Annotated in this window: 50 protein-coding genes (2 of these 50 cut by a window edge); 30 read left to right on the forward strand and 20 right to left on the reverse strand. The window is 40.0% G+C overall.

All coding sequences use genetic code 11. The features are described 5' to 3' along the window. Together HMPREF9455_RS00700 and HMPREF9455_RS00705 are read left to right on the forward strand one after the other, a co-directional pair. Positions 1-924, forward strand: partial view of a 2-oxoacid:acceptor oxidoreductase subunit alpha gene (locus tag HMPREF9455_RS00700; RefSeq protein ID WP_006797635.1) — the 3' end only. Its footprint begins 924 nt before the window's first position; 924 of the gene's 1,848 nt are visible here — the last part of the coding sequence; its start codon lies off the left edge, out of view; the stop codon is at positions 922-924. Positions 925-928: 4 nt separating this feature from the next. Then, entirely contained in the window at positions 929-1,960 is a 1,032-nt protein-coding gene (locus HMPREF9455_RS00705) for a 2-oxoacid:ferredoxin oxidoreductase subunit beta (RefSeq protein WP_006797636.1), read from the forward strand. Positions 1,961-2,113: 153 nt separating this feature from the next. Here the strand turns inward: HMPREF9455_RS00705 and HMPREF9455_RS00710 are convergent, their stop codons facing one another. Further along, positions 2,114-3,814 (reverse strand): tetratricopeptide repeat protein, encoded by a 1,701-nt coding sequence (locus tag HMPREF9455_RS00710; RefSeq protein WP_006797637.1) that lies wholly within the window; start codon positions 3,812-3,814, stop codon positions 2,114-2,116. Positions 3,815-3,947: 133 nt separating this feature from the next. Beyond that, complete coding sequence (locus HMPREF9455_RS00715) at positions 3,948-4,811, reverse strand: mechanosensitive ion channel family protein (protein ID WP_006797638.1); 864 nt, start codon at positions 4,809-4,811, stop codon at positions 3,948-3,950. Positions 4,812-5,001: 190 nt separating this feature from the next. Here HMPREF9455_RS00715 and HMPREF9455_RS00720 point away from each other — a divergent pair, with 190 nt between their 5' ends. The 8 genes from HMPREF9455_RS00720 (at position 5,002) to HMPREF9455_RS00755 (ending at position 13,015) form a co-directional block, all read left to right on the forward strand. Next, positions 5,002-5,676 carry a response regulator transcription factor gene (locus tag HMPREF9455_RS00720; protein WP_006797639.1) on the forward strand — a complete coding sequence of 225 codons (675 nt, stop codon included), beginning with the start codon at positions 5,002-5,004 and terminating at the stop codon, positions 5,674-5,676. Further along, complete coding sequence (locus HMPREF9455_RS00725; protein WP_006797640.1) at positions 5,673-6,947, forward strand: sensor histidine kinase; 1,275 nt, start codon at positions 5,673-5,675, stop codon at positions 6,945-6,947. The genes HMPREF9455_RS00720 and HMPREF9455_RS00725 overlap by 4 nt, the downstream gene beginning before the upstream one ends. Before the next feature lie 118 nt (positions 6,948-7,065). Further along, entirely contained in the window at positions 7,066-7,581 is a 516-nt protein-coding gene (locus HMPREF9455_RS00730) for a hypothetical protein (protein ID WP_006797641.1), read from the forward strand. Positions 7,582-7,597: 16 nt separating this feature from the next. After that, on the forward strand, positions 7,598-8,041 hold the full coding sequence (locus HMPREF9455_RS00735) for a PepSY-like domain-containing protein (protein ID WP_006797642.1): 444 nt from the start codon (positions 7,598-7,600) through the stop codon (positions 8,039-8,041). 127 nt (positions 8,042-8,168) lie between these two features. Beyond that, on the forward strand, positions 8,169-8,957 hold the full coding sequence (locus HMPREF9455_RS00740; protein ID WP_006797643.1) for a TIGR02757 family protein: 789 nt from the start codon (positions 8,169-8,171) through the stop codon (positions 8,955-8,957). 86 nt (positions 8,958-9,043) lie between these two features. Further along, positions 9,044-9,715 carry a 16S rRNA (cytidine(1402)-2'-O)-methyltransferase gene (gene rsmI, locus HMPREF9455_RS00745; RefSeq protein ID WP_006797644.1) on the forward strand — a complete coding sequence of 224 codons (672 nt, stop codon included), beginning with the start codon at positions 9,044-9,046 and terminating at the stop codon, positions 9,713-9,715. Between the two features lie 121 nt (positions 9,716-9,836). Beyond that, positions 9,837-10,709, forward strand: coding sequence for a Cbp1 family collagen-binding glycoprotein adhesin (locus tag HMPREF9455_RS00750; RefSeq protein WP_006797645.1), 873 nt, complete (start codon positions 9,837-9,839; stop codon positions 10,707-10,709). A gap of 644 nt (positions 10,710-11,353) precedes the next feature. Continuing rightward, positions 11,354-13,015, forward strand: a complete 1,662-nt coding sequence (locus HMPREF9455_RS00755) for a B12-binding domain-containing radical SAM protein (protein WP_044215291.1) — start codon at positions 11,354-11,356, stop codon at positions 13,013-13,015. Positions 13,016-13,077: 62 nt separating this feature from the next. Here the strand turns inward: HMPREF9455_RS00755 and HMPREF9455_RS00760 are convergent, their stop codons facing one another. Beyond that, positions 13,078-13,515 (reverse strand): DUF937 domain-containing protein, encoded by a 438-nt coding sequence (locus HMPREF9455_RS00760; RefSeq protein ID WP_006797647.1) that lies wholly within the window; start codon positions 13,513-13,515, stop codon positions 13,078-13,080. Between the two features lie 202 nt (positions 13,516-13,717). On the opposite strand from HMPREF9455_RS00760, the gene HMPREF9455_RS00765 reads away from it, so the two are divergent. Continuing rightward, positions 13,718-14,128, forward strand: coding sequence for a YybH family protein (locus HMPREF9455_RS00765; protein WP_006797648.1), 411 nt, complete (start codon positions 13,718-13,720; stop codon positions 14,126-14,128). Positions 14,129-14,136: 8 nt separating this feature from the next. Here the strand turns inward: HMPREF9455_RS00765 and HMPREF9455_RS00770 are convergent, their stop codons facing one another. Continuing rightward, entirely contained in the window at positions 14,137-14,871 is a 735-nt protein-coding gene (locus HMPREF9455_RS00770; protein WP_006797649.1) for an inorganic diphosphatase, read from the reverse strand. A 331-nt stretch (positions 14,872-15,202) separates the two neighbouring features. On the opposite strand from HMPREF9455_RS00770, the gene HMPREF9455_RS00775 reads away from it, so the two are divergent. The 7 genes from HMPREF9455_RS00775 (at position 15,203) to leuB (ending at position 24,762) form a co-directional block, all read left to right on the forward strand. Then, on the forward strand, positions 15,203-16,693 hold the full coding sequence (locus HMPREF9455_RS00775) for a 2-isopropylmalate synthase (RefSeq protein ID WP_006797650.1): 1,491 nt from the start codon (positions 15,203-15,205) through the stop codon (positions 16,691-16,693). A 3-nt stretch (positions 16,694-16,696) separates the two neighbouring features. Beyond that, the gene (locus HMPREF9455_RS00780) at positions 16,697-17,800 is read left to right on the forward strand and encodes an acyltransferase family protein (protein WP_006797651.1); all 1,104 of its coding nucleotides are present in this window, start codon (positions 16,697-16,699) and stop codon (positions 17,798-17,800) included. 10 nt (positions 17,801-17,810) lie between these two features. Continuing rightward, a complete protein-coding gene (gene leuC, locus HMPREF9455_RS00785) occupies positions 17,811-19,205 on the forward strand; it encodes a 3-isopropylmalate dehydratase large subunit (RefSeq protein WP_006797652.1) in 1,395 nt (464 codons plus the stop codon). A 127-nt stretch (positions 19,206-19,332) separates the two neighbouring features. Then, entirely contained in the window at positions 19,333-19,923 is a 591-nt protein-coding gene (gene leuD / locus HMPREF9455_RS00790; RefSeq protein ID WP_006797653.1) for a 3-isopropylmalate dehydratase small subunit, read from the forward strand. Between the two features lie 80 nt (positions 19,924-20,003). Then, positions 20,004-21,515 carry an alpha-isopropylmalate synthase regulatory domain-containing protein gene (locus HMPREF9455_RS00795; protein WP_044215292.1) on the forward strand — a complete coding sequence of 504 codons (1,512 nt, stop codon included), beginning with the start codon at positions 20,004-20,006 and terminating at the stop codon, positions 21,513-21,515. Between the two features lie 54 nt (positions 21,516-21,569). Then, positions 21,570-23,576, forward strand: a complete 2,007-nt coding sequence (locus HMPREF9455_RS00800; protein ID WP_006797655.1) for an LTA synthase family protein — start codon at positions 21,570-21,572, stop codon at positions 23,574-23,576. A 115-nt stretch (positions 23,577-23,691) separates the two neighbouring features. Further along, complete coding sequence (leuB, locus tag HMPREF9455_RS00805) at positions 23,692-24,762, forward strand: 3-isopropylmalate dehydrogenase (protein ID WP_006797656.1); 1,071 nt, start codon at positions 23,692-23,694, stop codon at positions 24,760-24,762. Between the two features lie 57 nt (positions 24,763-24,819). Here leuB and HMPREF9455_RS00810 read toward each other — a convergent pair whose 3' ends face one another. Further along, entirely contained in the window at positions 24,820-26,031 is a 1,212-nt protein-coding gene (locus HMPREF9455_RS00810) for a DUF418 domain-containing protein (RefSeq protein WP_006797657.1), read from the reverse strand. 228 nt (positions 26,032-26,259) lie between these two features. On the opposite strand from HMPREF9455_RS00810, the gene HMPREF9455_RS00815 reads away from it, so the two are divergent. From HMPREF9455_RS00815 to aroB, 4 genes are all read left to right on the forward strand, one after another. Next, the gene (locus HMPREF9455_RS00815) at positions 26,260-28,056 is read left to right on the forward strand and encodes a chloride channel protein (RefSeq protein WP_006797658.1); all 1,797 of its coding nucleotides are present in this window, start codon (positions 26,260-26,262) and stop codon (positions 28,054-28,056) included. A gap of 151 nt (positions 28,057-28,207) precedes the next feature. Next, complete coding sequence (locus HMPREF9455_RS00820; protein ID WP_006797659.1) at positions 28,208-28,423, forward strand: hypothetical protein; 216 nt, start codon at positions 28,208-28,210, stop codon at positions 28,421-28,423. A gap of 235 nt (positions 28,424-28,658) precedes the next feature. Continuing rightward, positions 28,659-29,663, forward strand: a complete 1,005-nt coding sequence (fmt, locus tag HMPREF9455_RS00825; RefSeq protein ID WP_006797660.1) for a methionyl-tRNA formyltransferase — start codon at positions 28,659-28,661, stop codon at positions 29,661-29,663. 143 nt (positions 29,664-29,806) lie between these two features. Next, positions 29,807-30,862, forward strand: a complete 1,056-nt coding sequence (gene aroB, locus HMPREF9455_RS00830) for a 3-dehydroquinate synthase (RefSeq protein ID WP_044215293.1) — start codon at positions 29,807-29,809, stop codon at positions 30,860-30,862. A 3-nt stretch (positions 30,863-30,865) separates the two neighbouring features. Here the strand turns inward: aroB and HMPREF9455_RS00835 are convergent, their stop codons facing one another. Beyond that, the gene (locus tag HMPREF9455_RS00835) at positions 30,866-31,246 is read right to left on the reverse strand and encodes a VOC family protein (RefSeq protein WP_044215294.1); all 381 of its coding nucleotides are present in this window, start codon (positions 31,244-31,246) and stop codon (positions 30,866-30,868) included. A gap of 554 nt (positions 31,247-31,800) precedes the next feature. Here HMPREF9455_RS00835 and HMPREF9455_RS00840 point away from each other — a divergent pair. After that, positions 31,801-32,229: a DUF3788 family protein gene (locus HMPREF9455_RS00840; RefSeq protein WP_006797663.1), complete on the forward strand. Its 429-nt coding sequence runs from the start codon at positions 31,801-31,803 to the stop codon at positions 32,227-32,229. 19 nt (positions 32,230-32,248) lie between these two features. Here HMPREF9455_RS00840 and HMPREF9455_RS00845 read toward each other — a convergent pair whose 3' ends face one another. From HMPREF9455_RS00845 to HMPREF9455_RS00870, 6 genes are all read right to left on the reverse strand, one after another. Beyond that, positions 32,249-34,162, reverse strand: a complete 1,914-nt coding sequence (locus HMPREF9455_RS00845) for a RecQ family ATP-dependent DNA helicase (protein ID WP_006797664.1) — start codon at positions 34,160-34,162, stop codon at positions 32,249-32,251. Between the two features lie 80 nt (positions 34,163-34,242). Beyond that, on the reverse strand, positions 34,243-35,040 hold the full coding sequence (locus HMPREF9455_RS00850) for an MBL fold metallo-hydrolase (protein WP_006797665.1): 798 nt from the start codon (positions 35,038-35,040) through the stop codon (positions 34,243-34,245). An 11-nt stretch (positions 35,041-35,051) separates the two neighbouring features. Then, positions 35,052-36,788 (reverse strand): single-stranded-DNA-specific exonuclease RecJ, encoded by a 1,737-nt coding sequence (gene recJ, locus HMPREF9455_RS00855; protein WP_006797666.1) that lies wholly within the window; start codon positions 36,786-36,788, stop codon positions 35,052-35,054. A gap of 329 nt (positions 36,789-37,117) precedes the next feature. Further along, positions 37,118-37,840, reverse strand: a complete 723-nt coding sequence (locus tag HMPREF9455_RS00860; protein WP_006797667.1) for an MBL fold metallo-hydrolase — start codon at positions 37,838-37,840, stop codon at positions 37,118-37,120. Beyond that, complete coding sequence (locus tag HMPREF9455_RS00865) at positions 37,837-39,144, reverse strand: hypothetical protein (protein ID WP_006797668.1); 1,308 nt, start codon at positions 39,142-39,144, stop codon at positions 37,837-37,839. The genes HMPREF9455_RS00860 and HMPREF9455_RS00865 overlap by 4 nt, the downstream gene beginning before the upstream one ends. Positions 39,145-39,257: 113 nt before the next feature. Further along, positions 39,258-40,709 carry an amino acid permease gene (locus HMPREF9455_RS00870; RefSeq protein WP_044215384.1) on the reverse strand — a complete coding sequence of 484 codons (1,452 nt, stop codon included), beginning with the start codon at positions 40,707-40,709 and terminating at the stop codon, positions 39,258-39,260. Between the two features lie 500 nt (positions 40,710-41,209). Between HMPREF9455_RS00870 and HMPREF9455_RS00875 the strand changes: the two genes are divergently transcribed. Continuing rightward, complete coding sequence (locus HMPREF9455_RS00875) at positions 41,210-42,628, forward strand: Gfo/Idh/MocA family oxidoreductase (RefSeq protein WP_006797670.1); 1,419 nt, start codon at positions 41,210-41,212, stop codon at positions 42,626-42,628. Between the two features lie 76 nt (positions 42,629-42,704). After that, the gene (locus HMPREF9455_RS00880) at positions 42,705-44,057 is read left to right on the forward strand and encodes a 3-keto-disaccharide hydrolase (RefSeq protein ID WP_006797671.1); all 1,353 of its coding nucleotides are present in this window, start codon (positions 42,705-42,707) and stop codon (positions 44,055-44,057) included. Between the two features lie 65 nt (positions 44,058-44,122). Here HMPREF9455_RS00880 and proC read toward each other — a convergent pair whose 3' ends face one another. Next, entirely contained in the window at positions 44,123-44,908 is a 786-nt protein-coding gene (gene proC / locus HMPREF9455_RS00885; protein ID WP_006797672.1) for a pyrroline-5-carboxylate reductase, read from the reverse strand. 127 nt (positions 44,909-45,035) lie between these two features. After that, positions 45,036-45,401 carry a DUF488 domain-containing protein gene (locus tag HMPREF9455_RS00890; protein WP_006797673.1) on the reverse strand — a complete coding sequence of 122 codons (366 nt, stop codon included), beginning with the start codon at positions 45,399-45,401 and terminating at the stop codon, positions 45,036-45,038. A gap of 188 nt (positions 45,402-45,589) precedes the next feature. Between HMPREF9455_RS00890 and HMPREF9455_RS00895 the strand changes: the two genes are divergently transcribed. From HMPREF9455_RS00895 to HMPREF9455_RS00915, 5 genes are all read left to right on the forward strand, one after another. Then, positions 45,590-47,050 (forward strand): amino acid permease, encoded by a 1,461-nt coding sequence (locus HMPREF9455_RS00895; RefSeq protein WP_006797674.1) that lies wholly within the window; start codon positions 45,590-45,592, stop codon positions 47,048-47,050. A 655-nt stretch (positions 47,051-47,705) separates the two neighbouring features. Then, the gene (locus HMPREF9455_RS00900) at positions 47,706-49,052 is read left to right on the forward strand and encodes a hemolysin family protein (RefSeq protein ID WP_006797675.1); all 1,347 of its coding nucleotides are present in this window, start codon (positions 47,706-47,708) and stop codon (positions 49,050-49,052) included. A gap of 13 nt (positions 49,053-49,065) precedes the next feature. Beyond that, the gene (gene tgt / locus HMPREF9455_RS00905; RefSeq protein WP_044215385.1) at positions 49,066-50,196 is read left to right on the forward strand and encodes a tRNA guanosine(34) transglycosylase Tgt; all 1,131 of its coding nucleotides are present in this window, start codon (positions 49,066-49,068) and stop codon (positions 50,194-50,196) included. Between the two features lie 73 nt (positions 50,197-50,269). After that, entirely contained in the window at positions 50,270-51,367 is a 1,098-nt protein-coding gene (locus tag HMPREF9455_RS00910) for an LptF/LptG family permease (RefSeq protein ID WP_006797677.1), read from the forward strand. A gap of 18 nt (positions 51,368-51,385) precedes the next feature. Next, positions 51,386-51,907 (forward strand): KdsC family phosphatase, encoded by a 522-nt coding sequence (locus HMPREF9455_RS00915; RefSeq protein ID WP_006797678.1) that lies wholly within the window; start codon positions 51,386-51,388, stop codon positions 51,905-51,907. Positions 51,908-51,922: 15 nt separating this feature from the next. On the opposite strand, the gene HMPREF9455_RS00920 is transcribed toward HMPREF9455_RS00915, so the two are convergent. The 6 genes from HMPREF9455_RS00920 to HMPREF9455_RS00945 all read right to left on the reverse strand — a co-directional run. Further along, positions 51,923-52,681: a Rossmann-like and DUF2520 domain-containing protein gene (locus HMPREF9455_RS00920; RefSeq protein WP_006797679.1), complete on the reverse strand. Its 759-nt coding sequence runs from the start codon at positions 52,679-52,681 to the stop codon at positions 51,923-51,925. Continuing rightward, the gene (locus tag HMPREF9455_RS00925) at positions 52,681-53,019 is read right to left on the reverse strand and encodes a LiaF transmembrane domain-containing protein (RefSeq protein WP_006797680.1); all 339 of its coding nucleotides are present in this window, start codon (positions 53,017-53,019) and stop codon (positions 52,681-52,683) included. The genes HMPREF9455_RS00920 and HMPREF9455_RS00925 overlap by 1 nt, the downstream gene beginning before the upstream one ends. Positions 53,020-53,023: 4 nt before the next feature. After that, positions 53,024-53,572: a nitroreductase family protein gene (locus tag HMPREF9455_RS00930; protein WP_006797681.1), complete on the reverse strand. Its 549-nt coding sequence runs from the start codon at positions 53,570-53,572 to the stop codon at positions 53,024-53,026. A 14-nt stretch (positions 53,573-53,586) separates the two neighbouring features. After that, positions 53,587-54,966 carry a sugar transferase gene (locus tag HMPREF9455_RS00935; RefSeq protein ID WP_006797682.1) on the reverse strand — a complete coding sequence of 460 codons (1,380 nt, stop codon included), beginning with the start codon at positions 54,964-54,966 and terminating at the stop codon, positions 53,587-53,589. 45 nt (positions 54,967-55,011) lie between these two features. Next, positions 55,012-57,345 (reverse strand): type I DNA topoisomerase, encoded by a 2,334-nt coding sequence (gene topA, locus HMPREF9455_RS00940; RefSeq protein ID WP_006797683.1) that lies wholly within the window; start codon positions 57,343-57,345, stop codon positions 55,012-55,014. A 299-nt stretch (positions 57,346-57,644) separates the two neighbouring features. Next, a protein-coding gene (locus tag HMPREF9455_RS00945) for a hypothetical protein (RefSeq protein WP_044215295.1) crosses the window boundary here: on the reverse strand, positions 57,645-57,671 show its end. Its footprint extends 1,050 nt past the window's final position; the window shows 27 of its 1,077 coding nt (coding positions 1,051-1,077); the start codon falls outside the window, past its right edge; its stop codon occupies positions 57,645-57,647.

Consider the following 57,671-nt stretch of genomic DNA (forward strand, 5'->3'; position numbering starts at 1 on the left):
GCCGCTACCTCAACTTCCGGGCCTGGTCTGGCTCTGAAGGGAGAAGCTATAGGCCTTGCCGTAATGGCAGAATTACCCCTTGTTGTTGTGGATGTTCAGCGCGGAGGGCCGTCGACAGGTCTGCCGACCAAGACAGAGCAAACCGATCTTCGGCAGGCTTTGTACGGACGTAATGGCGAAAGCCCAATTGTCGTAATGGCGGCTGCGAGTCCCACAGACTGTTTTGATATGGCATACTGGGCATCTAAAGTTGCACTAGAACATATAACTCCGGTTATATTACTTACCGACGGTTATATTGCGAACGGTTCTTCGGCATGGCGTATACCTGATTTGGATAAATATCCGTCTATAGTGCCGCACGATGTAAGCCAATATAAAGGAAACGAATGGCGCAGCGCATTGCGTGATGATGAAACGATGGTACGTTATTGGGCCGAGGCAGGTCTCGAAGGCTATACGCACCGTATAGGAGGACTCGAAAAAGATTATACCACGGGAGCTATATCTACAGATGCGGCTAATCACCAGAAAATGGTGAATGTGCGTCAGGCTAAAGTTGATAAGATTGCTGATTTTATCCCGCAGTTGGAATTGGTAGGAGGAGAAGATGCCGACTTGCTCGTTGTGGGCTGGGGCGGTACATATGGACACCTGCGTGAAGCTGTGGAAAAAATGGATGATGCCGGACAGAAAGTAGCTTTGGCTCATTTCCGTTTTATTAGCCCGTTGCCAAAAAATACAGCGGCAGTACTGAAGAAATTTAAGAAGATTATAGTCGCAGAACAAAATAATGGCCAGTTTGCCGGCTATCTGCAGGAAAAAATAGAGGGATTACAAATATCCCGTTACAATAAGGTTGAAGGGCAGCCTTTTGCTGTATCCGACCTGATAGAAGCATTCACCAAGAAATTAGGAGAGTAAAACTATGGATGTAAATGTAAAGATGGCCTCATCTCATCAGGCCAAAGATTATAAAAGCGATCAGTATGTACGCTGGTGTCCGGGATGTGGAGACCACGCTCTTCTCAACTGTTTATATAAAGCAATGGCCGAACTGGATATACTGCCGCATATGACGGCTGTGGTATCTGGTATCGGTTGTTCTTCGCGTCTGCCTTATTATATGAATACATATGGTTTCCATACTATTCATGGTCGTGGGGCTGCTGTGGCTACAGGAGTGAAGACTGCAAAACCTGAATTATCGGTATGGTTGGCTACAGGTGACGGCGATTGTCTGGCGATCGGTGGTAACCACTTTATTCATGCGGTTCGCCGTAATGTGGATATAAATATCCTCTTACTGAACAATAAAATATACGGGTTAACGAAAGGGCAATTTTCCCCGACATCCGACAGGGGATTTGTTTCAAAGTCTTCTCCGTATGGTACAGTCGAAGATCCGTTCCATCCTGTTGAACTGGCTTTAGGCGCTCGCGGGACCTTCTTTGCCCGTTGTATCGACGTCGATCTGGCAAATACTACCGAGATCTTGACGCATGCGGCACGGCATAAAGGTACGTCTGTTGTGGAAATCCTCCAGAATTGTGTGATATTTAATGATGCTATCCACGACAATATTGTAGATAAAGCATGGAGAGCCGAGCGTACGATATTACTTAAGCATGGAGAAAAAATGCTGTTCGGAGCGAATAAAGACAAAGGTCTAGTTATGGACGGATGGCAGATTAAAGATGTGATTATCGGACAAAACGGATTTACAATAGATGATGTCCTTGTTCACGACGCTACTATGCAGGATGATACTTTGCATATGAAGTTAGGACTGATGTCTCCTGAAAACGGCCTGCCTTTGGCTCTAGGTGTTATCCGCGATGTGGAAGGGCCTACATATGATCAGGGTGTGGCAGATCAGATTAAAGATGTGCAGGCGAAGAACCCTGTGCGCAAGTTAAGGGATTACCTGATGACCAAGGATGTGTGGGAGGTGAAATAAGTCTGAGATTATTCGAAAATAAATTGAAAGCCCGGAGTATTTTCTCCGGGCTTTTTATATTGACGAAAAAAAACTGTGAGTAAATAAAGTATAAAAAAAATATCAGTAGGATTTTTCCTACTGATATTCCTAAATTTCAAAAATCTGTTATACTTATTTGATCAACATATTTTTCACATCAGAGTTGGTAAGGAATTTTGCAAACTCGATGTCGTTAAGAACTTCAGAAGTTGAAAATCCTTTGTCTAATGCAGAACGTAAGTTGCCAACAACACCCGATGTATTATTCGTTCTGGCAGCTACTATAGCTGACAGATAATATGTTGTAGCATCTTTCTTAGCTACGGCATCCAATGTTTGTTGAGCTTTGTTATAGTTTTTGGTCAATACCTGAGCCAGAGCGGCATTGTTTGTCTTAGCATCGCCAAATGACTGTACAGCTCTGTTGTAATCACCTTTCTGTAAATATAATAAACCAAGAGCTTCACCCAGAGTATTAGCGCCGGAAGCGCTACCCAACAGTTGCTCAGCTTTAGCTGTATTGCCGTCAGCAAGAGAAAGCAAAGCCTGATTCATATTAGCCTCAGGAGCTTTTGCTGATACTTGAGCCGCTTTGTTGAATGCCTGCACAGCTTTACTGTCCTGACCGGTTGTATAGTAATAAGCACCTAAGTTATTCCATCCACGGTAGTCGTTAGGGAATTTTTGAGTGACATAAGTATATATTTTCTCTTTAGAAGTTCCATCCAGATTAGCAGCATAAAGAAGCTCTTCCACAGTAAGGCTGGTAAGGTCCGAATTAGCAGCGTTCTTCAATTCTTCGTCAGTCTTACCGATAACTTCAATATTGGCAATCAGACGTGAACGACGAAGTTTAGGAAGGATTGTTTCAGCTAATCCTGAATATACAGCAGAGATATTTTTGATTTCTTTTTCTCTTGTTTCAGTATCAGGATACATAGAAAGAACTCTCAGTACGATATCTTTATCCTGAAGACTTGAAGCCTGAACCAATTTTTGGAAACCTTCCCAGTCCTGAGCGGTATATTTTGCATTGATTTCAGTATCGATGTCTTTTTTCTTAAATTCTTTTGATAGATAATCTGTTGTATTTTTCTCGCGTTTCTCAGCAAGTTTTTCGTTCAACTCATATCCTCCGTCAGGTGATGCATAGGCAGATATTTCTACATTTACATTCTTACGGTCATTAGAGTCAGCCTCTTTTACCAAGTCTTTCCATGCGGCAAGATTTGTCGAATTCAATTCGCTTGAACGCAATTCAGCTTGTTGTATAAGGAACATGATATCTGCATCATATGCCTCTTTGATAATACGCTGGAAAGCATCAGGAGCTACAGCCGGAGTAGTTGTTGCAGCACTGGCAAGAGCCTGAGTAGAAACTACGCCATCAGCAATTTTTACGTCAGGAAAGCCTGCTACAGTTTTGCCGTTTCTGGTGAAATCGAATCTTAAGAATAATTCTGATTTCTTCATTGCAGGTGTGTAGTCAAATTCTGATCGTAGTGTTATAGCACTACCGCTTTCGAAATTAACAACAGTACCGTTTCCTGCGACCTTTTCGCCTTGATAAGTGTAAGAAGTGCCCAAAGCTTCACCTCCGCTGTATTTCAATACAGGGGTAACAACTACAGAAGTACTTTTTTCGAACCATTTGGCAGGAAAACGACCGTTTATTGTCACCGGTACTTTTGTGCCCACTAATTCGAGAGGAGAAGGGTTAGTTGTGAATAAAGAATTTGCTAACGGGGTCATCGTTTTTTTGCTACAAGATGTTCCTAATATAGCAACCAGAGCAATTAATGAAAATAATAGCTTTAATTTCTGCCTTTTCATAGCTGTTTAAAAATTATTGATTTATTATATAATATATAGACATTTCTTACCTGATACAAAACTACCTTTTTTCTTCTTGAATAGAAAATGTCTATATGCTATTTATAGATATAAAGAGGAGTTTTAATATTTTTTAATCTTTGATCATTTTGATGCTTGTAACAGCCGGTCCGTAAATGCTATTTTCACGGAATGCGGCATACACTTTTTCGTTCAGGTCTACATTTACAGAAGCGTAATCTCCGCTATCCACCCATACCCGGATCGTAACGTCTATTGTTCCATTATTTAGCATTGTAACTCCAATAAACGGAGCGGGAGTATTCTTAACCAAAGGGTTATTTTTGATAACAGACTGGAGGATAGATTTTACCTCATCTACATCTGCTCCATAGCCCAGAGTAAACGTAATATCTATACGCCGTTCTTTCTGAGTCGAGTAGTTGGTTATAGTTCCTGTGGACAGGGGGCCATTCGGTATGTAAATAGTACGGTTATCCCCGGTCAGGAGTATTGTGTAGAGAATGCCTATGGCTTGTACCGCACCGTCCATCCCTTGGGCAACAATTCGGTCTCCCAGTTTGAAGGGCTTGTTTATCAGAAGCATGACTCCTCCTGCAAAGTTAGACAGGTTGTCTTTCATGGCCATACCCACAGCTAAACCTACGGCGGCAAGAATAGCAGCAAAGGATGTCATCGAAAGCCCCAGTATATTTACTATCAACAAGAACAGGATAAGTTGTAGTGTAATATTAGCAAGACTGTCAAGAAAACTTTTAACAGTGGCTTCAATCTGACGTCTTTCCAGAAAACGGTCAATGAATTTTCTCAGCCATTTAATTACCCATCGTCCGATGATAAATACAATTGCAGCGGCAATAAGTTTTAAACCTAAAGTTACGGCATGATCGAAGATTTTGTCTAGAAAATTGTCTATCGCAGATACCGATAATTCTGTTTTTTGGAGCGTATCTCCGGGAATAATGTCTAGTAGCATGTCTTTTTTATTTTTGGTTCAAAATTAATTAATATTAGATGAATAAACAGTTTTTTACGACTATTATTTTAACCCTTAAAATACCGGATTGTTTTAAATGTTTAATTTTTTAAAAAACTAAATCTCCCAGAGAATCGCTATATTTGAGAACTGTAATACATACTTTCATTGTCTATAATAACCAGAAAATATGAAAATACTTATTGTCGAAGATGAATATGAGATACTGAAATCTATAAATTCATTCTTATTATCAGAGAGTTATGTTGTGGAAAAGGCGACGGACTATGCATCAGGTATCGAAAAAGTACAACTTTATGAGTATGATTGTATCTTGCTGGATATATCGTTACCCGGAGGTAGCGGACTGAAGATATTGGAAGAGATGAAGAAAGCGGGGATAACAGGCAATACTATTATTATTTCTGCTAAGAATTCGCTGGAAGATAAAATAACCGGGCTGGATCTAGGCGCGGACGACTATCTGACCAAGCCTTTTCATCTGGCGGAACTGCATGCCCGGATAAAGGCTGTACTCAGGCGGAAACAGCTCGATGGGAGTAATGTATTGAAACTGGGTAATGTTTCTGTTGATTTCGATAAGCATCTTGTCTATATCGATGACCAAGAGTTGAGGCTTAACCGGAAGGAATTTGATATTCTGAGCTTTTTTGCAATGAATACAAACAAACTGATAACGAAAGAAGTTCTGGCCGAGCATGTATGGGGTGATAATATTGATTCCGCCGATAACTTTGATTTCGTATATGCCCAGATCAAAAACCTGCGTAAGAAATTGAAGGATAGCAATGCGGGTATTATGTTTGAGAATGTTTATGGTATAGGATATAAGATGACGGTATGAAACTGGTGAATCATATAACTTTCAGGCTGTCGGGTATTTTTATCCTGATCCTGCTTGTCTGGTCTGTAGTTTATTTCTTTATACAGATGAAAGAAATACATGACGGAATAGACGAGGGTCTGAACAACCTGAGGCAGGAGTTTATATATAAGGCGAATCATTCGGAGGGATTTGTATCGGATATGGAAAGGCACAATCCTTTAAATATTATTGTTGAAAAAATAAGCTATGATGAGGCTAAAGATTTCAAGGAAATCTATACCGATTCTAAGGTTTATTTCATCACCGAAGAAGAGGAGGAAGAAGTGCGTATGCTCACCACGGCATTTTTCTGCGAGCAGGACGGACAGTATTACAGACTAAAATTTTTTACATCGACAGTCGAAAGCGACGATCTTATAAAGAACATGCTAATCCTGCTACTTGCCTTATGGCTGTCTTTGGGATTGGCTATAGCTGTTGTTATAAAGGTAGTTATCCACAGGAGCAACAAGCCGTTCTATAAATTACTGGATAATTTGAAGGGATTCCGGCTGGATAATACGCGCATGATAGAACTGCCTTCTACCGATATATCCGAATATAGTGAATTGAATGAGTCGGTAAAAGGTTTATTGGAAGAAAATATAAGAGCTTTCACAGAGCAAAAGAACTTTATAGAAAATGCCTCACATGAGATACAAACCCCTTTAACTATCGTTATCAGTAAAATGGAACTTCTGATGAGTGACCGACGGCTCCGCCAGGAGCAATTAGAGGAAATGAATGTCATTCTCAATAGCCTGAACCGTATGCGCCGTCTCAATAGTAGTTTGCTGTTATTGTCTAAAATAAGGAATAAGCAGTTTAAGGAAAATGAAAAGGTCGATATGACGGATGTTTTCGAAGAAGTACTGGACGATTTCAGAGACCTTATTGAGTATAAAGAAATTGAGGTAAAAGAGGAGAGGAACAGTAATCCTATTATACATATAAATAAGGATCTGGCCTATATATTAGCCAATAATCTGATAAAAAATGCCGTATTTCATAATATAAAAGGAGGCAAAATATTTCTGACTTTTAATGCCGGCTCCATCATTATATCTAATACCGGAGCGGCTATAGGCAACAATGTGGATATCTTTGAGCGCTATGTTTCGGGAAACAATGACTCAAAGTCGTCCGGCTTGGGTTTGTCGATAGTCAAATCGATTACAACTATTTATAATATTCCGATACGTTACATATATAAGGATAATAAGCATATAATGACCCTGACAATTGCCTAGCCCAAATATTCCTATTTAAGATAATTTTACATTACCAAAACGATTTTTTCCCAATTCTTTTCAGATTTGGGTTAGCATATTTGTAATATAATTTCTAGACATAACTAAATATCAGATTATGAAAACTATTACAAAAACATTTGTTTTATCGCTTATATGCGTCTTATCTTTTCAGTTTACAGCAGCACAGCCAACCATGTCATCAAAATATACGGATACAGAAGTAGACGGTATGATAAGAGCGTATAAGACTTCGCATTCGAAGGATGTACGGCCTTCGGTAGCTCTTCAGCAGCAGTTCATAAAAGATTTTCCGAAGGCAAGGGATATAGAGTGGGAGGTTGCCGCAAATATTTACGAAGCCGAGTTTGAAATAGGACGTACAGATTATAAAGCATATTATGACCGGAATGCCGGCTTATTAATGTATATACAGGAAGTCAGGGGATCAGAATTGCCTGCAATCGTCAAAAATGGTGCAGAGGCCAAATATCCGAATTATAAATTCGATGATATTAAGAGGATTGTAAAAGGAAAGGAAATATTTTATCAGGTAGAAATGAAAAAGGAACAGTTGGAAATAAAAGCTACATTCAGGGAGAATGGAGCTTTTGTAAAAGAAATATTGGATTAATAAAAAAAGAGGTAAAATGAAAAAAGTATTATTTACATTGAGTTTGTTTGTAGCGTCATTTGCGTTTATCGCATGTGGAGATGACGATGATGATACTGTTATTACAGTAAAAGAGTTGCCTGAAAATGCACAGGCATTTCTTCAGACCCATTTTCCGGGACAGGAAGTAAGGTTAGTGGAAAAAGATAATGACAGTTATGATGTATATCTTACTAACGGATATGATGTGGAATTTACTTTATCAGGTGATTGGGATGATGTGGATGGCAATGGAAAAGAATTACCGGAGAGTGTTATTGCCCTTCTTCCGGAGGCAATACCTGCCTATGTTGCCGCTAACTATTCTCAGAACTTTATAGATGAGATAAACAAAGAAAGTTATGGCTATGAAATAGGCCTGAATAGCAATATCGAATTGAAATTCGATATCAATGGAAATTTCTTAAGGATCGACAGATAAGGAATAATCTGAAATTGAGATATAGGACAGGGAATAGCTTAATAGTTATTTCCTGTTTTTATTATATAAAGTAATATCTGTAAAAAACTATACCTTTGTATCCTGAATTTTTTAACAGAACGAATAAGTGAAGGATATACATATACTTGATTTAAAAGAATTCCTGGATAAAAAGGTTGTGCAATACAATACTCCGGAATTTATAGCTAACGATCCTATTTGCATTCCTCATAGTTTTACATCAAAACAAGATAAGGAGATTATGGGATTTTTTGCATCCATATTTGCCTGGGGGCAACGCAAGACAATTATTAATAAATGCAGGGAACTCGCCCAACGAATGGATAACAGCCCCTATGAGTTTATTATGCAACATAAAGACTCCGATCTGAAAAAAGTATTGGAGTTTAAGCACCGCACATTCAATGATACTGACTTATTATATTGTATTCATTTTATGAAGCGGCACTATGCTGAATATAATAGCTTTGAGGATGCATTCTTTCCAAACGGGAATATGACCGTTGAAGCCGCTCTTAACTATTTCGAAACATATTTTTTCTCTCATCCCGATGCTCCCCGGCGTACACGCAAGCACATACCTTCTCCTGCCCGACGGTCGGCATGTAAGCGTCTCAATATGTATCTGCGCTGGATGGTGCGTAGCGATAATAATGGAGTAGACTTCGGGTTATGGAAAAAAGTTAAGCCCAAAGATTTGATTTGTCCGCTCGATCTGCATGTGGAACGTACAGCCCGCAAGCTCGGTTTGCTGCATCGCGATAAGCCGGATTGGCAGGCAGCATTGGAGCTGACCGGTAATCTCAGATTGCTGGACGCTGCCGATCCCGTGAAATATGATTTTGCCCTTTTTGGTATTTCCATTGAGGAAAAATGTATTATCGACAGAATATAACAAATGCACATAATTTACGTTTTATATATGGTGGGTTATTTTTTTCGTATATTTGCAACGTGTAAGTTTGCATAGAAAGAAAGGAAATGGGAAAGTTATACATCATACCTACGCCTGTAGGCAACCTGGAGGATATGACGTTCAGAGCCGTGCGACTACTGAAGGACGCTGCGCTTATACTGGCTGAAGATACACGTACTACAGGTATCCTCTTAAAGCATTTCGATATACAGAACAAGATGCAATCTTATCATAAATTCAACGAACATAAAGCAGTATCACATATCGTAGACAGACTCAATGCAGGAGAAGATATTGCATTGGTATCCGATGCAGGTACACCCGGTATATCCGATCCGGGTTTTCTGGTTGTGAGAGAATGTGTGAAAGCCGGCATAGATGTGGAATGTTTGCCGGGTGCTACAGCTTTTGTTCCTGCACTGGTATCGTCGGGTATCCCGTGCGACAGATTTTGTTTCGAGGGATTTCTGCCTCAGAAAAAAGGCCGTATGACCCGATTAAAAATTCTGGCAGAAGAAACCCGTACTATTGTATTTTACGAGTCTCCCCACAGAGTATTAAAAACGCTGACCCAATTGGCGGAATATATGGGGGAGGACAGGTATGCCGCTACTTGCCGTGAGATATCGAAGGTATATGAGCAGACATGCCGGGGAACATTGACAGAATTAATATCTCACTTTTCGGTGAACGAACCACGTGGTGAGTTTGTTATAGTCCTGTCCGGTAAAAATTGAACGTTTTTAATTAGCGAGGGCAAAACAAAGTTTATTTTTTGTTATGCTTAGTCACAAAAAACGCCTGATGAAATCGAATGAATAAATTAGATAATAAAACTAACAAGTTAAATATTTGTATATGAAAAAATTATTAGTAGGATGCTTTTGCTTATTAGCTTTAGCTTCATGTAACGTAAAAAATTCGGATGAATATAAGGCTTTACAAGCCCAACGGGACTCCTTGTTGCAGGTTAGTGCTCAGGGAAACACTGAACTGGCTGAAATGAACAGCCTGATAAACGATGTAGAGGAAAATTTCAGACAGATAAGGGAAGCCGAGAAATATCTGACTATAGAATCCAAATCGAAAGGTGAAATGTCGAATGACACTAAAACCCGTGTCAGAGACAATTTTGAAATGATAAATGAAATTCTGAAAAAGAATAAAGCGGATATAGATAAGTTGAATCAACGTCTGAAAGGTAATTCGGGACAGATGTCAGGTCTGAAATCAACTATCGAACGTCTGAATGCGGAGTTGACCGAAAGAGCAAATACAATATCTGAATTGCAGTCGTCTCTTGCCACTCGTGACGCTCAGATTGCTTCATTACAGACTGATGTGAAGTCATTGACGGAAAATGTTGATAACTTATCTACTCAGACAGCTGAACAAGCATCTAAAATCAAGGAACAAGATAAGGAGCTGAATACTGCTTATTATATGTTCGGTACTTCAAAAGAACTGAAAGAGGCTAAAGTTGTAACAGGAGGCTTCCTTGCATCAAACAAAATCCTGAACGAAGGTATTGAAAAAAGCAAGTTTATAAAGGTCGATATACGTGATACTAAAAGTATACCTGTATATGACAAGAAAGCTAAACTTTTGTCAGACCATCCGAAAGACAGCTATACACTGGATAAAGATGCAAGCGGTAAAGTGGTTATAAAAGTAACTGACTATAAGAGATTCTGGAGCCTGACTAAATTCTTGGTTGTTGAGGTAGGTTAATATCAGAATTCAATAAATAAACATTGAGTCGGTACTTTAGTTAGTATCGGCTTTTTGTTTTTTAGGGGGATATATTTATCTATATAATTAGGGCCGATAGCCGTTAGCTTATAGTTCTTTGAAAGAATTAATTAGTAAATTAACATGTTAGCAAATGAGTAAAAAGTGTAACTTTTGTTACCTTTTAACAAGTAATGAGTTTTGGGTAATAAGTACTAAGTTGAGGAAATTGTATTACTGTTTACTGTAAAGACTGTTACCTTTGTTACCTTTTAATTATACATAGTTAATTAGTGTGAAAATCGCGAAATAAAAACAATGAAAATTCTGTAAGAAGTGTCAGGTTTTAACTAAACGTAGTTAATAAACGTAAATAAGGTGATAAGTGATGAGTTAGACTTTGCATCTTTGCGAGAGAAACTTTTTAAGGAAGAGATGCTTCGTTCCGCTCAACATGACAGAATATGAAGGTTCTCAAAAAGCTAACGGCTAAAAGCTATCAGCTAATAGCTAAAAAACTGTTACTTATGTTACTTTTTAACTATATATAGTTAAAGAAGGTGAAAAATATGAGTGTGATAAATAATGAAATTCTTCATTTTTCATTTTTCATTCTTAATTGCTTTTTGTGTTACCTTTGCTTCATGAAAACGATTCTCACAACTTTTAACGCTAAGTATATCCATACTTCATTAGCTCTTCGTTGGCTTTATGTAGCTAATAAAGACCGCTTTGATATTTCATTCAAAGAATATACCATTAAAGAGCAAGTGGGAAAGGTTGCGAGAGAACTATTAGATAGCGACAGTGATGTGATAGGTATAAGTGTATATATTTGGAATGTGGAGCAGACGAGAGAATTGATTTCGTTATTGAAAGCAGAAAAGCCGGAGCTAATTATTATTCTGGGAGGGCCGGAAGTGATGTACGAACCGGACTTTTTCCTTCACAACTGGAATATCGACTATGTGATAGGAGGTGAGGGAGAATTTGTTCTGGGTGAATTATTAACTGCTATCGAGGCAGGATATGCTGCAGAAATAAAGGGGGTGTCGTCCCGTGACCATATCAGCAAAGTAATTGTGCAGGCCGATCTGGAAAAACTTGCGTCTTTGCCTTCACCATACATGCTGGAAGAAGACAGGGAAGATATGAAAAACAGGATGGTGTATTTCGAAACATCGCGTGGATGCCCTTATCAGTGCCAGTATTGCCTATCGTCGCTTGAAAAAGGTGTACGCTATTATCCTAAAGAATATATATTGGAGAGTCTGGGGTACATGATAGATAACGGCGCTAAACAAATCAAGTTTCTCGACCGCACTTTCAATCTGAATAAGGAACATACACATACTGTGTTCGATTTTCTGATTAAGAATTATCGTCCGAAACTTAGTTGCCAGTTTGAGGTATATGCCGATTTACTAAAAGATGAAACGATTGATTATCTGAATACTAATCTGTCAAAAGAATTCTTCCGTTTCGAAATCGGTATTCAGTCCACATATGAGCCTACGAATATTGCTGTAAGGCGCAGACAGGACTTTCCCCTATTGGCACGTAATGTAAAGAAAATAATGGATGGAGGTAAAATAGATCTGCATCTCGACCTGATAGCCGGACTGCCTTATGAAACATTGGAGCGTTTTATAAAGTCGTTCAATGATGTATTTTCATTGGGGGCAAAGGAGGTACAACTCGGCTTTCTGAAAATGCTGCGGGGAACAAATCTGAGAAAGCAGGCTGCTCAATATGGCTATAAGTATGATGAGCAGGCTCCTTACGAAATAGAGTGCAACGCGGATATCTCCAGCCAGGAACTGGATCGTATACATGAAGCGGAGCACGCCTTGGAGAAGTTCTGGAACAGCGGAAGGTTTCCCCGTACGATGAATGAGTTGTTCGGGATTTATTATCAGGGTCGTTACTTTGAATTATTCGACGAAATAGGACAATATTACAAGGTGCAGAATCTACCTCACCGTGGCTATCAGTTGGAGGACTTATTCCGTTATCTGCACAATTTCCTGTTATCGAAAGATATCGACTTGTTCGAATGTTTGCGGACAGACTACTATAGTAATTTTACCCGCAGGCCACAAGGCTTTTGGGCGGATGTGATGGATAAGAAACAGCGGAAGCAATTGTTGTATCAGATAGGGCAGGACAGGGGCTTCCTGTCGAAGTACAGTCTGAACCGTAAGATTATAGAAAAGCAGACGGCGATTGATTATATATCGGACAATGAATACAGGCTTACTGTATTTATTGATAATAAGCGTTTGTCGATACCCTATTCTGTGTAAGTCGAGCAATGAAAAAAGCAACTCCTTTGAGGAATTGCTTTGTGTATGAATGAGATATCGGGCTATTTGCCAAATAAACCGCCCAATGTACCTAAGATACCTCCACCTTGTTTACCTGTAACCGATTCTACCAGAGATTCTAAACTGAATGAGTCATTCGAGTCGTTATGTTTTTTAGAAATCAGTCCCATAATAGCCGGGATAACAGTGGATGCAATACTATTGGCCACAGCGGGACTTAATCCTACCTTCTCGCTCAATGCAGATACTACGGAAGACTGTAGGCCTGAAGTCAGATTACTATTGCTAGCTGAGCCTCCGCTAAATATTCCGAGAATGTTAGATAAGTTGTCAGGGGTTAATTGGTCTTTTAGTCCGTTTACAACTGCAGAGGTAGTGGTTTCCACGGCAGCTTCTTTTTTGTCGGCAGGCACACCTGCGTTGTTTGTGATGGCTCCCAGAGCCTGATCTTTTACAAGATCTATAATTCCATCCAGCATGATTGTGAATATTATGTTTGTTATATCAATCTAACATTCTGGTGGACAAATTGTTTTAGGTTTAATAGTTGTTTAAGTTAAAAGATAAGATGTAACTGAGGCTGTTTATCAAATATTTACTAATTTGGTAGATAATTAGATCAGGTAGTTACATTAACTATTAAGAATAAAGCACTTTATATACATATTAATCTTATTATTTATGACTGGATGCACAAGTGTACCCTCAGAAAAAGAGAATGTTAACGATGTAATTATAGCTTTGGAAAAACATGCTTTAGAACTGTGGAATAATGGAGACCCTGATGGGTTTATTGAGTTATCTTCTGATGATGTAGTTTATTTCGACCCTGCTTTTACAAATAAATTTGAGGGCAAGAAGGCTCTCGAAGAATATTATAATACCATCAGGGGAAAGATTAAAATAGACGTGTATAAAATGATCGATCCGACTGTACAGGTATCGGTAGATACTGCCGTCTTGACATATGATTATGAAGCGCATAGAGATGGTCAGGTGTTCAGAATGCATTGCACGGAAGTCTATAAGTCAGATTCGTCTGATCAGTGGAAAATTATACATACTCATTGGTCTTTTGCTCAGCCCTTGTAAGTAGCGGATCAGCCCTCTTTCAATATCCTGTAATATGCAGGCCAATTATTATAGAGTGCCTCCATCGAAGGCAATACAATGTCAGCTCCTGCGTCAGCCAATACTTTGTCGGGCATTGGGCCAGTATTGACGGCAATCGTGAAAATTCCCGCAGCTACAGCAGCTTCTACGCCGCGGGGTGCATTTTCAATGACTACGGCCTGGTTCGGATTTAGTGCGCCGCCTTTTTTCAATCCCATCAGGTAGGGTTCAGGGTGCGGCTTACCGTGCTTAACGTCGAAGGCAGTAACCATCTTGTCTTTAGCAAATAGTCCGGGAAAGTTGTGTTCCAGTTTATTGATAAGCGTAGGCTGTCCCGATCCGGTGACAAGGACAGGTGTAAGTCCCTCTTCATTTACTTCCTTTACAAAGTCGTAGGCAAAAGGAATTAGCGCCCCGTCATTGTATTTAGTGAAGAGTTCAGTTTTACGTTTATATATGGTCTCTGTTTCTTGTTTGGTAGCGTCTCTTCCTTTTTCCCTGTTCATCAGGTGATTGATGGTTTTGCTGCCTACCATGCCTTCATACAGGTAAAACTCTTCGGGAGTACTGAGGATATCGAATTCGTCCATGGTCTCCTTCCACGATTTGGCATGCCATTTCATGGAGTCGTAAAGAACGCCGTCCATGTCGAATAGAACGGCTTTAAAATCGAAACGCGTATAATTATGTTTGTTGAGATAGTCTTTAAATGGAGTAATCATTATGAAATATAGAATTAATTATCTATACAAAGATAAGACAATATTTTTGATAGTACCGTAATGTATAAATGTCACAAAATATCAAAAAAGGAATCTTTTTATTTGTATTTCCGAAAAAATGGAATAACTTTGTCAATCGAAAAATGAAACTTATGTCGATGCATAGTAATATTATTATTAGTTCACTCATTATCCTCTGGAGAAATTTAGGGTGAGCATTGCTATGTAGAAAATAATATAAAGAAAAAACAGGGCCTTTCTCACTCTTCAGTAGATGAGAAAGGCTTTTTTTATGTAAAACAAACAGTATACTAAATCAATTAGAAAAGTTATGGACAAGTTATTTATTTTTGATACCACATTGAGAGATGGAGAGCAAGTACCGGGTTGCCAGTTGAATACTATCGAGAAAATCGAAGTAGCCAGAGCCCTCGAATCGCTCGGTGTTGATGTTATCGAAGCTGGATTTCCCGTATCCAGCCCAGGTGATTTCAATTCGGTAGTGGAAATATCTAAAGCCGTAACCTGGCCTACTATATGTGCTCTGACACGTGCCGTGGAAAAGGATATTGAAGTAGCAGCCGAAGCATTGAAGTATGCTAAGAAAAAACGAATACATACAGGTATCGGTACATCAGAATACCATATTAAATATAAATTTAATTCTACTCAGGATGAGATACTTCAACGTGCAGCGGCATGTGTGAAATATGCAAAACGTTTTGTAGAAGACGTGGAGTTTTATGCTGAAGATGCGGGACGTACCGATAATGCTTATTTGGCAAGAGTAGTGCAGGCGGTGGTGAATGCAGGAGCTACAGTTGTCAATATACCAGATACAACGGGTTACTGTCTGCCTACTGAATATGGGGCAAAAATCAAATACCTGATAGATCATGTGGATATGAAAAATGCAATCCTGTCTACACATTGCCATCAGGATTTAGGCATGGCTACTGCCAATTCCATCATGGGGGTGCTTAATGGAGCGCGTCAGGTAGAGGTGACAATCAATGGTATCGGAGAACGTGCCGGAAATACTTCACTTGAAGAAGTAGTGATGGCTATCAGAAGCCATAAGGAATTGAATATTGAGACGAATATCAATACTCAGAAGATATACCCTATAAGCCGTCTTGTTTCCAATCTGATGAATATGCCGGTACAGCCTAATAAGGCTATCGTGGGCAGAAATGCTTTCGCCCATTCATCGGGTATACATCAGGATGGAGTATTGAAAAATCTCTCTACATATGAAATTATTGATCCTAAAGATGTAGGTATCGATGATAATGCGATCGTACTTACTGCCCGCAGCGGACGTGCAGCATTGAAAAATAGACTGAATTTGCTGGGTATAGAAGTCGATGACGATCAATTGGCAGAAATGTATCAACGCTTTTTGGACTTAGCTGACCGGAAAAAAGATATAACAGATGAAGACGTACTGATCTTGGCAGGGAAAGAAACGGATAAAATGCGACGCATCAAACTGGATTACCTGCAAGTATTATCCGGTCTTGGAGTGCGTAACGTAGCCAATGTAGGTTTGGATATCGCAGGAGAAAAATTTGAAGCATCTGCTTCAGGTAACGGGCCTGTAGATGCAGCGATCAAGGCTATTAAGCAAATAATCCGCCGTCAGACTGTAATTGAGGAATTCCTTATACAGGCCATAAACCGTGGAAGTGATGATATCGGTAAAGTACATATGCAGGTGGAACACGAAGGTGTGAACTATTACGGTTTCTCGGCAAATACTGATATTGTGGCAGCTTCGGCAGAAGCCTTTATCAATGCTGTAAATAAATTTGTAAAATAAGCAATGCAGGTAGAGACCAAGAAATACCAATATATAGACAGCCTGAGGGGGATAGCCATATTATTGGTTATACTTGTGCATGTACAGTTTATAGAAGGTATTACTCCCTCTATCTCTTATTTTTCACCGACGGCTTTCCAGTTTATGGCGAACGGACATCTGGGGGTAAATTTGTTTTTTGTCGTAAGCGCATTCACATTGATGATGTCTCATCAGAGACGGCAATATGAAGAACATACAAACCGGAATTTTTTCATACGCAGGTTCTTTCGTATAGCTCCCATGTATTATTTGGCGATAGTCTATTTTACTTTTGCGTATTTTATAGGTTTTGATTTTGTAAATATAGATTGGGGCGATATACCCAAAAAAGAATTGATACTAAACCTGTTGTTTATAAATGGCTTTTTTCCGGAATATATTCATCACTATGTACCGGGAGGATGGTCGATAACTGTGGAATTTACTTTTTATGCAATATTTCCATTTTTGTTTGCCAAACTCAAGAACATTAATCAGTTTGTAATATTCACATTGGTAACTTTGTTGATTTCTACGATTGCAAACTTTTTATTACGAGGTACGAGTGCAGATATAAATAATTTTCTGGGGTATTATATTATAGCGCAATTACCTGTATTCTCATTAGGAATGTTGGCATACCAGCTGATTGCAGATAAGGAAGCGATAATGAAAATAAAGCTATCGTCTTTATCTTTACTGGCTGTAACAATATTGATATATTGCTATACGTCCATATCTTATGATTTTTTGTATAGCATTGTGTTCTTTCTATTACTGATTATATTATCTGTAAAGGCGTATAAATTATTTTCGAATAAGATACTGGCGAGTATAGGGAAAGTGAGTTTTAGTCTTTATTTGGTGCATTTTGCTATGATGACAGTCTTTAATATGTTTGGCTGTTTCAAATGGGTGGAAGGAAGAATAACAGATAGCTTATCAGCTTGTCTTTATTTTATTTTAGGCTATATATGCCTGTTTGCTGTGAGTTTTATAATATCCAATATTACATATAGATTAATCGAAGTTCCGGGGCAAAATCTGGGACGAAAACTAATTAAAAAATTAGATCAACAAAAATAGAATTTTAAGCATGAAAACTTTATTCGACAAAATCTGGGATGCGCATGTCGTATCTTCTGTAGAAAACGGGCCAACACAGCTGTATATCGACCGTCACTTCTGTCACGAAGTGACAAGTCCTCAAGCTTTCAATGGATTGCGTGCGAGAGGATTATCTGTGTTTCGTCCTGATAAAACAACTATAACAGCCGACCATAATACGCCGACTATCGATCAGGATAAGCCTGTAAAAGATCCTATATCTAAGAATCAGCTGGATACACTTTCTAAAAATGCAAAGGAATTCGGTATAGATATGTACTACCCTTTGGGACACCAGAAAAATGGTGTTGTACACATTATTGGTCCTGAAAACGGATTTACTCAACCGGGTATGACCATAGTTTGCGGAGATAGCCATACATCTACTCACGGCGCTTTCGGTGCTATCGCTTTCGGTATAGGAACCAGTGAAGTGGAAATGGTATTGGCCTCACAATGCGTATTGCAATCGCGCCCTAAAACAATGCGTATCACGTTCAACGGTAAACTTGGAGAAGGTGTTACTGCAAAAGACTTAGCTCTTTATATGATTTCGAAACTTACAACTGGTGGCGCCACCGGATATTTTGTAGAATATGCAGGAGAGGCCATTCGTAATATGTCGATGGAAGAGCGTATGACGCTGTGTAACCTGAGTATAGAAATGGGGGCGCGTGGCGGACTTGTTGCTCCGGATGAAACTACATTTGCCTATGTGGAAGGCCGTGAATTTGCTCCTAAGGGCGAAGAATGGAACAAAGCACTTGCTTATTGGAAAACATTGAAGACCGATGAAGGTGCAAAATTTGATAAAGAACTGACTTACGATGCTGCCGATATCAAACCGATGATTACATATGGCACAAATCCGGGTATGGGTATGGGAATAAATGAAACAATCCCTACATTGGATGATATAGATGAAGCAGGTCGTATATCTTTCCAGAAATCGATGGATTATATGGGATTCAAACCGGGAGAGAAGGTTGAAGGTAAAACTATTGATTATGTATTTCTCGGTAGTTGTACAAATGGACGTATCGAAGACTTCCGTGCATTTGCCAACTTTGTAAAAGGTAAGAAAAAAGCAGATAATGTTATCGCATGGCTTGTTCCGGGTAGTCATAAAGTTGCCGATCAGATTAAAGCTGAAGGATTGGATACGATACTTACAGATGCTGGTTTCCAACTTCGTCAACCGGGTTGCTCTGCATGTCTTGCTATGAATGATGATAAAGTTCCGGCGGGTAAATATGCAGTATCTACATCGAACCGTAACTTTGAGGGTCGTCAGGGACCGGGTGCGCGTACTATTTTGGCAGGGCCACTCGTAGCTGCAGCAGCGGCTATTACCGGTAAAATTACTGATCCACGTTCAATCTGATTTTACGCTTTTTTGTCATACTGAGAGTAACGAAGCATTTCTTGTTTATAAAAAGAGATTCTTCACTTCGTTCAGAATGACAAGGAGGAAAAAGCTTTATATAACATTCACTTGAATAAAAAGAAAAATGGAAAAATTTCAAACACTTACATCAACATACGTTCCACTACCGATCGAAAATGTGGACACAGACCAGATTATACCTGCACGCTTCCTGAAAGCGACAGACAAGGAGGGATTTGGTAATAACCTGTTTGCAGACTGGCGTTATAACAAAGACGGAAGTCCGAAAGCTGATTTTGTTCTAAACAATCCTACTTATAGCGGACAAATCCTTGTTGCCGGAAAGAATTTTGGTAGTGGATCCAGCCGTGAACATGCGGCATGGGCAGTAGCAGGATATGGTTTCAGAGCGGTAGTATCGAGCTTCTTTGCCGATATTTTCAGAAATAATTCATTGAATAACGGTGTGCTTCCGGTAGTGGTTACACCTGAGTTTCTGGCAGAAATATTCGCAAGTGTAAATGCAGACCCGAAAGCCACTTTGACGATTGATCTGGAAAATCAAACAATAACAAATAATGCAACCGGAAAATTGGAGAGTTTTGAGATCAATCCTTACAAAAAGGAATGTTTGCTCAAAGGGCTGGATGATATAGACTATTTGCTCTCTAAAAAAGAGATGACTGAGGAATACGAGAAAGAGCATACGCTCTAATGAATTAATTAACTAATAAGCTAATATGCGGATTATTTCATTGGCATATCGGCACATTCTCAAATTGACACATTATTATAATGATAGAAATAATGGATACTACCCTGAGAGACGGGGAACAGACATCTACTGTGTCGTTCTCTGCTCAGGAAAAGATGAGTATAGCACATTTGCTTCTTGTCGATCTGGGGGTTAATCGTATTGAAGTGGCCTCAGCACGGGTTTCGAATGGAGAATTTGAAACAGTGAAGAAGATTGCTTCATGGGCAAGAGCAACCGGGCATATAGATAAAATTGAAATATTAGGTTTTATAGATAAAGGTGCATCTCTCAACTGGATAAAAGACACGGGCTGCCGTACTATAAATCTTTTGACAAAGGGGTCGTACAAGCATGTAACCGAGCAATTGAGAAAAACTCCGGAACAACATCTGGAAGATATCAGATACGAAGTCGAGCTTGCTGAGAAGATGGGTATAACCGTTAATGTTTATCTGGAAGACTGGTCGAACGGGATAATGAATTCCGAAGATTACGTGTATTTTATGATGGACGGAATGAAAGATTTACCGATCAGGCGTTTTATGCTACCCGATACCTTAGGTGTTCTTAATCCGCATAGCGTATGGCGTTGTTGCCGCCGGATGATAAACCGTTATCCGAATCTGCATTTCGATTTTCATGCTCATAATGACTATGATTTAGCTGTAGCTAATACAATGGTGGCGGCCGAGGTAGGAGTAAAAGGAGTGCATGTGACGATGAACGGATTGGGTGAACGTGCCGGAAATGCATCTTTATCCAGTGTGATCGCTGTATTCCATGACCAGTTGAAATTGGAAACTTCTATAAAAGAGGATAAGCTGAATAAGGTAAGCCGTGTAGTGGAAAGTTATTCAGGAATAAATATCGCTGCCAATCAGCCGATTGTAGGCGACAATGTGTTCACACAGTGTGCCGGAATACACGCTGATGGCGATAATAAGAATAACCTTTATTATAATGATCTGTTCCCGGAACGTTTCGGTCGTGTACGGGAATATGCATTAGGTAAATTGTCAGGAAAATCCAATATTCGTAAAAATATCGAGGCTCTCGGTATAGAACTCGATGAGGAGGATATGATGAAGGTTACCAACCGTGTTATCGAACTGGGGGATAAGAAAGAGATCATTACTCAGGACGACCTCCCATATATTATTTCCGATGTATTGAAAAATAATGAGAAAGAAAAACGGATAAAAATACTTTCCTTTGCATTTCTTCTCACCAAAGGTTTGCGTCCTACGGCTACAGTGCGTATCGAAATCGACGGACAGGAGCATGAATGGACTGCACCCGGAGACGGTCAGTATCATGCGTTCTCAAAGGCCTTGTGGAAGATATATTCACGCCTGAATAAGCCTACTCCTACGCTGACTAACTATGCAGTATATATTCCGCCGGGTGGACGTACCGATGCATTGGTGCAAACAGTAATTACCTGGGAATTTAATGGAAAGAGCTTTAAGACCAGGGGGCTCGATGCCGACCAGACCGAGGCGGCAGTTAAGGCTACCGAGAAGATGCTGAATATGATAGAGGAGATGTAAAGAAAGTCTATTGTAGCAGATATCTTTGAATAAAATAAGGATTGAATTATTAAGATGTTGAACAGGATAAAAGGTAAATTGAATAATCAATTGATAGGGGCTTTTGCTTATCTCCTATCTGTCCATATCCTGTTTCTTATTATTTTCAGTTTGTTCAGGTTTCTCTCTTTTTTGCAGAATAAGGTATATTTGGAAAGTATCGATGACTCTTTGAGGACAACATATACTGTGGCTATATTTACTAAAGGGCTACGTTTCGATAATGTGATAACGTGCTACATAATGGTTGTGCCTTTAATTATACTTTCCGTACTCGCATTATTCAATAAATTTAATAAAAGTGTACTCAGGGTCGCAAATGTATACTTTATTATTTTCGGAATTATTGTCTTTGCCATTTCTGCCGCAGATATTCCATATCTTCAATATTTTAACAAGCATATTGGATTTTCTGTTTTTAATTGGCTGGGATATTCGGTCGAAACTTATGGAATGATTGTAGAAGATAATTCTTTATTCGCTTATTTATTGATTTACCTGTTTGTAGTTGGACTCTTTACCTTTTTTGTTGTTAAGATAGGACAATGTATGCTGAGACGGTTTAGAACGAATATGGATAAACGGGAATTTAAGATTTGGATACCTATTCTATTTTGCATTTTATCAGTTTGTCTTCTTGGCGCAAGGGGATTAATACATAAACGATTGGTTTTGGCCGATTCATACTTTTGCAATCAGCTTATGCTTTGTCAGATGGTTGTAAATCCTGTATTTTATTTATTGAATACTCCGGTGTCAGCACAGTCGATGAGCCTGGAGGATGAATATGTTTCTTTAGAGTTGATAAATGAAGAGTTGGGATTTAAAGCTGTTGACAAAAACTATTATAAGAAGGATATTATGACTTGCGATACAGTAACACATCCCAATGTTGTGATAGTATTAGTCGAATCATTTTCGTCTGATTATCTGAATGATTCTGTTGGAGGTAAACTTTTAATGCCGTATCTGAATGATCTTAAAGATAAATCCTATTATTTCGAAAATATTTATTCTCAGGGGACTCATACCAATCAGGGTATAATTTCTACATTGTACGGATTCCCTGCTATATTTGATGTTGTGATGTCTATGAAAGCACCTATCGAACTAAATCATGTAAGTTACGACGATGAAAGGTATAAGAATACGAGAAGAGCAGTTCCGGTTTATCACGGTTTACCAAATGACTTGAAGAAGTCTGGTTATAAAAATCTGTTTTTTGTAACAAATAGTCTGGCTTTTGATAATCTGGATTATTTTCTTCCTTTAAATGGATTCGATGAATGTTTTGGTGTGAAAGATTATCCGCCATTGGCACAAGTAGGTATATGGGGAGTTTCTGATAAATACCTGTTTGATTATTCGTTGTCTAAAATGGATTCTGTGTATAAAGAAGGAATACCTTTTTATGCTAATGTGTTGACTATAAGTAATCATCCTCCTTACGCATTGCCGGAAGAATTTCTGAAAAATGAGGCGTCAGAAGATGAGGCCGCCATGGCTTATACAGATTATTGTATAGAATGGTTTATTACAGAGGCTTCGGATAAAGATTGGTATGATAATACTATCTTTGTATTTCTGGGTGATCATGGACGCGTGAGAGAGCCGGAATATGATATACCGTTATCATTAATTCATATCCCATTGATTATTTACTCACCGCTATTTGAAAACGAGGCGAAAATTGTGTCGGATTTGGGAGGACAAATTGATGTTTATGCCACTCTGATGGGATTAATGCATAAAGAACCGGCATATAATACCTTCGGAATTGATCTCTTAAAAGACAAGCGCCCTTATATATACTTTACGTCGGATGATAAACTGGGCTGTTTGGGGAATGATTATTATTATATAAATGATTTATCTTCGGACAGGGAGTTATTATATGAACTTTCAGATAAATCCATAAGCAATAAAATAGAACATAATAAAGCTCTTGCCGACAGTATGAAAAGATACTCGGGTTCGATGATAGAAGGAGCAAAGCATATATTTAAAAATTACCTAAAGTAAAACATATGAAAACGAGTATGAATTGTAAAATTGGCAGAGCCAATAACAATGCACAAAAGACAATGATAATTTTGTCATGCGAGTTTCCATACATCCTTAAAAACAAAATTATCGTATGAAATTAAACATTGCAGTACTTCCCGGCGACGGGATCGGACCCGAAATTATCGGGCAGGCTTTGAGAGTGACAGAAGCCATTTGTGAAAAATTCGGACATGAGCTTAGTTATGAATATGGCGTTGTTGGAGCAACTGCTATTGACCAGGTTGGCAACCCTTATCCGGATGGAACACATGAGTTGTGTATGTCGTCCGATGCTGTACTCTTCGGAGCTATAGGCGACCCTAAATATGACAATAACCCTTCAGCTAAAGTACGTCCCGAACAAGGCTTACTGGCTATGCGCAAGAAACTGGGATTATATGCAAATATTCGTCCTGTATCTACTTTTCCTTCTTTGATACACAAATCCCCATTACGTGCCGACCTGGTAGACGGAGCCGATTTTATGTGTATCCGTGAACTTACAGGAGGCCTTTATTTTGGTCGTCCGCAAGGCCGTAGCGAGGATGGGGATACAGCATACGATACTTGTGTATATACACGCGAGGAAGTAGAACGCATACTGCACCTTTCTTACAAATACGCTCGTATGCGCCGCAAGAAAGTGACTGTAGTAGACAAGGCGAATGTACTTTGTACTTCCCGCTTGTGGAGACAGGTTGCGCAGGAAATAGAAAAGCAATATCCGGATGTGGAAACCGAGTATATGTTTGTAGACAATGCAGCTATGCAGATAATTCAATGGCCAAAACGCTTCGATGTACTTGTAACCGAAAACCTTTTCGGGGATATCCTTACCGATGAGGCTTCTGTTATTACAGGCTCGTTGGGAATGTTGCCATCGGCTTCTATCGGTATTCATACATCTGTATTCGAGCCTATACATGGGTCGTATCCGCAGGCAGCAGGTAAAAATATCGCCAATCCATTGGCTACAATATTATCGGCAGCGCTGATGTTTGAATATGCTTTCGATTTGCATGAAGAAGGCGCACTTATCCGTCAGGCTGTGGCTGCTTCGATGGATGCGGGTGTTGTTACTGAGGATATAGCTTCTAAAGACGGAGTAAAACATTCTACATCAGAAGTTGGTGACTGGATTGTAGATTATGTGAAGAAGTAAATCCTATATCAGGTTATATGAAGAAGGCACCGGGATACCGATGCCTTCTTTGTTATGTTATGCTTTACGACACAGAGGCACAGGTTTAAGCCATGTCAGAATTCTCCATATCCATTCTACCGGACCATAGTAGAAGCGTTTTATCCACCAGTTGCTATAAAATATCTGGAATGCACAGACAGCTAATCCGGCAAGAGCGCATTGAAGGAAACTGCATGATACAGCCATATTCAGTCCGAAACCGTAGAATATGAAGACTCCCATGAGTGATTGCATCATATAATTGGTAACGCTCATACGCCCGACAGGAGCTAATCTTTCCAGTGCATTTTTACCCGCAACAGTCTTATAATAGAGCAAAGTAAATCCACAGATATAAATTGTCATCATACCCAGATTGGCATAGGTTGTGAACAACCCCTTTCCTACAGTTAACGCATAATCCTTGACTCCAAAAAATGGAAGAAGTAGTACAATAGCATAAAAGAATACAAACCACAGGAGGGCATATGGTAATACTTTCTTACTATACTTCATCATCTTTTCTTCACTTTTATGGATTCCGTAACGCCCAATCAACATGCCGATAATAAACAGCCCTGCAAGTTGCAGATAACGGTAAACATCTATAAACCACATCATTTTTGCTGTTTGTCCTTCCACAGCGTTGAACCGTATCATATCCCAGAACGAGCCATTGATAAACATATCTGCGCTTTTTTCGAATAGTTCGTTCATGCGGATATTGAATGCATCGGGGGTATTGGGTACATTGTTACTCATCAGGGAAACGAATTGTATAACCTGCGGTATCTGCAAAAATAAAAGGATAGCGATGCCCGCCAGCCATTTTGTTGGTACTTTGTATAGAGGGATGAGTATTAGCCCTAAAGTGGCATATATGATGAAAAATTCGCCCATATATATCAACCCGTTGATATATCCCAGTGCAAATAGTATCAGTAGTCGCCATACAAATCTTAGCCGGAAGTCATTGCCTTTCTCTGCCTGAGAATCCATTTGCATAAAGAAGCTCAAACCGAACAAAAGGGAAAATATAGCATAAGATTTTCCCTGAAACAAAAAGTGGATGATGTCGTCTACAGCTGTGTCTATCCATTGCCAGAATGGAGAATCAAGTACAGATGTATATGTGAGGTCGAAATGCTCCATACTGTGCAGTAGCATTATGCCCATCAGGGCGAAACCTCTCAAGGCGTCAATGGAACTGATACGTTTCTTTGGGGTAATAGCAATGTTTTGTTTCATGGTGTACTAGTTTATGTTGCAAATATAGAGTTAGAGTATTTCAATACCCTGTATATTTTGAGCATAAAAGGCAAAAATTCGGTCATTCTTACTTTAGAGTACATTCTGTAAGTATCCTAAAAGCAGGAATACAGCTAAATGCGAACCTAAAAAAGGACGATTCTTAACTGAATAAATATTTATTAGTCTAACTTATTTTTTATACTTTTGGGATTCAATGATTGAAAAATGAAATTTGATAAAATATACAATAACCTCCTTGTCTGGAAAGCCAAGAATGTCAAGGAAAAACAATTGGTCATTTTCGTAAGTTTCCTTATTGGGATATTTACGGCATTGGCGGCATATATACTGAAAAGCCTCATACACCTGATACAACATGTTCTTACATCTCAATTTGTGACTGAAGGAGCTAATTATATATATCTGATAACTCCTGCTGTAGGTATCCTCATCGCCGGCTTATTTGTGAAATACGTTGTACGGGATGATATCAGCCACGGGGTAACAAAAATATTGTATGCTATCTCGCAACGCAAAAGTTTTATCAAACTTCATAATGTTTATACTTCCATTATAGCCAGTTCCATTACTATCGGATTCGGAGGATCGGTAGGAGCGGAGGCACCTATTGTGCTTACCGGGTCAGCTATCGGGTCCAATCTCGGGCGGTTGTTTAAGGTAGAACAAAGATACCTGATGCTACTTATCGGTTGTGGTGCGGCAGGTGCCATTGCGGGTATTTTCAAGGCTCCTATTGCCGGACTGGTATTTGTGGTGGAAGTACTATTGCTCGACCTTACTACTTTTACCGTATTGCCGCTTCTGGTAACGTCTGTGACTGCTGCTACACTATCATATCTGACAATGGGAACCAAGGCTATGTTCAGCTATGCGCATACCGATGTGTTTATTCTGGAACGTATACCCATGGTTATCCTGCTTGGTATATTCTGTGGTGTGGTATCGCTCTATTTTACCCGTGCGATGAACTGGATAGAAGATATATTCCGGAAACTTAGCTATTGGCAAAAATACGGACTCGGTGCAACTGTGCTGAGTATACTTATATTCCTTATGCCTCCGCTTTATGGAGAAGGTTATGATACGATAAATGCATTGATCAGCGGCAACAGGGAATATGGAGCATTACTCGACAACAGTTTGTTCTTCCAGTTTAAAGATTTTCGCTGGACAATAATTCTTTTTCTAGGTGGGGTCTTATTAATGAAAGTGTTTGCTTCCAGCTCTACAAACGGTGCCGGAGGTACGGGGGGGATATTTGCTCCGTCGCTGTTTCTCGGTTGTATCGCCGGATTTATATTTGCGTATGCAGCGAATCATTCTGAGTTTAGCCAATATCTGCCCTTATTACCGGAAGAAAATTTTGCTCTGATGGGGATGGCCGGAGTAATGGCCGGAGTGATGCATGCGCCATTGACAGGAACATTTTTGATTGCAGAATTGACAGGTGGATATGAGCTGCTCTTACCTCTAATGATAGTCTCAATCTGTTCTTATGCTTTTATCAAGATATTTGAACCACACAGTATTTATTCGATGCGTCTGGCCAAAAAGGGAGAATTACTCACCCACCATAAAGATAAAGCCGTATTGACTCTGATGAATATCAATCGCCTGATAGAAACTAACTTTCAAACTGTACACCCGGATATGACATTGGGTGAGATGGTAAAAGTGATATCCAGTTCGTCACGTAATGTATTTCCTGTGGTGGACGACAGAAACCGTTTTTTAGGGATTGTACTGATAGACAATATAAGGAACATAATGTTCCGTCCCGAATTATATAACCGCTTCAAAATTTCGCGTGTTATGACTTCTCCTCCTGCTATTATTGTAGTAGGTATGACAATGGAACGTATAATGAAGCTATTTGATGAAACTAAGGCGTGGAACCTGCCTGTGGTAGATGAAAATGATGTCTATCTCGGATTTATTTCCAAATCGAATATACTGGACGTTTACAGGGAGGTACTGGTAGATAACTTTGCTGAAGATTAAGAACCTGTTTCAATTTTACCAAAATATTTTATTATAGTTCTTTTTTGTTCATTTTACTTGCTTTTTAATCAAAATTATGAAAAGATAAAAAATATGTGTTCCATACTTTTTTATCTTTGCGAAATAATAAACCTATTAACAGTAAGTATTTATGAAAATCTTTATCGGTATATTATCTGCTGTTATAATTCTTACGGGAGCCACCCTTACCGTATTGGCCCTGTGGGATATCCAGCCTATTTCGCTAAGTATAATTCTACGTTCGGGGGCAACTATTGCTATTGTGTGTGTTACTTTTTTTGTACTATGGCTTATACGTGTCCTGTTTTTCAAGAAAGATTTATTTAACAGTAATAAAGGGAAATAAGATTGCGAACCCATCTATCACTTTGGATGGTAGAAGTGGATTGATAAGTTATGCCCAATAATATATCATAAAAATCCTATCTGTTATTTTAAATCCTGTCCGGTAAATCAAGGATAAAAGAATATAATATTATTCCCGCTAAGATACTAAGCGCAAAGGATAACTTTGTGTTTCCGTGCCTTTGCGGGAGATTTGTTTTTTAGCTACTTTTGTTGAGAAGAAATCAAAATCACAAATGAATAAAAAAGACTTACGAATCGTTTTCATGGGTACTCCCGATTTTGCTGTGGAAAGCCTGCGGGTTCTTGTCGAAAACGGATATAATGTAGTGGGTGTAATCACTATGCCCGATAAGCCCGGAGGACGGGGACACAAGATACAATATTCGGCGGTAAAGAGATATGCCCTTGAGCATGATTTGCCTTTACTTCAACCTGAAAAGCTGAAAGATGAAGTTTTTCTGAACGATCTGAAGGCTTGGAATGCCGATCTGCAAATTGTGGTGGCTTTCCGTATGCTTCCCGAAGTGGTCTGGGATATGCCGCGTATGGGTACTTTCAACTTGCATGGTTCGCTACTTCCGCAATACCGGGGTGCTGCACCTATCAACTGGGCGATTATCAACGGCGAAAAGGAAACCGGAGTAACTACCTTCTTTCTCACACACGAAATAGATACAGGTAAGATAATCCTTAGCCAAAAGCTGAAAATAGGGGAGGAGGATAATGCAGGTAAAATCCATGATGAGTTGATGCAGATTGGAGCACAACTGGTTCGCCGTACTGTAGACCTGATATTGGAAGATAAAGTAGATGCAGTGGCACAAGAGCAGTTATTTGTAGACGAAAAGGAACTTAAAGCAGCCCCGAAGATATTCAAAGAAACTTGCCGGATAGACTGGAATAAACCTGTGAATGAAATATATAACCTTATACGCGGATTGTCGCCTTATCCTGCCGCATGGACAGAGTTGCACGAGGAAGGAAAAGAAGTGCAGGCGGTGAAAATATATGCAGCGGACAAGATATATAAGGGGAAGTCCTATCCAATAGGCTATATCCATATAGATATGATAGAGAATGAAGATATTGATTTCGAAAAAGGATATATGTATGTAGGTTGTGTTGATGGCTATATCAAAATCAAAGAGTTACAGTGGCCGGGAAGGAAAGCAATGACAACTGACGAATTTTTAAGAGGATATAAAGATAAATTGGGGAAAAGTCCTCGTTTTATATAATATCTTTATCTATACTGAGAGTTGAAAATAGAGAAGTGAAGAATGGGAAAGTTTTGAACTCTTGAAATATTCGTAATTAGGGATAAGCTAATTGATAACTGAAAAATGTGTAACTTTTGTTACCTTTTAACAATATAAAAACAATGCAGAAAGTTATAAAATCAAATAACCTCAATAAAGATTTATCACATATCCTTAGCCAACTGGCTTTTGATAAGCTGTTTATCCTGACAGACGAAAACACGGAAAGGCTATGCTATCCACTGGTGAAGGATAATGAGCAGGTGACACGGGCGGGCAAGATAATAATAAAGGCAGGAGACAATAATAAGAATATAGAGTCCCTGTCGTCGATATGGAAATATCTTTCAGAGAACGGAGCAACACGCCACTCACTGCTTATCAATCTGGGAGGAGGTATGCTCACCGACATAGGCGGATTTGCAGCGGCAAGTTTCAAACGCGGCATAAAGTGCATTAATATACCTACCACCTTGCTCGGAGCTGTGGATGCAGCAGTAGGAGGAAAGACCGGAATCAACTTCAATGGGTTGAAAAACGAAATAGGAGCTTTTGCTCCCGCCGAGACGGTTTTAATCGACTCTGTGTTTTTCCGTAGCCTCGACCATCAGAATTTCTTGTCGGGCTATGCCGAAATGGTTAAACACGGACTTATTGACAGTGATAAGGAATGGAAAGCGACTTTGTCTTTCGATACCGAAGAAATAGATTATGAAAAACTGAAACAGTTGGTTGTTGATTCGGTTGCAGTAAAGGAACGTATTGTTGAAGTAGACCCTTTCGAAAAAGGCATCCGTAAGGCGCTGAATCTGGGGCATACCATCGGCCATGCATTTGAGAGTCTTTCTTATGAAATCGGCAGGCCTGTGCAGCACGGCTACGCTGTCGCGTGGGGTATTGTCTGTGAATTATATTTATCGCAGAAACAGTGTGGTTTTCCTAAAGATAAGTTGTATAAGACCGTCTATTTTATAAAGGATAACTATGAGGGGTTCTTTTTAGACTGTGATCATTACGAGCAATTATACGAATATATGAAGCATGACAAGAAGAACGAATCGGATACTGTGAATTTCACCTTCCTGTCGGATGTGGGTAAAATAGAAATCAACCGGACCGCAACTAAAGAAGATATATTCGATTCGATTGATTTCTTAAGGGAAAGCGTGGGGCTTTGATTATCAAAGGATGACAGGTAATACTTCGATCCAGTAATCATCCGGGTCGTTGATGAAGTACAGCCCCATATTATGATTTTCGTAGCAGACGCATCCCATTTCGCGATGGAATTCCCGCACCTGGTCGTAATCTCCTTCTACACGAATGCATAGGTGACTTTCGTTGTCTCCCAGTTCGTATGGTTGAGGATGGTCTCTAAGCCATGTCAGTTCGAGCGAGAACGAGTTGAAGTTGTCGCCCAGATATACAAGTATGAATGAACCGTCACCGGCCTCCTTACGTTTTATTTCCTTTAGTCCGAGAGCTTTATGGTAAAAAGCTATACTCTTGTCGAGGTCGGTTACATTGATGTTGAAATGGTCAAATCTTCCTTTTATTTCCATAATGGTCTTGTTTTGATGATGAACTACAAAAATAAGCAATAGATAGAATTTAATGACATATTATCGGATTATAACTTATTTTTGCTGTTTCTTGCCCAAATAATAGACAGGTATGCGACCTTAGCTCTATTAGTTATACTTTTTATGGATAATTCCTATCCTTGTTTACATTTGATGCTTTAGCTTATTTCTTGCTGCACTCTCTAAGGCTTGCTCTCACTTTTAGTATTGCCTAAAAGTAAGCAAAAAGCTATCGCCTCATATCTTTATAGACAAGGTACCTGTCAGAAGGGCTAGAGTAAAAGGTGAAAACATATTCGATCATATAAACCCTTGTCCCTTGCCCTTGTAGGGAAGATACAAAGAGGGTACTAGTTCGTAAATTAAACTAATAGCTAACAGCGTTTTTCACTATAGATAAATGAGTTGGAGTTGGAAACCGATAACAATAAAGATTAAGATATATGGATTTACTTAATAGCAGTAATCAAAATTGTGAAAATCAGAAAAGAATGTATCTTTGTTAACAATAATAATTAACCCATCACAAAACCATGGAAGCAGAAATGTTATTGAGAGATCCGGATATTTTCCCGTCCGAAAAAGTGCTGCAGAACGCGTTGGGAGAAAGTGTGCACAATGTGCTGGCTTCTTTTCTTGAAACGATTACAAATGAAGAATATGCGCTGTCTATTGAATGGCGGTACTATAATGATGGGAAAGCATGGCTAGGCAAAGTGCTTTATAAGAAGAAAACGGTACTGTGGCTTTCGGTCTGGGATGGACTATTCAAAACATCTTTCTTTTTTACGGAGAAACACCTCGAAAAGATTGCCGCTCTGGACATCGCCAAGACTATTAAAGATGAATTTGCAGGGGCTAAACCGGTAGGTCGCCTGCTCCCAATGATTTTTGATGTAAGTAATCAGGAACAAGTAAAAGATCTGCTAACAGTCGTTCGTTTTAAAAAGAGCTTGGTCTGATCTCGTATCAAAACACTTCTCACTTTTCACTTTTAGTTTTTAACTTTATCTTACCTGATTGCATTTCAAGAACTCCCCTATCCGTCATAAAACGGATGGCTCCGGTTACATCCTGCAACCGGTAATCAGGCAATGCACCTGTTACATCATCTACGGATCGCTCCCCGTCCTTGAGCAACGCTTTTATATCCAATGATATTTTATTGAACTTTACATTCGTCATTCCCGAATCGTTCTTTGCCAGGCAAACATCACATTGCCCGCAATCACTGATATCTTTCTCATTGAAGTAAGACAACAAAATACGGCTGCGACACATCTCTTCCTGCTCTGCATAGTGGCTCATAGCCAGTATCCGCTTTTCGAAACGATCCTTACGGTCTTCGTTTACAAGACGTGGTATAATCAGGTATTTCTTATCCACCCGCTGACGGGTGTATGCTATCAGAGGCGTCTTTTTATGCGGGATATAATCGATGACATTGCGCTTATCCAGCATTTTCAGCATTTCATAGACAGCTTTCCGGCTTTTGTCTGTCTTCAGGCCTATTTCGGCCTCGTTAATGGTTACATAATTGGTAAATAAGCCTGTGTAAAGGCGGAGGATAGTATTTATGAGTTGCTCATATTCCCGCTCGAAATCGTAATGATACAGATCATCCCTGTAAACTGTAAACATCAGCCGCGAACGGTTATCTATCTCGTCGGTATACTCGATATAGCCTGCCAGATCCAATATCCTGAGTGCATTATGAGTAGGCAGAAGAGGATATTTGTAAGTAGCGCAGAACTGCTGTATATTAAAATCATATACCATACCCACCCCGAAGCCTTCAGCCACCTGAAAAAAGTAAGCGAGCGAATCATATACCTGAGAGATAAATTCCCGTTCGGGAAACTCGTCCCTGATACGCTTTTTCAATTTAACACTATCATTCTTATGGTATAAGATGACTGCAAAAGCCTTTTCCCCGTCGCGTCCCGCGCGCCCTGCTTCCTGAAAGTATTCTTCCACCGAATTGGGCAGGTCGGTATGCACTACCAGCCGCACATCTGGCTTATCTATTCCCATACCGAATGCATTGGTACAAACAATAATGCGCTTTTCGTTATTCTTCCAGCAGCCCTGCTTCCGTGATTTATCCTCACTGCTCAGTCCGGCATGATAAAAATCGGCGGAAAAACCTTGTTGTATAAGGAAATCCGACATCTCCTTCGTCTTCTGACGGCTGCGCACATAGATGATGGTGGAACCCTTTATTTTCTCAAGCAAGCGGACAAGTTCCTCCGGCTTATTTTCCGTATTACGGACAATATAGGCCAGATTTTTACGCTCAAAGCTTTTCCTGAAGACATTCTTTTCACGGAAGTGCAATTGTTCCTGAATATCATCTATCACCTCCGGGGTAGCTGTCGCGGTGAGAGCCAGAACAGGCACATCGGGCAGATGCTCACGAATAGCCGATATCTTGAGATAGGACGGACGGAAATCATATCCCCACTGGGATATGCAATGCGATTCGTCAACAACCAGCAGACAAACATTCATATCGCGAAGTTTACTCAGGAATAGTTGAGTAGCCAGTCGTTCGGGTGATACATAGAGGAATTTATAATCACCGAAGATGGCGTTTTCAAGCGTAGTGATAATCTCCTGCCGGGTCATCCCCGAATATACGGCCAATGATTTTATATTCCTCTGACGCAGGTTATCCACCTGATCTTTCATCAGAGCGATAAGCGGAGTGACAACAAGACAAAGACCTTCCATTGCCATCGCAGGCACCTGAAAGGTCAGTGATTTTCCTCCGCCTGTGGGCATCAGCCCCAGCGTATCTTTTCCCTGGCTGACGGAATGAATAATATCTTCCTGTAAAGGGCGAAACTCGCCGTAACCCCAATACTGTTTGAGTATTTTGTGATAGAGATCCATTCTCAATTAGCAAATTAGCAGATTAGCAAATTCGGAAATGAATTGATATTTGCTAATTTGCTAATTTTCAAATTTACTAATTAATTTTTCATCGGACGTACTTCTATCTTAATATCGGTACCATCCAAGGCTTTACCTATTTTCTCCTGATCGAATTCCGACATATGATACGGATAGAGCACTTTCGGCATCACCTTTTTAGCCGCATCCACAAACATGTCGTCTGTCATTGTATATGGCAGGTTCTTAGGCATGAAAGCAATATCGATGGTACCTTTCAGTTTATCCATCTCCGGAATATTTTCGGTATCCCCGGCAACATATACTTTTTTATCGCCAAACGTAAAAATATAACCATTGCCCCGTCCTTTAGGATGGTATGCTTCTCCGTCAGGCTTCTTATTTACAGCATTATAAGCCGGAACGATATCGATAGTTATTCCGCTCCATTCGGTCTTATCGCCATTATTTACCACATTGCCATATCCGAGTATACCATTGCATACCTTCGATACTATATAGTGCGTATCAGCCTTTTTAACTGCGTTGATGGCCGCTGTATCGAGGTGATCGCCATGCTCGTGCGTCAGGATAATCAGATCGGCCTTAGGCAATCTGGAATAATCTGCAACTTGAGAATAAGGATCTACCTGAATAACTTTTCTTACAAATTCAAACATAACCGAGCCATGACCTACCAGTGTTACTTTCAGCGGGCCTTTGCTCGTTTCGTAGCTGTCAGCTTTTATATATTCCGCCTGTTCCATACTCAATGTATCCGTAGCTTTATCTCCGGCATTTGCCGTAGTGGCCTTGTTACCGCAGGCAACGAAGGAAAATAAAGCGATTGTTAATGATAATACTAAAGATCTCTTCATATTCTTGTCATTTAGTGTGAATCCGAAAGCTGTCCTGTATCTATATCCTTGACATAGAGCTGAATATTCGTCTTGCCGTTGTGCGTATTTTCCTCCAGTGTATAGCAGATATCAAATGGCCTGCCATTTTTTACCATCTCACTATTGGCACTTTGCCGGAAAGCGATGCCATTCACCGGAATTGTAGTCGTTTTATCTATCATTTCCAGTTTCAGGTGTACATTATCTTTTCCCACGGGTTTACTTGTACCATAATCCTGTACATCCCATGTGACGAATATAGGGTTCAGGTTTTCCGGTCCAAAAGGCGCAAAACCGGCCAGGTCACTTATAAATTTCGGCGTAATCTCTTTAAATGAAAGTTCCGCATCTATACAAATCTGGGGACGCATCATTTCAGGCGCTATCATTTCAAGCGATAAAGCCTCAAAACGGCGCTGGAATTCAGCCAGATTCTCTTCTTTCAGCGATAAACCCGCGGCATAAGTATGTCCTCCGAAATTTTCCAGGATATCTTTACAGGCTTCTATGGCCTTGTATACATCGAAGCCCATTACCGAACGGGCAGACCCGGTGATCAGTCCCTGGGATTTGGTCAGCACCACCGCAGGGCGCAAATACTTCTCGGTAAGGCGCGACGCTACAATACCGATAACGCCTTTATGCCAAGTTTCATCATAGATCACCAGACTTTTCTTTTTCGACATATCTACCGTTCCGTCAATAAACTGTATCGCTTCGTCTGTTATCCGCTTATCCAGCTCGCGACGGTCGTCGTTATAATGGTCTATATTGGCGCTCTTCTCCCGTGCATCTTCTATCGTATTGGCCAGCAGCAAGTCTACGGCCTCTTTACCTTTCATCATCCGCCCCGAAGCATTGATACGGGGTCCTATCTTGAAAATAATATCATTCACGGTAATACCCTTGTAGGTAAGCCCGCAAATTTCGATTATTCCTTTCAAACCCAGGCTGGGGTTGGAATTAATCTGTTTTAAACCGAAATATGTCAACACCCGGTTTTCACCTGTGATGGGAACAATATCCGAAGCTACACTGACTGCAACTAAGTCGAGCAAATCTGTCAGCTCCGAAAAATCTATCTTATTATTCTGAGCGAGTGCCTGCACCAACTTAAAACCTACCCCGCATCCTGAAAGATGCTCGTATGGATATGTCGAGTCTATACGTTTGGCGTCAATAACAGCAACCGCGTCGGGAAGTATCTCGTCGGGCATATGGTGATCACCGATTATAAAATCAATCCCTTTGCTTTTGGCATAGGCGACTTTCTCAATGGCTTTAATGCCGCAATCAAGAGCGATAATAAGTTTTACACCCGTCTCTTCGGCGTAATCTATCCCTTGTTCCGATATTCCGTACCCTTCATCGTAGCGGTCGGGGATATAATAATCAAGGTTAGTTGTGAATTTCCGCAGAAATTTATACACAAGCGCGACGGCGGTTGTTCCGTCCACATCATAGTCACCGTATATCAATATACGCTGCTTTTGTCCCAACGCTTTCTCAATTCTCTTGATAGCTTTGTCCATATCGGGCAAAAGGAAAGGATCGTGTAAATCTTTCAGATTTGGATGAAAGAATTTATATGCATCTTCGGAAGATGATATTCCTCTCTGTATCAAGAGCTGACAAAGAACAGGGCTAATGCCTAATTTCTTAGCAAGATCATCTCTCTGCTCTTTTTGCTGGGTTGTTAGGGCTTCGTAATTCCATTTGTAAATCATTTTATATCGTTTTTTCTTTCTTCTGTCTCAACGAGGCTAATTAACATATTTCAAACATACACAAATGTTAATATGCTCTGAATATCAGCCTCGTATAGCGCCATTACAAGCAGTAAGGGTAGTTTGCTATCAATTTGTAAAGATAATATATATATGTGAAAACGCTGTTAGTGATTCTTATTTTTATTTTTTATTTTATTATAATAATCTATAATGAGGATGTGTTTATAGTCCGGTTCTATTACTTTTATAATAGATTTTTGATAAATAAAAAAGTCCTGTTTCCAGGACCTTAATGTGTATTGTGACCAACAAGTAGATTAATTTGTTCAGAATTCAATATCCTCGCCCCGTTGTTGCCACTGGACAGCCTTACTTCCCTTTGCTGCAGCGTAAGGGGCAAAAGCTGAGGCCTTGTCATAGGCTTCGCCGAAATGCATAGGAGCTATACTGTTTATTTGTATTGCATCTATAAATTGTTCAGCTCCCTTCATATAGTCTTTACCCAAGCGTGGGTCGATAGGGAACATCGCTATATCAATATGCTTTACATTGGCGGCAAGCAGGTTCAGTTCATCTTGATAGAAGGCTTCGGCCTCCCGTATTTCGTCTTCAGTGGACTCTTCATTCCAGTGCCAGTTGTTAAGGTCTCCGGCATGGAATATGGTCTTGTCCTTAATATGAATAAGATACGACACACCTAAGTCGGTAGAGCCGAATGCACGGATAATGACATTCTGGTCTTTATACACTTCCAGTTTGTCAAGGTATATGGCGTCATCTTCTTTGGCCATTTGATTGTCCAGGATGTCTTTCGAGAAGATGTATGTGATATCCTTCTTTATAGCTTTCCATTTCAGTATGTCGGGGTTGAAATGGTCGGCATGCGAATGAGTGGATAGCACATAAAGTCTGCCTTTATTTTTCAGGAATTTTTTATGTACGATGCCATCACGGAAATTGTCTTCAGAGTCTTTATAATAGTCTATAATGACTGTAAAGTCTTTTGCCTCAATAGCATATCCGCTATGGTAAATGTATGTAAGCTTCATTTTCTTTCTAATATATAATTGGTACCTGCTTTTTTAACAATATACTCGTCATTTAGTTCTAACAGCCAGCTTGGAGTTTTGATCAGGTTATCTTCTACCTGCATATTTCCGGCAGGGACGGTTACTTGTCTCCAGTTATTAGCTAAGAGGCATGCGCCCTTGGTAACGGTTAGTTTACCCCATTTGTCTATAACCCTGAAGTCATCCGGATATACAGTACCCTGTTCGCCCAATGATAATACATTGCTCGGATTGAAACCTATATTGGGTTGGGATAGTGGAAGTATAAGGATAGGCCTTTGAGTGAATATTTCCATATACAGAGATAGCAGTTGGTCTTTTTCCTCTTTTCGCTTTATCTCAAATTTATGAATGGCTTCATAGTCATACTCTTTCCTGATCTTTTCCTGTGTATTATTTATATCATCAGGAAGTTCTGTCTGATAAGCAGTTTGAAGTAACTTACCTAAGTCGCCATTGTATTTAATGCTTTTCCTCCATTCCATATTGGTCTTATCAAGCAGGTAACCGTAAATAAGACCTGAAAAATAGGCAAATGACCGAACATATGAAGGATTGTTCGAAATCCTTTCTTTCGAGAGCAGAACCTGCTGCTTCAGTGCATCTTCTGATGGAGCGCACAGCGTGTGGGCTGTATACTCAGGCAGCCCTTCATGCAATTCGAACAAGTTTTCATTGACGGCAGAGTTTTCATACAGGGAACGGCGATATGCTCTGAATATAAGTGCATCGTTTATGTATTTCCTGCAAAGAGCAGTATCATTGCCTTCGATGGCTTTTTCCAGAGCATTCCATTCCAATTTGAAGTATATCCTTGCCTGTATATCATCTGCATGGCTATTGTTGTAGCCTACGCCTTCCGGCAGGGATAGACCTAATTCCGGTTGACGGTAATGGAACATTTCGTGAATAATCAGTACCTTCCTGCTATATTCTTCATCGGTAAGAGGATATATAACCATTGTGAACTCTTTTCCGCCGAAGAGTGTCGTTGAATTGGCAATGATCTTATTTGCCGGGAATTTCCCCCGGTATATTTCTTCATCTTTCCAGAATAAGCCTTCATTATCCATTTCATTCGATACCACCTCCAATGTTTGAGGGTTTATAAACAGGGTGGGAGCATAGATTGGTATCCCCCATAATTTGCTACTGTCTCTGTCAGAGATGGCTTTCGCTTCTTTATAATATTGGCTTGCTTTGTCTCCCGGAATACTGTTTTGACTGATAATCAAACTAATGTTAATAAGGTTCAATAGCACAATTGTTGCTATAAGTTTCATAGAGATTCAATTTAATAAAGGTAGATAATAAACTTTACTAACTCAAATGTAAGGTATATGAAACCGGATACAAAGAGAGATAACACTGCGTAACACTTTGTAACACAATATGCTTATTTTTTATTCAGCTTGCTGTGTTTTATTCCGTAAGCAAAGTAGATAACAAAACCGATCAACATCCATATGATTAACCTTAACCATGTGTCTAAAGGCAAAGCGACCATTTGAGACAGGCAAATCAAAGCGCCCAGTATTGGAACTAAGGGTACCCATGGTGTTTTGAACGGGCGGTTAACATCAGGGCGGGTCTTGCGTAGTATCACAATAGAAATACATACAAGTGTAAATGCCATCAACGTTCCGATAGAGACAAGTTCTCCTAGTATATTGATAGGCAATAACCCTGCAATAAGACCTACAGCTATACTTGTTACAATGGTCGAATTATGAGGTGTATTGAATCTTGTATGTACTTTAGAGAAGAACTTCGGTAGTAGTCCGTCCCTCGATATTGTATAAAAGATACGCGATTGGGCCAGCATCATTACTAATATTACCGAACTTAAGCCGGCAATTGCTCCTATTTTGATAGGCATTCGTAACCAATGTAATCCTTCTCCTCCTTTATCTATTGCCAATGCAATAGGGGCGGGAACACTTAGCTCGGAATAATGTGTTATTCCTGTTAAAACGGCCGTTACCGCAATATACAGGATTGTACAAACAAGGAGGGAGATAAGGATACCTTTCGGCATATCCTTTTGTGGATCTTTTGCTTCCTGTGCTGTCGTAGATACGGCATCGAATCCGATATATGCAAAAAATATGACGGCTGCTCCGCGAAAAATACCGCTCCAGCCGAAATGTCCAAATTCACCTGTGTTTTGAGGAATGTATGGTGACCAGTTGCTTGTGTCTATATATGATAATCCGAAGCCGATGAAAAGTAGGATGACAACTACCTTTACCACAACTATGATATTATTTAATGTTGCCGATTGGCTTATACCTCTTATGAGCAATACCGACATAATGGCAACGATAAACATTGCAGGGAAGTTAATTATACTACCCGTTGTAAACCATCCATCGGCACTGGTGTGGTCGAAAGGCGCCATGCGAAGATTCTGGGGTATGTGTATCCCGAAGTCGTCAAGGAAACTTACAAAATATCCCGACCAGCCCACGGCCACAGTCCCAGCGGTGAACAGATATTCCAGAATCAAGTCCCAACCTATAAACCATGCGAAAAACTCGCCCAATGTAGAATAACTGTATGAATATGCGCTGCCGGCAACAGGAATCATAGAGGCGAATTCAGCATAGCAGAGTCCGGCCATAGCACAACCCAAAGCAGAAATGATAAAAGATATGGTAAGAGCAGGCCCTGCATAATTAGCGGCAGCTGTTCCCGTGAGAACAAAAATACCTGTACCTATAATTGCTCCTATACCTAATGCTACAAGGTGTCCGGTGGTCAGGGTTCTTTTCAACCCACCTTTCTCTTGAAGAGAATCCTGTAATAAGGTTGTTATATCTTTTTTTCGGAATAACTGATGTTTCATAGTTTTCATTATATATTTTATTTTCAAAAATAATACTTTTTGAAATATAAATCATTTATATAGTATCAAAATGATTTTATATGTTTTGTATTGTTGATAAAAATATTTTTTTTTAATCTTTTAAAGATATATTGTTTTGGAATATACCGGGTTTGTAGAATGTAAAATATGTTGTAAAACATATTCTGATTCAAGGTTATTTGTTTATATGGTTAATTTATTTTTATTCAGTTGTTTATGTGATTTTTAGTAGGGTGTGTGTTCGCACACATATTTTGAAGTTAGGTTATATATTAGTTATTTTGTTAAAGTTTTATCAAAGAACCTATTTAATTTAAGAAATTCGATATCTCATTCATCCGGATAATGTGAATTTTATTCACACAGAAAAAATATAAGAGATATGGTACAGTTAAGCTATGTATCAGGATAACAGGTGTATATGCTCAGATAACAGATGATATGATTTTAACTCTAATTTAAACTCAAAATACTAAATCATGGTAACACGCAGAAATTTTTTGAAAAGAGCCGCAGTAGCCTCAGCCGGGTTGGCTGTCGGTGGCATTGGTACAATGAATGCCGAGAGCTACAACCGGATTGTAGGGGCAAACAGGAAGGTTAATATCGCCTATATTGGTATTGGTAACAGGGGCGAACAGATTATTGGGGATTTTGAAAAAACGGGACTTGTCAATGTTGTTGCTCTTTGTGATGTGGATATGGGAGCAAAACAAACACAGAAAGTAATCGCTAAATATCCGAAGGCCAAACAATTTAAGGATTTCAGGGTAATGTTCGATAAAATAGGCAACGAGTTTGAAGCTGTTGCTATAGCTATACCCGATTTTGCACATTTTCCGGTAACGATGATGGCTATGGCGCATGGAAAGCATGTATATGTGGAAAAGCCTATGGCGCGCACATTCCTTGAGGCTGAACTGATGATGCAGGCAGCCCGTAAATACCCGAATGTAGTGACACAAGTGGGTAATCAGGGACATTCCGAAGCCAATTATTTTCAATTCAAAGCCTGGCAGGATGCAGGGATTATCAAAGATGTAACCTCCGTAGTTGCCCATATGAATAATCCACGCAGATGGCACGGATGGGATGTAAATATATATAAGTATCCCGAAGCGCAACCTATACCAAGTACATTGGACTGGATGACATGGCATTGTGCTGTTCCATATCATGAATACAGTGATAAATATCATAACGGAGAGTGGCGTTCATGGTACGATTTCGGGATGGGGGCACTGGGAGACTGGGGCGCACACATTCTCGATACGGTACATGAGTTTCTCGATTTAGGTTTACCTTACGAGATCAATCCAATAAAACTGACAGGACATAATGACTATTTCTTCCCTACAGACTCTACGATTCAGTTTAAATTTGGTCCGAGAGGAGAAATGCCGCCTTGCGACATTATGTGGTATGATGGAGTAAATAATCTTCCTCCAATACCGGAGGGATACGGAGAGTCGGCTCTAGATCCTAATATTCCGGCTTCCGGAGCAGGTGAAATCAAGAAAACAACGATTAATCCGGGTAAGATTATTTACAGTAAGGAATTAACCTTTAAAGGAGCATCTCACGGTAGTACGCTTTCTATTATTCCTGAGTCCAAGGCTAAGGATATGGCATCGAAACTTCCGGAAGTTCCAAAAAGCCCTTCAAATCATTTTGCTAACTTCTTGCTGGCTTGTACTGGAGTTGAGAAGACCCGTTCTCCTTTCGAGATACACGGCCCTCTCAGTCAGGTATTCTCTCTAGGTGTGATGGCACAGCGTTTAAATACAAAGTTCCATTTCGACAGCCGTACCAAGCAGATAACAAATAATGCTTTCGCTAACGCGATGCTTACCGGTATTCCTCCACGTAAGGGTTGGGAAGATTTTTATAAAATATAAATTATGAATTATAAGTTATGGGTTTCAGAAAATAGACTTATTTGAGCTCTTAACTTGTTGATTATATTAAATTAAGATGAACAAAAATATATTATTAGCCATTCTCCTTTTGTTTACAGCAGCAATATCCGCACAGGAGAAATGGGAACCATTATTTAATGGGAAGAATCTGAAAGGCTGGAAAAAGCTCAACGGGAAAGCTGAATATAAAGTTGTGGATGGTACTATTGTCGGTATCTCGAAGATGAATACCCCCAATACTTTTTTAGCTACAGAGAAGAACTATGGAGATTTTATCCTTGAGTTTGACTTCAAAGTAGATGACGGATTAAACTCCGGCGTGCAATTTCGTAGCCTGAGCCTTAAAGATTATCAGAATGGACGGGTACATGGCTACCAATTCGAAATAGATCCTGCCGCGCGTGCGTGGACAGGAGGTATTTATGATGAAGCGCGTCGCAACTGGCTTTATCCGATGACTGTAAACCCGCCGGCGCGGACAGCCTTTAAGAACGGTCAATGGAATAAAGCGAGAATAGAGGCTATCGGCAGTTCTATCCGCACATGGGTAAACGGTATTGCTTGCGCTAATATCTGGGACGATATGACGCTTGAGGGATTCATAGCATTACAGGTTCATGCTATAGGAGATAAAGCTCAGGAAGGAAAAACCGTGAGTTGGAAAGATATCCGCATTTGTACTACGGATGTAGAAAAATACAAGACTTCGGATGCTAATGATGCCCCTCAGGTCAATTGTATCGTAAATACAATTTCGCCTAAAGAAGCAAAAGAGGGCTGGGCTCTCTTATGGGACGGAAAAACCACGAACGGCTGGCGTGGAGCTAAAATCAGTAATTTCCCGGAAAAAGGCTGGGTTGTTGATAATGGTATATTGAAAGTATTGAAAAGTGGAGGTGGAGAATCCACTAATGGTGGAGATATCGTTACCACACGTAAATATAAAAACTTTATACTAAGTGTTGATTTTAAAATTACAGAAGGTGCTAATAGCGGTATTAAATACTTTGTGAATCCGGATCTGAATAAAGGTGAGGGATCTGCTATCGGTTGCGAATTTCAGATTCTAGATGATGACAAGCATCCTGATGCTAAATTGGGTGTAAGAGGAAACCGCAAACTGGGTTCTCTTTACGACCTCATTCCGGCGCCGGAGAATAAGCCTTTCAATAAGAAGGAATTCAATACAGCCGTTGTTGTGGTAAAGGGTAATAAAGTGGAGCACTGGCTGAATGGCGTGAAGATACTGGAGTATGAGCGTAATAACGATATGTGGAAGGCTTTGGTTAATTACAGTAAATACCGTGATTGGCCAAACTTTGGAAATACTGCCGAAGGTAACATTCTTTTACAGGATCATGGTGATGAAGTGTGGTTCAAGAATGTGAAGATCAAAGAATTGAAGTAATTTTGTTTTGAATAATAGAAAAGCCCGGATAGATTATATGTCCGGGCTTTTTGATTTATGTGTAATTACTTTATATTGCTTGCTTTTAATCCTTTAATGACAGCCGAAGTAAAGCCCGCATGCTCCATTTCGTTCAATCCTTTTATTGTGATTCCTCCGGCTGTAGTAACTTTGTCTATCTCCGCTTCGGGATGATTCCCATTAGCTTCTAGCAAGTCGATTGCCCCACGAAGTGTTTGCAAAACGGCATCTTTGGCCTGATCCGGATATACCCCCATTTCAATACCTCCTTCCATAGCTGCCCTGATATACCTGAATGCAAAGGCTATACCACACGATGTAAGCGAAGTTATAGCCGGAATAAGTTTCTCTTCCACAAATTCAACTTTACCAAGTTGAGAAAAGATGCGGAACACTTGTTCGCGTTGTTCCTTATCCGCATTCTGTGATGCAATATATGTCATGCTTTGGCGCACGGCTATAGCGGTGTTAGGTACAACACGGAATACAGGTTGACGCGGACTGGTCCATTCCTGTAGTTGAGCCAATGTAACAACAGCCGCAACAGATACGATTAACTGCTTAGGATTTTCCAATAAGGCCTTATGTGTTTTCAGTACTTCTTCTACCATCCACGGCTTAACAGCAATAATAAGAATATCTGCCGTAAGCAGTGAGGAGTAATCAGCTACTACAACATTTATATCTTCACTTACCTCCCTCAGCCGGGGTACATTCTTCCCTTTATGGTCGATAACGGTTATATCTTGAGGCTGTAGGCCTCCACTTACTGCTAAGCCACAGGCTATGGCTCCTCCCATGTTTCCGGCTCCGAGAATAGTTATTTTCATATGATCATTCTGTTTTAAAGGATGTATGGAAATTTGCATGACAAAACAATCCTGTATTTTGGTGAATTGCAATCCATGCTCATTTTCATATTAATCACTGTTTTGATAAAAACAAAGGTAGCAAAATTTACATTTTTCCGAGTACTTTCTCCAAATACGCTTTCAATATATTTGCATGATTATAGACCGGCTCTCGGGACGCGTATAACAGCGTAACAATATTATACGATTCTATTTTTTTTATAAAATCCTTTACTGCATCCGCCCCATCCAATTCTTTTTGGTACATAGCCACAAAATCATCCCACCTGTTTTTTATATCTTCATGAAACCATTTACGTAAATTAGGAGACGGGGTAATATCTTTTGCCCATAAGTCGTATTTCAGATGATCTTTTCTCATGCCTCTGGGCCACAGGCGATCGACCAGTACACGAAAACCATCATCATTTTCAGGATCTTCATAAACCCTTTTCAATTTTATCTCTGTCATATGCTGTGAAGTTCTAATATTATAACCTATTAATTTTAGAACAATAGAATATCTTTTTTGTTTGATAAGAATCATCCAGATGCAATCCTGGTACTTAATTTATCTCAAAATATTTCTTTTTTTTCTAATAAATAAACAGATGGTAGATAATTATTACATTTTACTTACTTTTGTGCAAACTTTAGTTTATGATAGAACGGCTTTTCAAGAAAAAAGATATATCGGCAATACTTAGTGAACCTACAGAAACTAAGGGAGGGCTAAAAAGAAGCCTTTCGGCAACAAATCTCGTAACTCTGGGGATTGGTGCAATAGTAGGAACCGGGATTTTCGTTATCACCGGACAAGCTGCAGCTATGTACGCCGGACCTGCACTGACGATCTCATTTGTTATTTCGGCTCTCGGTTGCATTATGGCTGGCCTGTGTTATGCGGAATTTGCCGCCATGATACCCGTATCGGGCGGAGTATATTCATACAGCTATACGACAATGGGTGAAATTTTGGCATGGTTTGTAGGCTGGATATTGATTCTTGAGTATCTTTTCGCCTGCTCAAGTGTCGCTGTAGGATGGTCGGGCTATATGCTAAGTTTACTCGACGGATGGGGTATCGATTTCCCTGACCAGATCGCCGGTGCCACATTCGACCATCTGAAAGACGGGAGCTGGGTATGGACAGGGCGTATCATCAATTTTCCTGCGGCATTTATCGTAGCCATAGTATCCGCTTTTCTGATCGGAGGTATCAAACAGTCAGCATTCGTTAATAACATCATCGTTGTTATCAAAGTTAGCGTAATCCTTCTGTTTATCGGGTTTGGCCTTTCGTATATAGACACAAGCAACTGGACACCATATATACCTGAAAATACGGGAGATTATGGAAATTTCGGATGGACGGGTATTCTCAGAGGTGCGGCAGTGGTATTCTATGCGTATCTGGGATTCGACGCTCTGTCTACCGCCGCAGGAGAGGCAAAAAATCCTCAGAAGGATATGCCAAAGGGCATCTTGTTCTCACTACTTATATGCGCGTTACTATACATAGCCGTAACTACAGTGTTGACAGGAATAGTCAATTATAAAGACTTGAATGTAGACGCACCAATAGCACTTGCTATAGACCGTACCGGCGAAAGCTTAGCCTGGTTAAGCCCCCTTATCAAACTCGGAGCGATCGCAGGGCTTAGTTCGGTAATCCTGGTTATGATGCTAGGACAATCGCGGATATACTATTCTATTTCTAAAGACGGGCTGTTGCCGAAGGTGTTTTCGAAAGTAAACGATAAACATGGAGTTCCTCATAATGCAACTATTTTTGCCAGTATCGTTACAGCGTTGATAGCCGGACTCTTTCCACTCCATGTTCTCAGTGAGCTTGTATCCATAGGTACCCTGATGGCCTTTACTATTGTCTGTATTTCTATAGTTATACTGCGTAAAACGCAACCCGACCTCAAGCGTCCGTTCAAAACGCCTCTTGTGCCATTCATCCCTTTGGCTGGAGCTGCGATCTGTATTGTACAAATGCTGTCTCTGCCATGGAGTACCTGGGAACGGCTTATCGGCTGGACCGTGATAGGGTTTGTCATTTATTTTACATATGGGATAAAGCATAGTAAACTGAATGGTATTAATAAGAAATAATTAATTGTTCAACTATATTAGGCGTTTTTCGTGACTCGGCATAACCAAAATAAATTTTGCTTCTGCTCTCGCTACTTAAAACGTCCGTTTTTTATTGACTACACTTCGTTTCGTCTGAATGTTCATTTTGGCATTGCCCAAAACGAACCAAAAGGCTAGCGCTTCGTTCCTCGGCGACCCAAAACCGCAGCTTCGGTGGAGCAAAATAATACAGAATCATCTTTAGCCGGATTATCAGCCCAGTATAGCAGCTACCGTATTTTGCTCTACACCTCCGCTTTACGAATTGGGTGCCCCGCCTGCGTCACTAATGCGCAAGGGCTGACGCCATAGTAGGACAAAGCCCTTAAATCAAATATGCGTCGGCCTTGTCGTGCGTCTAAGCATTTTTGATTACTTCTTTTGCTTAGAAAAAAAGTAATACAAGCAATCTTTGATTGCGCATAGCTGAAAAAAACGAACATTAAAACATAACTACAGATTTGAATTTATAACTGATTTCTGTAACTTTCCTTGCTTCTTAACAATATATGGTTAAGAAATATGAAGTGCTCCATTTAATATTTATTTATATTTTCACCGTTGTTTAATTCGTTTTTTGTTAAACGAATACACAATTATATTATCTTTGCACTATTATCATTCATATTAGAATATGGACATTTTCATATCAATTTTAATTACTCTTTTATTCGTATTTCTTAATGGTTTTTTTGTTGCGGCAGAATTCGCAATAGTAAAAGTTCGGTCTTCCCAACTTGAATTGAAAGCTCAGGCAGGCAGTCGTGCCGCCGCCCTTTCAAAAAAAATAGTCACACATCTCGATTCCTATCTGGCTGCTACCCAGTTTGGTATTACCATTGCCAGCCTTGCTTTAGGTTGGATCGGTGAGCCTGTGGTATCCAAGATAATCAAAGAAATAATCGGACTGTTCAATATTGAACTTGCCCCGTCTGTACTCTCTACAGTATCGCTGATTACCGCGTTCATTATAATCACTATATTGCATATCGTACTAGGAGAATTAGCTCCTAAATCATTAGCTATCCAGCGTTCGGAACAGACGACACTTGCCGTCGCGTATCCTCTGCATGGTTTCTATTGGATTTGCCGTCCGTTTATTTGGTTACTGAATGGTATTGCCAATCTTGTACTCAAGATGGTTGGACTGCATACTGTTTCGGAACAAGAAGTATATAGCAGCGACGAGTTGCGATATCTGGTAGATCAGGCAAAGGAAAGCGGGAAGGTAGACAGTACCGAATTTGATATTATCCAGAACGCATTTGACTTCTCGGAACGTACGGCGCGCCAGATAATGGTTCCGCGTACGCAGGTGGTATCTATAGACGTGAACGATTACGATGAAAAGACATTGGAATTTGTGATAGAGGAAGGATATTCCCGTATTCCGTGTTACGAGGATAATATAGATAATACCATTGGGGTAGTCCATCTGAAAGATATATTGAAAAAAATGCGCATTAGTAGCGGTAATGTGAACATTCGTTCTATTATAAGGCCGGTTTCATTTACACCCGAGACAAAGCGTATTGGTCAGCTATTGAAAGAGTTTCAGGTAAAACATCAGCAAATAGCGATGGTGCTGAACGAATATGGCGGAGTAGAGGGCGTTATCACTATGGAGGATATACTCGAAGAACTTGTCGGGGAAATACAGGATGAGTATGATAATGAAATCCCGTTTGTAGAGCAAACAGGGGAAAATACATATTCGGTAATAGCCACGGCTGCCATATCCGATATTAATGATGAACTTCCGCATCCGATAGATAAAGATAAGCAATACGATACACTTGCCGGATATCTTATTGATAAATTTGGGCGTATTCCTAATACACATGATAAGCTGGAAGCAGAAGATTACCAGTTTACGGTAATAAAGAAAAATAAAACATCGATTGTTGTGGTTCAGCTAAAAGACTTGGTAGCAGAAGAGGAAGCAGATGATGCTGAACAATCAAAGACCACTCAAATCTGATCAGAACGGAATAATGGATTTTAAACTTCAATATACTGACGGGCAAACCAAAGCCAGAGCAGGACTTATAACAACCGATCACGGACAGATAGAGACACCTATTTTTATGCCGGTGGGTACTCAGGGGGCGGTGAAAGCCGTACATATGACCGAATTGAAAAATGATATCGAAGCGCAGATAATTCTGGGGAATACGTATCATCTGTATCTGCGTCCGGGATTGGAAATACTTAAACAGGCAGGTGGTTTGCATAAGTTTAACAGCTGGGACAAACCTATACTGACCGACAGCGGAGGGTTTCAGGTATTCTCTTTAGCCGAAAACCGGAAACTGACAGAAGAAGGCGCCATATTCCGGTCTCATATCGATGGTTCGAAACATTTTTTTACACCCGAATCCGTTATGGATATTCAGAGAGTAATAGGGGCGGACATTATTATGGCTTTCGATGAATGTACGCCGGGAGATGCCGATTATGCATATGCAAAAAAGTCTCTTGACTTGACAGAACGGTGGCTCGACCGCTGCTTTACCCGGTTTAACGGCACTGAATGTGAATACGGGTATAAGCAGGCCTTATTTCCTATTGTGCAGGGATGTGTCTATCCTGACTTACGCCGAAGAGCCGCAGAAAATGTAGCCTCGAAAGGTGCGGACGGGAATGCGATCGGAGGATTGGCTGTGGGCGAACCTACCGAAAAAATGTACGAGATGATTGAGGTGGTAAACGAAATACTTCCGGCCGGTAAACCCCGTTATCTGATGGGAGTGGGTACTCCGGCAAATATACTGGAAGCCATTGAGCGGGGTGTGGATATGTTCGATTGTATTATGCCTACCCGTAATGGTCGCAACGGGCAACTGTTTACCCGTAACGGTATAATGAATATGCGTAACAAGAAGTGGGCAAACGATTTTTCTCCGATCGAAGAAAATGGAGCGTCATTTGTTGATACTTTATATACAAAAGCATATCTTCGTCATCTGTTTATTACCAATGAAATATTGGGATTACAGATAGCTTCTATACATAATCTGGCTTTTTATCTGCAACTGGTCAAAGATGCACGTGAGCATATTATTGCAGGAGATTTCTCCGGTTGGAAGAGAGAAATGGTAGAGAATGTTTCAAGAAGGATATAAATAATTAATTAAGAATTAAGAATTAAGAATAACTTGTCGACTTGTAACCGCCCATAGGGCAAAGTGATTGAAAATGAAAATACTTTCGATACTCGACAGATATATTATTAAGAAGTTTCTGGGGACTTATATATTCTCCATTATTCTTATTATATCTATTGCTGTCGTATTCGATATAAATGAAAAGCTGGATAAGTTTCTGGATAAAAAGGCTCCGCTGACAGCGATAATATTTGATTATTACGTCAACTTTGTGCCCTATTATACAAACCTGTTTAGTGCTTTGTTTGTATTTATAGCCGTTATATTTTTTACATCGAAACTGGCAGATAATTCTGAGATTATCGCCATGTTATCGAATGGGATGAGCTTTAAACGGCTGATGAAGCCATATATGATATCGGCGGGAATAATTGCGGTCTTTTCATTTGTTCTCAGTAGTTTTATAATCCCTCCTGCCAATGTGACCCGTATCAAGTTTCAGAACAAGTATGTCAGGGACAAGAGCGTGGAATATGCTTCAGGTATTCAGCTTCAAGTGGATAAAGGTGTTATTTTATATATAGAGCGATTCGATAATAAGACGAAGGAAGGATATAACCTGTCTCTCGATAAAATTGAAGATAAGGAACTTAAATCGCGTTTGACAGCTCAACGTATAAAATACGACAGTGCATATCACTGGGAACTGTATAACTATAAGATACGTGAATTGCAGGGAATGAGAGAGGTTATCAGCAACGGAGATAAAATAGATACGACATTGAATGTTGTGCCCAGCGATTTCCTCATATCTGTAAACGATTTTGAGCAAATGACCACCCCTGTATTATATAAATATATACAGAGGCAAAGAGATAAAGGTATTGCAACTGTGGGCGATGTGAGTATTACTCAATTCGAGATTGAATTTCACAAACGCTTCGCTTCTGTATTCTCTGCGTTTATCCTCACTATTATAGGAGCTTCTTTGTCGGCCCGTAAAGTAAAAGGTGGTATGGGGCTGAATATAGGTATAGGATTAGGACTTAGTGTATCATACATTATGTTCCAAACGGTTAGTTCCTCATTTGCTGTATCGGGGACTATGCCGGCATGGCTTGCTGTGTGGATTCCGAATCTGGTATTTATGGCAATAGCCGCGTATCTATACTCCAGGGCTCCGAATTAAGAGTTAAAATTTATACATATGAGTACTGTAAATTATGACCTTAGTAAGATTAAGGCATTTATATTTGATGTAGACGGGGTTTTGTCCCCCGATTCTATTCCTTTGTCTTCTGAGGGAGAGCCGATGCGTATGGTGAATATAAAAGACGGGTATGCTATAAACCTTGCTGTTAAACATGGATATGGTGTAGCAATCATTACAGGAGGCGATACGGAGGCTGTAAGACTGCGTTTCTCTCGCTTGGGGATAAAAGATATCTATATGAAGTCGAAGATTAAAATACACGACTTTAACGACTATATTCAGAGGACAGGATATAAGCCGGAAGAGATTATGTATGCCGGTGACGATATACCTGATTATCATGTAATGCAATCGGTAGGATTGCCTGTTGCCCCAGCTGATGCAGCACATGAAATAAGAAACATAGCCCGGTATATTTCACATTGCAAAGGTGGGCATGGAGTCGCCCGTGATATAATAGAGCAGGTAATGAAAGTACATGGTAAATGGATGAGTGAGGAAGCTTTCGGCTGGTAGTAGTATATTTACCGATTAGCTCATTCTGTGAATATTTTCGCTTATCAGCTTATATATTTCCTTTATCTTCTCATCTTCTATCATTTCCATATGCTTGTCAATGATGTTCTTGTCGTAACGGATGGCGGGGCCGGTTTGTGCTTCACCGGGAGTTAATGAATGTACCTTCGATGCGGTTTCATCTATAAGAGGTAAGGCTACCTCAAAGGGAAGATTCGCTTTCTTCAGGAATAGTTCGGACAGAGCGTACATATGATTGGTGAAGTTGCACGCAAATACGCCGGTCAGGTGTATATATTTCCTGTCTTTGGAGGATAGTTCAGATACTTTACCCGATAGTTGGCTGGCGATAGCGTGTAATATATTCAGACTTTTTGTATCGGATGCTTCTACAAAAACAGGAATATCAGCCCATTCTATAATTCTGTCTTTACTGAATGTCTGAAATGGATAGATTACTCCATAGCTACCTGCGTATTTACTGAATATATCTAAAGGTACGCTTCCCGCGGTATGAATCCATATGCCATCGTTTTTGGGTAATTGAGAAGCTATACTGTCCAGTACAGAATCTTTTACCGAAAAGATATACAAATCGGCATCATTGATTACCGAAGCGATGTCTGTAGTAGGGACAGCATGTACCTGTTCAGCTAAGACGGATGCAGCCTCCAAAGTACGACTGTATATCTGTATGATATCAAAGGATCTTCTATACAGTTCCCTAGCCAGATGGGTAGCCACATTTCCGGCACCTATGAATACAATTCTCATCAGTTTTTCTTTGCGGTCAGTACCATTGCTACACCTGCTATAATCAGGCCTAATGGGACTATCAGATTGGAATAATTACTCAGCCAGCCGAAGAACAAGTCGGCATTAAGTATGATGCCTATTCCCAGAAATATCCAGCCAAGCATCTTTTTTGGTTGTGTAATAAGAAAGACGATTCCTCCTATAAGGAAGAATACACCGACGCTGATAAGTTTTTGTCCGTAAGGTATCTGCCTGAGAAACCCTAGCTTGTCTAATAAGAATAATACACCGAAGATAAGGATGGTTATTCCGTAAGATAGACGGTCGTTGGATGCTTTATTCGAACTTGTTGCCATAATTTTATTCGGCTAATTGGTCTATATTAAATTTACCGATATGTATCTTCTCCCACTGCAGCTTCTCTTCATCGAAAGGCGGACGCTCCTGAGCTTTATGTCCTATTGCTATTACAGATAAGACTTGGAGTTGCATCGGGATGTCGAATAGTTCCCTGATATATTCATCAGATGGAGTATCACTCATCGTATATCGTTCGCGTACCTGTACCCAGCAACTGCCCAGGCCTAAGTCTTCAACTTGTAACTGTACCATGATGGATGCTATAGAAGAGTCTTCTATCCATACATCGCTGGTCAGAGGGTCGGCTAGTACGACAATGGCCAAAGCACATCCGGCAATTAATCTGCTACTCGATTTTTTGCAATACGACAGCTTATCCAGCATTTCCTTATCTTCTATCAAAAGGAATTGCCACGGATTGGCACTTTTAGAAGAAGGAGACATCAATACAGCCTTCATTATCGTTTCCACCTGTTCCGGGCTAAGCGGCTCATCCGTAAATTTACGAGTGCTGCGCCGGCTTATTATTAATTGTTGAAAATCAGTCATAAGAGAATATGTATTTAGCGTCTGGTAAGATGTTCTATCTCATCACCGAGTTCTTCTACACTTTTAACTCCTTCCGTACTATTGCTACGGAGTAATATATTCAGTGTCTGCATGATTAACTTTATGTCGAGAGCCAGAGAATAACCATTGATATACAACAAGTCATATTTTAATTTGTCTCTTACGGAAGTATTATATTTTCCCTGAACCTGAGCCAACCCTGTCAGTCCGGCCTTTACTCTGTGGCGGAGCTTATATTCAGGCATTTCTTCACAAAACTGTTCAACGAAAAACGGACGTTCGGGACGTGGGCCAACAATACTCATATCCCCGATAAGGATGTTAAATATCTGAGGAATTTCGTCCAGGCGTGTCGCTCTCAGTATATGACCCAGTCTGGTAATGCGTTTATCTACTTCCTGAGCTAATACAGGACCGGAAATGGCTTCGGCATTCTCAACCATTGTCCTGAATTTGTATATTTTGAATACCTTATTGTCACGGGTAATCCTTTCCTGTACATAAAAAGCCGTACCTCCTCCTATTTTCAGAGCCAGATAAACAAATACAAACGGGATGAAGAATATAACGAGTGCCATACTTCCTAAAAGAACATCGATGATCCTTTTAGTTGTTTCACTTCCTTGCGAAAGACCGAATTCTCTGACATCTAATACAGGAGAATCGTCTATTTGAAGGAAATTGGCGTTAAATTGGAGAATCTCCAGATTTTTTGGCTGATAGAGAACCGTATGGTTATTTTCAACACAGTAAAGTATTATTTCCTGCTTCAATGATTCTTCTACGTCTTCTGTAATGAATGTAATATCACATTCGTCAATCAGTTCATACACTTTAGGATATGCCGGCGAACAGACATGCTTGATCTGAGACCACATTCCTCTCGATTCCAGTAGTTTATAGGCGAGTGCCTGAGACTTTTCATAACCAATGACGAGTACCGATTTTCCCTTGTTTACCCGGAAATACATACGGCTGGCAAATAGATGCCAGAAGGTTATGACTACAAGCTGAAAGATGGTACCAGCCAAAAGTATACTTCGGGGAAATGCAAATTCCCGGATAAAGAAGCTGATAGCCATTGTTGTAAATAAAAGCGATCCTACTGCCAATACAACAGTGTAGCCAACTCCAAAAAGAGTAAAGTCTTTTGGCTTGTCAAGTTCGAATATGTGGCTTAGAATAAGATAGCTAATGATAATGAAAGGTATACTCGCCTTAAAAGCATTGTAGTTGAGCGTAAAATTATCCAAAGCATCTTTGAATAGATAAAAGGCTAAGATGTATGAGCCGTAAATCACAGCCAAATCTATCAGGGGGATTATAATCCTATATCCCCTATACCCGAATATCTTTTCTAAGATCTTATTCATTCAATGTATTTTAATAATCTTAAGAACAAACAGGGTTATTACCGCTTATTTCTTTTTCGCTTTTCCTTTGGTCTTGGCAGATTTTTCTTCAGTAGAATTTACGATCTTCATTGATGCTTCAAAGTCCAGGCTCTCAGGTGCTGTACCTTTCGGTATCTTGAAATTGCTTTTCTTATATGCTATATAAGGGCCATAACGACCATTCAGTATTTGCAGGTCGGTATCTTCTGTAAAGGTCTTAATAACCTTTTCTGCATCCTTTTTCCGTTTGTCGGTAATCAGGGGAATTGCCATATCAATATCTACTTCGAAAGGATCATAACCTTTAGGCAGCGATATAAACTTGCCATCATGCTTGATATACGGGCCGAACCGGCCTGTACCGACACTAACGTCTTTACCTTCGAATTCACCTATTGAACGGGGAAGTTCGAATAATCTCAAGGCTTCTTCGAGCGTAATAGAGGCTATCGACTGAGTCTTTTGCAATCCTGCAAAAAGAGGTTTGTCTGTGTCTTCCTGCACACCGATCTGTGCCATAGGCCCAAACCGGCCTATCTTTACAGAAACCTGACGGCCCGATTTAGGATCGATACCCAGTATGCGCTCTCCAATTTTATGATCGGTTTGCATATTGGTTGCCGATTCTACGACCGGATGAAATACCTTGTAGAACTTATCTATCAGCTTAGTCCAGTTTTCTTCTCCTTCAGCCACCTGGTCAAACTCTTTTTCCACATTGGCAGTAAAATTATAATCCAGTATGTCAGGAAAGTATTCTGTAAGGAAGTCATTGACAACCATACCTGTATCGGTTGGAATCAACTTTCCTTTGTCTGTTCCTGTTATTTCGGTTTTTTGGGAATCTGCTACTTTATCTTTTTTCAGTGTCAATATGTTGTATTGACGTTCGGTACCTTCTATATTTGATTTTTCTACATATTCGCGGTTCTGGATTGTCGAGATCGTCGGCGCATATGTGGATGGGCGTCCGATACCAAGTTCTTCCAATTTACGAACCAATGAGGCCTCGCTGTAACGGCTGGGACGCTGTGTGAAACGTTCTGTGGCAACACTTTCCTTCATATCCATTGCTTCCTGAGGTTTTACAGGAGGCAACAAGCTGCTTTCGCTATCAATGTTTTCATCGTCTGTCCCCTCAAGGTATACATGCAGGAATCCGTCGAATTTGATGACTTCGCCGACAGCCGAGAATTTAAGCTCTTTATTATTGGATATGCCTATTGTAATAGTTGTTTTTTCCAATTCTGCGTCTGCCATCTGAGATGCGATAGTACGTTTCCAAATGAGGTCGTATAGTTTCTTTTCCTGTGCTGTGCCGGATACTGTATGTTCTGACATATATGTCGGGCGAATGGCCTCGTGGGCCTCTTGGGCACCTTTACTCTTAGTAGAGAACTGACGTACTTTGGAATATTGCTTTCCGTAAACGGATTCTATTTCGTTTTTTGTTGTATTTATGGCCAGCCCCGATAGGTTTACCGAGTCGGTACGCATATAGGTGATCTTTCCCGATTCGTATAGCTTCTGGGCAACCATCATCGTTAATGATACCGGAAAACCCAGTTTGCGGGATGCTTCCTGCTGTAAAGTTGATGTAGTAAACGGTGCTGCCGGTGATTTCTTCATCGGTTTTGTTTCCACGTCCTCTACTTTAAAGCTGGCTTCTTTTAGTTTCTCAAGAAAGTCAAGTGCTTCTTTTTTTGTTTTCAGGCGTTTGCTTAATTCTGTCTTTATTTCTGTTTCTGTTCCGTTTTCTTTTTTCACGAATACAGCCGTAACACGATAAGATGCTTCACTTTGAAAAGCCTGTATCTCACGTTCCCGTTCTACGATAAGTCTCACAGCTACAGATTGTACCCGTCCTGCCGATAAGGCAGGTTTTACTTTGCGCCAAAGTACAGGGGACAATTCGAAGCCTACAATGCGGTCGAGCACCCGGCGCGCTTGTTGCGCGTCTACAAGATTTATATCTATCTGTCGGGGATTTTCTATAGCATGTAGGATTGCATCCTTGGTTATTTCGTGGAATGCGATTCTTTTTGTTTTCTTTTCATCAAGCTTCAATGTTTTGAACAAATGCCAGGATATAGCTTCTCCCTCCCGGTCTTCATCGGAAGCCAGCCATACTATATCGGCTTCTTTGGCAGCCTTTTTTAGTTCATCTACCACCTTCTTCTTGTCACCCGGAACTTCGTATAAAGGTGTATAGCCGTTCTCCAAGTCTATCCCCAAGTCTTTCTTCTTCAGGTCTCTGATATGTCCATAACTGGACATAACTTTAAAATCTTTGCCCAGAAACTTTTCTATGGTCTTGGCTTTAGCAGGAGACTCAACAATTACTAAATTTTTTTGCATATATTAAGGCTTATCTTGTATTATCAGGATGAATTAAATTATACCTATTCAGAAAGTTATTTTTTCTAATTGAACCGCAAAAGTAATGATTTTGTTTTAAAAAGTAGAATAAAAAGTTTTGAACCCTGATAAAGGTCAGAATATTTAAGTTGTGAAGGCTTATTTTAACTAAAAGATAACAATCTCTAACTATTCCTGTTTTCTTATCCTGTAACAGCTATTCTCTATTTTTAGTATATAGATAATTCTTTTTAAGAAAAATGCTCCGGGAATAAATACCATAGAGCACTTCTTTTTAGTCAATTAAATATAAGCGGTTTAGCTTC

Source organism: Dysgonomonas gadei ATCC BAA-286, assembly GCF_000213555.1.
Classification (GTDB): domain Bacteria; phylum Bacteroidota; class Bacteroidia; order Bacteroidales; family Dysgonomonadaceae; genus Dysgonomonas; species Dysgonomonas gadei.

Excerpts from the sequence above, each read along its gene's own strand:
- leuD (WP_006797653.1), top strand. The coding sequence starts at position 19,333 with ATGGAAAAATTTCAAACACTTACATCAACATACGTTCCACTACCGATC.
- HMPREF9455_RS00920 (WP_006797679.1), bottom strand. The coding sequence starts at position 52,681 with ATGAGAATTGTATTCATAGGTGCCGGAAATGTGGCTACCCATCTGGCT.
- rsmI (WP_006797644.1), top strand. The coding sequence starts at position 9,044 with ATGGGAAAGTTATACATCATACCTACGCCTGTAGGCAACCTGGAGGAT.
- HMPREF9455_RS00705 (WP_006797636.1), top strand. The coding sequence starts at position 929 with ATGGATGTAAATGTAAAGATGGCCTCATCTCATCAGGCCAAAGATTAT.
- HMPREF9455_RS00730 (WP_006797641.1), top strand. The coding sequence starts at position 7,066 with ATGAAAACTATTACAAAAACATTTGTTTTATCGCTTATATGCGTCTTA.
- HMPREF9455_RS00765 (WP_006797648.1), top strand. The coding sequence starts at position 13,718 with ATGACTGGATGCACAAGTGTACCCTCAGAAAAAGAGAATGTTAACGAT.
- recJ (WP_006797666.1), bottom strand. The coding sequence starts at position 36,788 with ATGATTTACAAATGGAATTACGAAGCCCTAACAACCCAGCAAAAAGAG.
- HMPREF9455_RS00715 (WP_006797638.1), bottom strand. The coding sequence starts at position 4,811 with ATGCTACTAGACATTATTCCCGGAGATACGCTCCAAAAAACAGAATTA.
- HMPREF9455_RS00755 (WP_044215291.1), top strand. The coding sequence starts at position 11,354 with ATGAAAACGATTCTCACAACTTTTAACGCTAAGTATATCCATACTTCA.
- HMPREF9455_RS00910 (WP_006797677.1), top strand. The coding sequence starts at position 50,270 with ATGAAAATACTTTCGATACTCGACAGATATATTATTAAGAAGTTTCTG.
- HMPREF9455_RS00860 (WP_006797667.1), bottom strand. The coding sequence starts at position 37,840 with ATGAAGCTTACATACATTTACCATAGCGGATATGCTATTGAGGCAAAA.
- HMPREF9455_RS00820 (WP_006797659.1), top strand. The coding sequence starts at position 28,208 with ATGAAAATCTTTATCGGTATATTATCTGCTGTTATAATTCTTACGGGA.
- HMPREF9455_RS00925 (WP_006797680.1), bottom strand. The coding sequence starts at position 53,019 with ATGGCAACAAGTTCGAATAAAGCATCCAACGACCGTCTATCTTACGGA.
- HMPREF9455_RS00735 (WP_006797642.1), top strand. The coding sequence starts at position 7,598 with ATGAAAAAAGTATTATTTACATTGAGTTTGTTTGTAGCGTCATTTGCG.
- leuB (WP_006797656.1), top strand. The coding sequence starts at position 23,692 with ATGAAATTAAACATTGCAGTACTTCCCGGCGACGGGATCGGACCCGAA.
- proC (WP_006797672.1), bottom strand. The coding sequence starts at position 44,908 with ATGAAAATAACTATTCTCGGAGCCGGAAACATGGGAGGAGCCATAGCC.
- fmt (WP_006797660.1), top strand. The coding sequence starts at position 28,659 with ATGAATAAAAAAGACTTACGAATCGTTTTCATGGGTACTCCCGATTTT.
- HMPREF9455_RS00800 (WP_006797655.1), top strand. The coding sequence starts at position 21,570 with ATGTTGAACAGGATAAAAGGTAAATTGAATAATCAATTGATAGGGGCT.
- HMPREF9455_RS00915 (WP_006797678.1), top strand. The coding sequence starts at position 51,386 with ATGAGTACTGTAAATTATGACCTTAGTAAGATTAAGGCATTTATATTT.
- HMPREF9455_RS00770 (WP_006797649.1), bottom strand. The coding sequence starts at position 14,871 with ATGATTACTCCATTTAAAGACTATCTCAACAAACATAATTATACGCGT.
- HMPREF9455_RS00880 (WP_006797671.1), top strand. The coding sequence starts at position 42,705 with ATGAACAAAAATATATTATTAGCCATTCTCCTTTTGTTTACAGCAGCA.
- HMPREF9455_RS00750 (WP_006797645.1), top strand. The coding sequence starts at position 9,837 with ATGAAAAAATTATTAGTAGGATGCTTTTGCTTATTAGCTTTAGCTTCA.
- HMPREF9455_RS00835 (WP_044215294.1), bottom strand. The coding sequence starts at position 31,246 with ATGGAAATAAAAGGAAGATTTGACCATTTCAACATCAATGTAACCGAC.
- HMPREF9455_RS00895 (WP_006797674.1), top strand. The coding sequence starts at position 45,590 with ATGATAGAACGGCTTTTCAAGAAAAAAGATATATCGGCAATACTTAGT.
- HMPREF9455_RS00720 (WP_006797639.1), top strand. The coding sequence starts at position 5,002 with ATGAAAATACTTATTGTCGAAGATGAATATGAGATACTGAAATCTATA.
- HMPREF9455_RS00815 (WP_006797658.1), top strand. The coding sequence starts at position 26,260 with ATGAAATTTGATAAAATATACAATAACCTCCTTGTCTGGAAAGCCAAG.
- HMPREF9455_RS00850 (WP_006797665.1), bottom strand. The coding sequence starts at position 35,040 with ATGAAGAGATCTTTAGTATTATCATTAACAATCGCTTTATTTTCCTTC.
- HMPREF9455_RS00865 (WP_006797668.1), bottom strand. The coding sequence starts at position 39,144 with ATGAAACTTATAGCAACAATTGTGCTATTGAACCTTATTAACATTAGT.
- HMPREF9455_RS00845 (WP_006797664.1), bottom strand. The coding sequence starts at position 34,162 with ATGGATCTCTATCACAAAATACTCAAACAGTATTGGGGTTACGGCGAG.
- HMPREF9455_RS00890 (WP_006797673.1), bottom strand. The coding sequence starts at position 45,401 with ATGACAGAGATAAAATTGAAAAGGGTTTATGAAGATCCTGAAAATGAT.
- HMPREF9455_RS00900 (WP_006797675.1), top strand. The coding sequence starts at position 47,706 with ATGGACATTTTCATATCAATTTTAATTACTCTTTTATTCGTATTTCTT.
- topA (WP_006797683.1), bottom strand. The coding sequence starts at position 57,345 with ATGCAAAAAAATTTAGTAATTGTTGAGTCTCCTGCTAAAGCCAAGACC.
- HMPREF9455_RS00775 (WP_006797650.1), top strand. The coding sequence starts at position 15,203 with ATGGACAAGTTATTTATTTTTGATACCACATTGAGAGATGGAGAGCAA.
- HMPREF9455_RS00710 (WP_006797637.1), bottom strand. The coding sequence starts at position 3,814 with ATGAAAAGGCAGAAATTAAAGCTATTATTTTCATTAATTGCTCTGGTT.
- aroB (WP_044215293.1), top strand. The coding sequence starts at position 29,807 with ATGCAGAAAGTTATAAAATCAAATAACCTCAATAAAGATTTATCACAT.
- HMPREF9455_RS00780 (WP_006797651.1), top strand. The coding sequence starts at position 16,697 with ATGCAGGTAGAGACCAAGAAATACCAATATATAGACAGCCTGAGGGGG.
- HMPREF9455_RS00935 (WP_006797682.1), bottom strand. The coding sequence starts at position 54,966 with ATGAATAAGATCTTAGAAAAGATATTCGGGTATAGGGGATATAGGATT.
- HMPREF9455_RS00810 (WP_006797657.1), bottom strand. The coding sequence starts at position 26,031 with ATGAAACAAAACATTGCTATTACCCCAAAGAAACGTATCAGTTCCATT.
- HMPREF9455_RS00760 (WP_006797647.1), bottom strand. The coding sequence starts at position 13,515 with ATGCTGGATGGAATTATAGATCTTGTAAAAGATCAGGCTCTGGGAGCC.
- HMPREF9455_RS00795 (WP_044215292.1), top strand. The coding sequence starts at position 20,004 with ATGATAGAAATAATGGATACTACCCTGAGAGACGGGGAACAGACATCT.
- HMPREF9455_RS00725 (WP_006797640.1), top strand. The coding sequence starts at position 5,673 with ATGAAACTGGTGAATCATATAACTTTCAGGCTGTCGGGTATTTTTATC.
- HMPREF9455_RS00870 (WP_044215384.1), bottom strand. The coding sequence starts at position 40,709 with ATGAAACATCAGTTATTCCGAAAAAAAGATATAACAACCTTATTACAG.
- tgt (WP_044215385.1), top strand. The coding sequence starts at position 49,066 with ATGGATTTTAAACTTCAATATACTGACGGGCAAACCAAAGCCAGAGCA.
- HMPREF9455_RS00840 (WP_006797663.1), top strand. The coding sequence starts at position 31,801 with ATGGAAGCAGAAATGTTATTGAGAGATCCGGATATTTTCCCGTCCGAA.
- leuC (WP_006797652.1), top strand. The coding sequence starts at position 17,811 with ATGAAAACTTTATTCGACAAAATCTGGGATGCGCATGTCGTATCTTCT.
- HMPREF9455_RS00930 (WP_006797681.1), bottom strand. The coding sequence starts at position 53,572 with ATGACTGATTTTCAACAATTAATAATAAGCCGGCGCAGCACTCGTAAA.
- HMPREF9455_RS00875 (WP_006797670.1), top strand. The coding sequence starts at position 41,210 with ATGGTAACACGCAGAAATTTTTTGAAAAGAGCCGCAGTAGCCTCAGCC.